The sequence below is a fragment of the Bacillus sp. CH30_1T genome (assembly GCF_008364765.1).
GTDB lineage: Bacteria > Bacillota > Bacilli > Bacillales > Bacillaceae_B > Rossellomorea.
The window spans coordinates 173,015-230,685 of record NZ_VTUY01000008.1 but is presented as its reverse complement, the minus strand read 5'-3'; the positions used below and the strand labels follow the sequence as shown (position 1 = coordinate 230,685).

The following is a 57,671-nucleotide window of genomic DNA, read 5'->3' as shown; positions in this document are numbered from 1 at the left end:
TATGGAACATTTTTAATTAACGGGTCATTGGGCTGATAAATGTTTCGTCCTTGATCATCCACCAGCATAAGGTAGCCGGTTTTTCCCAAGCGAACGTCTACTAACGTTTCCTTAATGACCCTTTGCTTTAAATCAATCAGGATCACCCCAAGAACTTCATCAGCATATGGATCTACTACTGCCCGGACAACCGAAACCACTTCGTCATTTTGGTAATTAACTAATGAAGACAGACCTCGATCTTTTGGTTGACCAATAATTGTAAATATCCCATTATTGTCGACCGCTTCTTTATACCAACTCTCTTCGGTTAAATCTTTTGTTGATGGTGCAAAAAATTCATTACTAATATAGTCACCATTACTATTAACGATCAAAATCCCGGCTACTTCCGGTGAAAGGGTAGTAAAATCACGCAGAAACCGCTGGATGTCATATTCATCCGCTGCATTAGGCTCTACCTCATTGTCTGCCGCTAAAAAGTGCTGTACTTTTTCATTAAAGCCGATAAAGTAGGTAATACTTTGCATATTGTTAATGTAAAATTCAAGGGACTTGTTTACTTTGCCGATAAGCTGCAGAGTATTGTCATTTACTTGCTCCTCCAGTACACGCTCAACTGTCCAATTAATCAAAAGACCCAGACAAATAATGGGAATGATACTGATAATTAAAAAGTGAGAGATTAACTTATATCGAATGGGTAAATTATTTATCTGTGTCCAGTGTTTCAATTTATTCCCCATCCATTCCCTGGTTTTATTGTTGATAATAGGCATCCACATTTTTCTTCGTAACGATCGTAACACCAGTATCAACAACGCGAGGAAGCGGCGCCCTTCTTTTGGGTTCATGATTTAGATGAAATAAAAATTGTAGCCCCCAATATCCCATCTGCCATGTTCCCTGTGCTAATGTTGCTGAGATCGTCCCATCTTTGATCATATCAAGGGTCCCTTTATCTGTATCAAAGCTAATAATTTTAACGGAATCTTCAGAATTATTAGCCAAGGTCGCTCTTCCGACTCCAACCCCGCCAACTGCTTGCGTAACGAAAACTCCAGTAAGATCCGGGTATTCTTCCATCATTTCCTGCGCAGCTTCTTTAGATTGCATTTGGTCCCCCCTTCCATCCTTGGTAGAGACTACTTCCATGTTAGGATACTCCTTAAAAATGGTATTCCGGAATCCTTGTGCACGATCTATTTGATTTAATTGATGAGGTTGTGTGATGATACCGACTTGTCCATTTTCATTTAATAGTTCTGCCATCTTATGTGCAGCCTCTACACCAGCATTATAACTATTTGTACCTATAAAGGAGTATGCTTTACTTTCTGGCGCATCCGCATCAAACATGACGACTGGGATACCAGCATTAACAGCTTTATTAATAACAGGATTCAATGCTTCTGGATCAATCGTTGAGATAGCAATACCTGCAGGATTCTTTGCAATAACCTGTTCTAGTACCGTAATCTCCTCTCCTACATCGTATTGCGTAGCACCGCGATACTCCACAGATACATTCAAAGCTTTTGCCGCATCTTCAAAGCCTTTTAAGGCACCTTTCCAATAGTCAATTCCCACCTGGAAGGTAACCATTACATAGGTTTCATCGATACTTCCTTTCATTTCATTTCCAGACCATTCACGTTTTGAAGAATCGTCTGTTTGATAATGATATACATAAATTACAAATAGACTAGTTAACAATAAATAAATTAAAAGCAGTTTTTTCAATCTTGAAACCCCTTTCAAAATACAATACTATCAAAAAGACGCACTTCACGTGCCTTGAATGTTGATCGGAGATAGTATAGTAGTGCAGCGGTTATACACCCCTTCCGCCCGTAAGCTAAAGAGAGTGTACTATCTATAAATACATTGCGACGCGGTAAAATGCTGTATATCCAGGATTTCGAAAAAGGCATTGATGAATCTTTAATGCTATTTTACCGTTTTAGATAGGACTATGGTATCGTCAATTTGCTAAGTTACTTTCAATTTCTCTTAAATACTAAAAATTTTGAATAACATTGATTATCACTAAGTATATTATATTACTTATGCTTTTTGCATTTGAATTTTGAATAGTATGATAATGGTTCTTGCATACAATCTCATACTATCAAAGTAACAACGTACGCGATACAATTCATACCGGTCGCCATCGGACTCGCCATTATCATGACCCTTCTAGCCCTCATCGGCTTCGAAGCCGTCAAGAAAGCTACTAAACTATTCATTCCTATCCTAGTAATCGGTCAGGGAATCATCCTGTACCTTTTCCTAACAGAAGGAGCCGATTCCCTCACAACACCCAACCAAGATCAGGAACCATTCTCCATAGGAACGTTCCTATTCTACTCAAGCCTCGTCTTCGTCCAATACATCTCCGGCGTCAGCGCATCATCCGACATCACCTGCTATAGTAAAAGCGACCGCCACGGATTCTGGGGCCTTTATAGTGGAAACGTCGTCGGATTCATGATGACCGCACTGCTTGGAGGATTGAGTGCCAGCTTGTTCAAGGACCTGAATCCATTCGTGGCAGCGAGTCAACTGACTGACTCAAGCCTGCTTCTACTGGTGATCACGGCATGTGCGATGGTGTCGATGATTTCGATTAATCTGAGTAATGCGTATACAGGCGGATACAGTCTGCTTAACGCACTACCATCTCTATCGCGAATACAAAGTGCACTGTTGTTCAGTATAGTCGGGATCATTTTAAGTTCATTTCCGCAGTTGGTTTATAATGCGCAGGAGTATATTTCTTATCTCGGGATCCTGATCATTCCGATATCGGCGATTGTGGTGGCTGATTATTTGGTTATTAGGAGAGGGAGGATTTCTGAGAGCGCGCTGGTTCGGCTTGCGAGTGGGGGGGCGAATTTTAATCGTGAGTCGTTGTATGTTTTAGTATTTGGGATGGTGGTTTATTTGGTGATTCCGAATGGGTGGTCGCCGGGGTTTAGTTGTTTTATAATGACCTCTATTATAAATGTGATTAGTAAAATAAAGAGTAGGATGGAAGAGCAGAATCCTATTCAGAAACTTGGTTAAGGTAAGAGAGTGAACCTGTAATGGTAGGTTCACTCTCTTCTTTGTAGATTAGGGTCAAACCCCAAGCATAATGCTCTACCTTATCAGGAGTAATCCCATTATCCTGATAATATTTATTACCAAAAAGATTAATATCGTATTTTTCTAGTAACTTATGTTTAAGAGTATGAAATAATTATATAGTTACAGGATATGTCTTTTTTAAAAAAACGGGGTCAGACCCCCAGCTCATTAGGACTAGCATAAATAGAATGAAATTCCACATCTTTTAACCTGTTCCCTAGTGATAACGCATTTTCCATTCCGTTCTCAGTTAAATCAGAGTCTTTCCATCCCTGTAACTTCCTTTGGGTATTCAATACAATTTTTCACCGTGTCTTGTAACAAAAAGTCTAAGCAACTATTCATCTCCTTAAACAATCGAGTATAAGTAACATTTTACCATTAAAACTAGAGTAGTCGTTTCAAACTCACCCCACATAAAATGAGGGCTGAGGTAAAAAGGGAGACGAAGGAACAAGTATGGTGTCCAAAAACCACTAAAAGGGACAAGGCGGCCGCCTTGTCCCTGTTTAACACTATTCGCAGTGAACCTAACACACTCTTTCACCTTGTGCCAGTTCCCCCGCTGTTCTTATCTAAGCACGCAATAATGCTCCATTCGGCTCTTTTAACTCCTGCTCTACTATTTGATTCACCTTAGAGAAGTGGTCCAGAAATTGTTGTGCCAGCTCTTGTTCCTCCGTGTCACTTTTCAATGAAACGATGTCGCGCAAAATCTGAGCCATCCACGAATTATCAAAATAACGGTACTTGCCTGTATTCCAAGTCGTTTTTTGAGGGGATTTTTCATTGACATAGTATTTCCAAAAAGGCATCTGCTTCGATTCCTCGTCTGTAAGTTGGAGTCTGTAATGGGAATGGGCAGGAATATTTCCATCTTCACAAAGTTTACCGATGAAATTATCCTTTACCATATAGACACCTAATATCCGTCTGTCTTTTTCAAGCATGCCGGGATCGACCGCTGTCAGCAGGACTGCACTGTTTTGGTGTAAGCGACTGGGCTTGTTTGGCTTACCCTTATTATTACCACTTTTTATTTCACCAGAGGAAACCGTCCAATCTGAAAAGGAGCTACTCTGTTCTTCTATATCGCACCGGTAAACCATCTGCGATTCGGGATGAAGTTTATGATTTTTCATAAGTTTTTCATGACCCACTCGAAGCTCCTGGTATTTTCTTTGCCGTTCCTTTTCCTCTTCCTTCTGCATTTCTTTCTCTTTGAGTTCCATTTCCTGCTCGTGTAAAATTTTTTCAAGTGAATTGGCAGCACTTTTATCATGTAGTTTCAAGTGCTGTCCAAATACATCCGGGTAAACAAATTTTTTATTTTCCGAGGCGAAATGTATTTCAACTACCGTATCATTATGTTTAACGATACTTCCCATACCAAACCGCTCATGTGTAACTTTCTTATTGATTAAATTCAATATATTAGTCCTCCTTGTATAATAACTCGGGTACTATTGCCTGAAAAGCTCACAAAAACTGTTTGAATTTCCCTTCGGAATAAATAAGATATATAACTAAACGTTCAATAAAAAAAAATCACCAGGTAATAATTATAGCATTTTTTTGATAAAAAATACAACTTTAGGGTTGACACCCTATTTCATCGCGAGGTAAAATGAAATTTTATTTAAATCTTGATGATTGGTACAACCCTGATTTTTTGGTTTTTCTCGGGGTAAATGGGGACGGATCCCATTCGACTTTTTGCATTAATCTAGAAATGCGCACTTTCAAACGAATGACCTTATCAGCCATTGATGATATAGACCTGAATTCTCCTCTTCACATATTAGAGAATACACTCTTCCAATTTTCCGACCCAGAACTCCTCCGTATGAACCACTCAAACATCATGATTACATCCATCCTGCCAATGAAATGTCCAATCAGCGCCTCCACCCTATCTACATCCTTAGTGTCGCTATGTTGGTGGCGTTCTCTAATATCTATTCTTTCTCTAAGATCTTAAGTCTGTTTGCAGGTCATTTCCGCACCCGATTCACATGCTTTTCGCCGCACGAAGACAATCCGGAATCAGCTTTATTATCAAGCTGGTCAATCCCAGAATCATCATATCCCTTTTTTACAGACATACCGATCCAATAGAAATAATGCCCACAAGCTAAATCATTCATCGGCTTAAACGTATAGACACTCCCATACTCCATCCACTTACAAAATGGCCACATTCTCACTTTATAAAAAAGGGTCTCTCGAAACTTCCCAATCGACCTAATATACGGCCTTTCACCAAGCATCACACACCCTAACTGAACTCCGCCCACATACATGGCATTCAACACAATCCACAGATACAGGGGATAAAATGTATCCAAATCGAACATCCATTGATTTAAATTACTCCATCTACTCATTTGATTCACTCCTGATTCAATCTGTATTCAACTTATATATAGGGAGATGGGCTGGGAAAGGATACCCTTAGGTGAATATTTTTAATTAAATATGTTGTTATTAAATCTGAGGAAGGTAAATACCTTTGGAGTAGAAAATGAAGAGCAGGTTTCTTAAAGACGATTATTTCTTTTGGCTTAATCATCTGAAAAACATGGCGACCCCCAACTCATTTGGATCAAACCCAAGCAAGAAAAGTTAAAATTTTTCTCCACTACTTTTATCAACAAACGAAAAAACCTCATCCGTACAAACGCCCGAATGAGGTTTACCACAATTTATTCTGAAGAGTCTTCTATATTCTCCTCCGTCACCAACTTCAACGGCACAGGAATCTTCTCCTTCACTTTCTTCCCTGACAACACATCAGCCCCAGCCTGAACGGCCAACTGACCGATCTTCTCAGGCTGCTGAGCAACAGTCGCAGACAGGTTACCGTTACGAATACTAGTCATCGCATCCTCATTCCCATCAAATCCAACGACTAATACATCACGGCCAGAACTCTGGATCGCTTGCAGTGCTCCCAATGCCATTTCGTCATTATGAGCGAAAACAGCTTTGATATCTGGATTCCCCTGAATCAGGTTTTCCATCGTATTCAATCCTTCGGTACGATCAAAGTTTGCAGTCTGCTTGGCTGTTACATCAAGCTGTTTGTCGGCGATGTTGTGGAACCCGGCTCCACGCTCACGAGTAGCGGATGCTCCAGGAACACCTTCAAGTTCTGCAACCTTTGCTCCTTCACCAAGCTGTTCGACCAGATATTCTCCGGCCATTTCGCCGCCCTTTTCGTTATCCGAGCTGACAAGAGTAGCGACGTCTCCTTTTTCCGCTGAGCGGTCAAGGGTCACGACGGGGATACCAAGGCTGTTGGCGGATTGAACGGCTGTTGAGATGGCCGCTGAATCTGTTGGGTTGATCAATAGGACGTCAACACCCTGTTGGATGAGGTCTTCTACGTCATTGATCTGTTTGGCGGCATCGTTCTGGGCATCGACGACGACGACTTCCATGCCTTGTTTCTTAGCTTCTTCCTGCACGCCGTTTTTCATGGAGACGAAGAATGGGTTATTCAGTGTTGAAACGGATAGTCCGATTTTGATGTCTTCAGGATTTGAGCTTTTATTCGGCTTCGCCCATTCCGGCGGCTGCAGGGAGCAGGCGCCCAGGAATATGAGTGATAGACTGATAAGTAGTAACCATGCTTTTTTCATAGTATCCCTCCTACGCTGCTTTCTTTCGGTCGATGAGAACGGCGATGATGATGACGACACCCTTTACGACCATTTGGAAGAAGGATGAGACGCCGAGCAGGTTCAGACCGTTGTTTAACGTTCCGATGATGAGTGCACCGATCAGTGTTCCGACGATCAGTCCGCGTCCGCCAGACAGGCTTGACCCGCCTAGGACGACGGCGGCGATGGCATCGAGTTCATAGGATGTACCCGCTGTCGGCTGGGCTGAATTCAGGCGTGACGTGAGGATCGCTCCTGAGAGTGCTGCCAGTAAGCCTGCCAGGGAGTAGATCATCACTTTGATGCGTGGTACTTTGATCCCTGAGATCAGGGCTGCTTTTTCATTCCCACCAATGGCATATGTTTTTCGGCCGAACGGGGTTTTATGCAGGATCACCCACAGGATCGCGAACGTCAGGATCATCGTGACGGCAGGTACCGGGATTCCAAGGAAATATCCTCTTCCAAACAGTTGGAATGCATAGCTGTCGCCAAGTCCCGTGATTGGGTTACCGTCTGTGTAGACGAGCGTCAACCCGCGGAACATGGTCATCGTTGCAAGTGTGGCGATGAACGGTGCCATTTTACCTTTTGTAATCAATAGTCCGTTGACCATTCCCATCAGAGCTCCGAGAATACAGCCGATCAGAATCGCAAGGATCGGGTCGATTCCCGATACCATCATCCCTGCCATCAGGGCACTGGATAAGGCGAGGATCGAGCCGACGGATAAATCAATTCCTCCGGTTAAAATGACGAAGGTCATCCCGTAGGCAATCAGGGCGTTAATTGCGACCTGTCTTAGTAGATTCAATAAGTTCAAGGGTTCTAGAAAACTAGGGTTGATGATGGATACGGTCGCAATCAGCACAAACAGTCCAAGGAGCGGACCTAGCTTTTGCATCAGATTGCCGACGTGATTCGTTTTGAGTGCGTTATTCATGTGCGTGACCTCCTGTCGCCAATGTCATGATTTTTTCCTGTGTTGCGTCTTCCTTAGATAGCTCTCCTGCGATGGTCCCTTCATGGACGACGAGGATGCGGTCGCTCATCCCGAGTACTTCTGGCAGCTCGGATGATACCATTACGATCGCGACGCCACGGTCGGTGAGCTCGTTCATCAGCTGATAAATTTCACGTTTCGCCCCGACATCGACTCCCCTCGTCGGTTCGTCTAGGATCAGCACTTTCGGACCGATCCCGATCCATTTAGCGATGACCACCTTCTGCTGGTTCCCGCCGGACAGGTTCCGTGCATGAGTCCGGGCTGATTCCGTCTTGATCGTCAGCCGTTTGATAAGCATTTCCACAAAGTCCTGTTCGCTTTTATCATTGATCAAGCCCTTCTTCGTGAAGCTGTAGAGGCTTGGAAGGGCGATATTATCCTTCAGGGAAAAGTCGAGGACGAGTCCTTCGTCCTTCCGATCCTCGGTGATGAATCCAAGACCGAGCTTCACCGCTTGATCGGGTGTTTTAATGGTGACCGGTTTCCCGTTCACGAGGATTTCGCCTTCATAACGTCCGTCGAGTCCGAAGATGGTGCGCATGATTTCCGTCCGGCCTGCCCCCATCAATCCTGATACGCCGACAATTTCTCCTGAGCGGACCTCGAAGCTTACCTTTTCAAACAGTCCCTTTTTCGTCAGGTTTCGAACTTCAAGCATTGTTTCGCCTGGCTTTGGATCCCGGGCCGGGAAGCGGTCCGTCAATTCACGTCCGACCATTTTCTTCACGACCTCATCGAAGTTCGTCTCGGGAATCGGCGTCGTATCCACCGTGCGTCCGTCCCGCATGACCGTGATGGTGTCACAAATCGTGAAGATCTCTTCCATCCGGTGGGAGATGTACACAATTGACACGCCGGCTTTTTTTAACGAACGGATAACGGTGAAGAGCGTATCGATTTCCCGGTCTGTCAAGGCCGCCGTCGGCTCGTCCATGATGATGACTTTTGCATCCGTCATAAGGGCTTTGGCGATTTCGATCATTTGCTGCTGCCCGACCGAGCACTGACCCGCTTCTTTTGTGAGAGGGATGGAAATGTTCAGTTTCTTAAACTGCTCATTCGCAACCGCTTTCATTTTCCTCGTATTGATGAGACCGAATTGTGTAACCGGTTCCTTATTGATGAAAAGATTCTCAAGGACGGTCAACTCAGGCCAGACGTTCATCTCCTGATGGATGAAGGCAATGCCGAATTCCTCGGCCTGCTTCGGATCGTCAAACGTCATTTCGTTCCCGTCGATGGTGATCGTTCCCTGATCCTTCTTGTGAAGACCAGTCAGGATGTTCATCAGGGTCGACTTTCCGGCACCGTTTTCTCCCATCAGGGCATGGACCTCCCCGTGCTGGATCTCGATGTCCACTCCTTCAAGAACTTTGTTCGAACCAAATGCTTTATGGATATTCTTCATGCTAATCTGCATGCTACTCACCCCTTTGTTTTAAAAAATGACTCCCGCGTGAAGGATACAATTCGCATAAGGTGTAACTTCCCCCGTGCGGATGACAGCCTTCGCTTTATGGGTTTCTTTCTTGAAATCTTCATGGGATACATACTGGATTCCGTCAAACCATGAGGTCATCTGTTTATGAACCCCTGCATTCGTTTCTACTTCTTCTGCCAGCGTGACGGTTTCGACAACCATTTCTTCCTTTAACAGCTCGACCACGTCAAGGAAGAACGGCTCTCCCGGTTTCAATGCCAGATCGATTTTTACAACGTCTGACGGAATTGGGAGACCGGCATCGGCCACGACAATCGTATCCGTGTGGCCGAGATCGGCTAGTATTTTCGCAATGTGACTGTTCAAGATGCCATGTCGTTTCATTCTGCCAGCTTCCTTTCCACTTCGTCTCTTGTCGGCATTCCGCCCTGTGCCCCGAATCCGGTCACGGAAAGCGATGCGGCGCGGTTTGCGAATCGGAGGCTTTCTTCCATTGACTGTCCTTCAGCCACGGCTGTTCCGAATGCGGCATTGAAAGTATCGCCGGCCCCTGTCGTATCGACGACTTCGACTTTGAAGGAAGGAACAAGAATTTCTTTTGTTCCGTTATGGTAGCGGACTCCCGCTGCTCCTTCTGTGATGATGACTTTGTCAGGATATTGTTTCAGCGCTTCTGACGGCTTCATTCCGTTGAAGAGCACATCTGCTTCATGTTCATTTGGTGTCAAGTAGCTTGCACCATCGATGACTTTTTGTGAAATCTTACGTGCTGGAGCCGGGTTAAGTAGCAGTGGAACTTCAATCTCGTTACACAGGTCTGCCACGTACTCAACCGTTTCCTCCGGGATTTCCTGCTGGATCATGATGAGGTCGCATGTTTTGAGGAAATCGGCTGTTTTCTCCACGTACTCAGGAGTCACAAGATCATTAGCCCCTTTTACAACGACAATGCTGTTGTCCCCTTCAGCGAGGATGATATGAGCGGTTCCAGATTTCTCACCTGTAACCGGTTCCACATAGTCCGTATGAACACCATTACGCTTAAAGTTTTCTAAAATCTCTTGGCCATACGGGTCATCACCTACGCATCCGATCATGTAAACGTCAGCCCCAAGCCTTGCAGCTGCAACCGCCTGGTTGGCTCCTTTCCCGCCAGGAACCGTGTCAAAGCTGTCGCCCAGTACCGTTTCCCCTGCACCGGGGCGTTTTGCTGATGTCACTACCAGATCCATGGATGAACTGCCGATCACGGCAATTTTCGCTTTTTTCATCTTCCTTCATCCCTTTCGTGTTGTGTTTCGCTGTATGAGTTCAACTGGAAGCTGAACAGTTGTATCGATGTCTTTTTCTTTTTTTATCAGTTTAATCAGAAGTGCCGCTGCCTGCCTGCCCATTTCATAAGCCGGCTGCCTGATCGTGGAGAGCGCCGGATAGGAAAGACTGCTCTGGGGGATGTCATCGTAGCCGATGATCTGTACGTCTTCGGGTATCTTTTTCCCAAGCCTCAATGCCTCATGGAGAATGGCGATCCCGACGATATCATTGCTCGCGATGACCCCATCCGTATCAGGATAGGTGGCGAATAGTTCCTCTGCCCAGCCCTTTGCGTCTTCAAAGGAGAACGAGGTCGTTGACATCACGGTGAAATCAACGTCTGACCCGCTTAAGTACTCAACGGCTCCACGGAATCGGTCCTGTGCCGGCTTGACGTGGGCTGGTCCCTTCATGACGGTGATCCGCTTCGCCCCTTTTTCAACTAAGGTCTTTGCCGCCAGGCGTCCTCCTTTGCGGCCGTCCGCATAGACAGCCGGATAGTTCTCCGTGGTCCGGTCAAGGAGGACGAGTGGGAGGTTCAATTCCTTATAAAGCTGATCATGCTCCACATGATTGGTCGCTGAGATCATGCCGACGACATTGTTCTGCACGAAGGTCTGGATATAATCCAGTTCCTTCTGGATGTTCTCGTCGCTGTTCCCGAGCAGGAGCCTGAACCCAGCCTCGCTCACTTCATCCTCGACCCCTCTCGCCAGCTGCGGGAAGTAAGGATTCGTAATATCCGGAAGCAGCAGTCCGATCAACCTCGACTCCCGTTTGAATAGGGAGCGGGCTACCTCGTTCGGACTGTAATTCAGCTTCTCGATCGCCTTCATCACTTTTTTCCTCGTCTCGACTCCTACATAGCCGTTATCATTGAGCACCCGGGAGACCGTCGCCACCGACACCCCCGCTTCACTCGCCACATCCTTGATTGTTACCACGTACGTCACTTCCTGTTCGTTTGGTTGGTTTTGTGTAACCGGTTACACATAAAATAACACATGTTTGTAACCGTTTGCAACACTTTAATAGGAAAACTCATTAAATTAGCATTCTAGTTGACCTAGTCTCTCAGTCATGTTTTGACAAGCTGCCTAAAATACTTATTTTATAGAACAAAGGAGACTCCATTAAAAGAAAAGTTTCATCAATAATCACTATCTTTCTATTAACTTCAAATTTATTTAAATAAATCTCTTTAAATATTCGCCAAATATTTTGCTCATAACTTTGGGGGTGTTTTCTAAATAAATATTAATTTGTTCAGTGTTCGATTCGAATTTATCAGAGTTACTTTCTTCTGTTGGAAAATCAGATATTCCTTTTATAATAATGCACTCAACATCATTCTTCTTACAGATATAAGCAATTGCACCCGCTTCTGTATCGGCTATTATTATTTCGTTTTCTTTAAGTTCTAAATAGTCCTTCCACATAACTACTGCTTTATCAGCGGTGCCAATTGTTCCGGTATAAAAATCATTCCCATAGTTTGATAGATCAATATCTACTATAAAGGAATGTTTAATAAAAGGCTCAATTTCTTTTACTGTGCAATCATATTGAACGGCTTTATCAGGTACAAAAATATCCAAATTACTGAACGTATCATCTATTCCTGCACATGTTCCAGCAACGATTACTTTAGTTAAATTAAATTTAGAAATCATATACTGATTACCACCAACACCATTTACTTTTCTTACACCGGTACTATAAAAAACAAGCTCAGTATCATTCATCGTTCTCATGAAATACTCGCCATAAGGATAACCGAAACGTTCGTTTTCTTTTATGCCGAAATATTCCAATGTCGCTTCAAATTCCCACTTCGTCGCTATACTTATTCCTATCATCTTCTTATCACCCTACTTTTTGCAATTGAAGAACTTTATTATCCATTAACACCGACTTCTTAAAAATCTATCATTATATAGGTTTTTAAAGCTAACCTGCACTATAATGGAATATCCATTATTTACAATTGTATCATAACAACACTATTACGAAGAATAGAGTCAGACCCCCGGTACATTAATGCTTCACCGTGCCGAGGGTCTGACCCCAATATGCCCCAATGTCATTCTCCTTTCTTTGATTTCTGCGATACAATCTCTCATTTTTTCAATATCCTTCTAGTATTTTTGTTTAACATTGGAACATTCTCCATTAAGCGCCACATATCTTTCACACAAAAAAAGACAGCCCTGATTTGGCTGTCTTTTCATCTTTATTTACTTGAACCGAACTCTTTCCATATTTCCTCTAAAAGCTGCTTATCCGTCAACAATTCATACCCCGTCAGCGCAAGTGCCTTTGCCCCGATCACAAGCGCACGGTCACCCTCGGTGGATTTAGCCGCATCCCTGAATTCGTTCGTGTGGACGACGAGGGATTCGGGGCCGATTTTGATGTAGGGGTGGATGGTCGGGACCACCCGGCTGACGTTTCCGGCATCGGAGGAACCGAGTCCCTTTCGTTCCGTATCGTCGAAGTATTCCCCCAGTGACTCGATGGACCGCTGGAATACTTTATCGAAGCGACGGTTGAGCTGAAAGTGATCGACTTCATTTTGGATTTTGATGACATTCAGTTTCGTCCCGGTGGCAAGTGCCGATCCCTCAGCGATCGCTTTCACTTTCTTCGTGACTTCATTGCACGCTTCCCTGGTTGCAGCCCGTATATAGAAGCGTGCTTTTGCATAATCAGGGACAATGTTGGGCGCGTCCCCACCGTGGGTGATGATACCGTGGATCCGTACATCATCGGTCACGTGCTGGCGAAGGGCGTTAATGCCGTTGAAAAGCTGGATCACTCCATCGAGGGCATTGATTCCATCTTCAGGGGAAGCTGCCGCATGGGCAGACCTTCCTTTAAATTCGAAATCAAGCGGGTCCACCGCAAGGGTTTTCCCTGTCTGCGTTGTCCTGTTGAACGGATGAACCATCATGCAGGCATCCACTCCTTCGAACAAGCCTGCTTTTACAAAACTGCCCTTCGCACTTCCGTTCGGACCGCCTTCCTCGGCAGGAGTCCCGAACACCACCACTTCCCCTCCTGTTTCATCGAGTACGGACGACAGGGCGATGGCCGCCCCGCAGCTTGCCGTCCCGATGATATTGTGACCGCAGGCGTGACCGAGTCCAGGCAGGGCGTCATATTCAGCCAGGTAGCCGATGACCGGCCCTTCTTTCCCTGAATGTTTGCGTGCCACAAAGGAAGTTTCATGACCCGCCACTCCCCTTTCAATGGAGAATCCATTGGCTGCAAGGAGGGTGGTCAAGGTCTCTGAAGCAAAGAACTCTTCGTTTCCGATTTCAGGTTTGTCGTGGATCTGATGGCTGGTTGAAACGAGTTTCACAGCCAGTTGGTCCACTGCCGAAACGATGTTGTGTTTACGATCGGCAATCGCTACTGGTTGACTCATCTCTTTTCCCTCCTAATGCAATTCACTGACCGGCACGAATGTCGGGATCAGGGAATCTTTGTATGTTTTCTTGATATGTTCCGCTACGTCATCTTCCTGATAGAGCTCAACGATCTTTTTATAAGTCTTATTGTCTTTATCTTTTTCCTGCGCCGCGATGATATTGATGAACGGCTTGGATTCCGCCCCTTCGATATAGATGCTGTCATCAACCGGTACGAACCCTGCTTCAACAGCCACACCATTATTGATGATCGATGCCGCAACATCCGGCAGTACCCTCGGTGTCTGGGCAGCGACGACCGGTGTGAATTCAAGGTTTTTCGGGTTTTCTTTTATAGCTTCGAGACCCTGTGACTGATCAAATCCTTCTTTCAGTTGTATCAAACCTGCTTCCTCCAGTAGGAGAAGGGCACGGCCAAGGTTCGTCGCCTCTTGAGGAACGGCTACTTTACTGCCTTTCGGTAAGTCTTCTACCGATTTATATGTTTCCGAATAGATCCCCATCGGCGCGATGATCGTCGTGCCGATCGGTACAAGGTCCAGATTATGTTCTTCAACGAAAGAATCAAAATACGAAATCGTCTGGAAGGCGTTCAGGTCGATATCCCCATCGGCCAGTGCCTGGTTCGGTCTCACGTAATCGGCAAACTCCACAATCTCGATTTCAATCCCTTCCTTCGCTGCTTTCTCCTTCATATACTCCCAAATCGGTACCCCAGATCCATTCACTCCGACTTTAACGACTTCTTTTTCACCTGAGCCGGATGCACTGTCTCCCGAGCAGCCGCTCAATATAAGGGTGATTAAAAGAATGGCGATACTCGCCAGGCTGATTGATTTTTTCATATTCCTCTCTCCTAACGTCTTCTGATGATTTTTGATAAGGTATTCCCTGCTGTCTGCAGTCCCTGCACCATCACGATTAAAATGATGACAGTCACGATCATGACGGATGTTTCAAATCGCTGATATCCGTAAGCGATGGCCAGATCCCCGAGGCCACCGCCTCCGACTGCCCCGGCCATGGCCGATGCACCGACAAGGCCGATGGTCGCAATCGTGATATTCAGGACCAATGTACTCAATGCTTCCGGAATGAGGATCCCGAAGATGATCTGCCACGGACCGGCCCCCATGGACTCCGCCGCTTCAATGACACCCGGTTCCACTTCAAGGAGCGAGCTCTCTACCAGTCTTGCAATATACGGTGCCGCAAATACGACAAGCGGCACGACCGCTGCCGCCGTTCCGATCGATGTGCCCACTACCAATCTTGTAAAGGGGATGATGGCCACCATCAAGATGATGAACGGGACCGAACGGAACACGTTGATGATGCTGCTCAATACGGAAAAGACGACTTTATTTTCAAGTAAGTGCCCCTTCCGCGTGACCACGACGATGATGCCGAGGGGAAGCCCGATCAACGTTGCAAACAGGAGGGAGAATGACACCATCGCCACGGTATCCCACGTCGCCTCTATAATTCTTGGCCAGAATAATTCCCAGTTAACTTGCACGCTTCTCCACCTCGCTTACGAATAATCGGTTCTTCCAATAATCCAGGATTTCTTCCGTTTCTTTCTTGCTGCCAATGATCTGTACGATGAGATTCCCGAACGGCTTACCCTGGAGTTCCGTGATCTGGCCGAATAACACATTGATGTGGGCATCGAATTTCTTTGCCGTTTCGGAAAGGATCGGCGTGCCCGTCGAATCCCCCTTGAAAATGAGGCGACAGATGCGCCCTTCTTTGCTGTCATTCAATTTGTCGAGAACCGATGCCGGCAGCTGATCATTCATGACACTCTTCACAAAATTTTTCGTCGTCCGGGTCTGCGGGTTGGAAAAGATATCAAAGACGCTTCCCTCTTCAACGATTTCTCCATTTTCCATGACAGCGACCTTATCACAGATTTCCCGGATGACCCCCATTTCGTGGGTGATCATCACAATCGTAATGCCATACTCCGCGTTGATTCTCTTTAATAAGTTCAGAATCGAATCCGTCGTCTGAGGATCAAGTGCGGATGTTGCTTCATCGCAGAGCAGAATCGAAGGCGATGTCGCCAGGGCTCTTGCTATCCCCACCCTTTGCTTCTGCCCTCCTGACAGTTGATCCGGATAATGCTTCGCTTTATCTTCAAGTCCGACAAACGCGAGCAATTCCTTTACTCTCTCGCTGATTTTTTCTTTTGGCCATTTTGCAAGTTTCAGAGGATAGGCGATATTCCCTGCCACCGTCCGGGATTGAAACAGATTGAAATGCTGAAAAATCATCCCGATGCGGTGCCGCTCTTTCCTTAGATCGATTGCCGACTGATCTTTCAGGCTGCGCCCCTCTATGAAAATATCACCCGATGATGGTTTCTCTAAAAAATTGAGACAGCGGACAAGCGTGCTTTTTCCCGCTCCGCTGAATCCGATCACACCATAAATCTCTCCCCTCTTCACATCGAAGGAAACATTCTTCAAAGCGGTGAATGGGCCATCCTTCGCCTCGAATACTTTCGTAACATTCTGAACTCTGATCATACAGGACTTGCTCCTTTCGCTATGTATTCTTCTTGAAGCCTGTGTTTGAAGGACATGGCTGAAAATAAAAAGTGCCCCCCTTCATAAGAAGAGAGGCACAAATATGTATATGTCCACTCTTCTCATCTTTCAAGTCATATGACTTGATGGAATTGGCACGGTATTCATAAGAACCCGTTGCCGAGGTATCGCAGGGCCAGTCCCTCCACCTCTCTGGATAAGAAGATATTGCTTTATTAAGTTAAAGTTATGTTGCGTTTAAGCATTAGGGTTATGGTAAAGGATTTCAATTGGTTTGTCAATCCTGTTTTTGAATTAATTGTATTACGGAGGACATAATCAAATTTCTTTAACTAGTCTTCAATTAGTTGTTGAATATTTTACGATTTTCAAGTAAATCGCTAAAATTCTTCCTTCATACTTTACTTCATCGTGAACATTAGTAGTTTACAAGAAAGCCAAGGTTACACCTCTCAGCCCCAAAACAATTATGCTATACTAAAAGAAAAAACAATATTCAGTCTATTCAAAGGGGCAAAATACATGAAACCAAACATTATCGACATCGTCCAATCCCAAGTCATCGCTTCCATAAAGGAAGAAAAAGACTTGGAAAAGGCCATACAGTCAAACGCCAACATCGTGTTCATCCTTACTGGCAGTTTGATTACGATGGACGGGTATCTAAAAAAGTTGAAGGAAGCCGGTAAAACCACGTTTATACATATTGATTTCATCGATGGACTGTCCAATACGAAGAGTGCCATTAAATACATAGCAGAAATCTGGAAGCCGGCTGGTATCATTACGACGAGGAGCAACCTGATCAAATATGCAAAGGAAGAAGGCTTGATGACGATCCAGCGTCTTTTTCTTATCGACCGCAATGCCCTTGTCAAAGGAATTGATATCGCACAGAACTGCAAGCCGGATGCGATTGAAGTCCTTCCCGGTCTCATGCCGTCCGTGATTGATAAACTGACGATCATGACTACGCTGCCAATCATCGCTGGTGGCCTGATCAGTAATAAGCAAGATATTCTGAATGGACTAAGAGCTGGTGCACTCGCCATATCTTCTGGGGATCCGAAGCTCTGGAATCTAGACTTTTAACCAAAAAGGGTTAGTTAAATCAGATAAAAATAACTGAGGTGTCGTATGTCAGATATCAGTATTAAATTAATAAGTGCAGACAATTGGCGAGAAGCACTTGAACTATCCGTCCACGATGATCAACTTAAATTTGTTGCATCTATTCATCCTCCCGTCGCTATTGCCCTTGCTAAAGCGTATATAAGACCTGGTGGAAAAATGGTAGAGCCATATGGCATTTACAATCAAAATAAGATGGTAGGCTTTTTCAATCTGCATTATACACCAGGCAGTAGAGATGATTACTGGCTGTTTCATTTTTTCATAGATAAAAGATTTCAAAGAATCGGATTGGGCTCAAAAACGTTAAAAGAAGTAATCAGACATATTAAAACCACCAATCATTCTTGTAATCGTTTGAATTTAACGGTTCATCACGAAAATGAAGCAGGGAGATTATTTTATTTGAAATTTGGTTTTTCAGAAGAAAATATAATGACCTTTGATGAACCCACTTTTTCCATTTTGATATAACATTAAGAAAAGGCACACGAATTCACTTGGAAATTCGTGTGCCTTTTCCTTTGTGATGTTAAATTTCGTAACTGAACTGCATACACTGGAGTTGAGCTCACTTTCACGTTCCCACCTTTTTTTCTGCATCGTCTGTCTTTCTTTTTTTCCTGATCCACGGGAGGCGCACTGACGTGATATCCCTCTCTTCAAAGATATTACCTATCTTGGTAATGATGAAGGTTACCAGTGTTGCGAAGATGACTATAGAATAAAATCCAGCTCCAATACCAATTCCGATTCCCCCAACGTAAAAAATCATCGCAGCTGAAGTCAGTCCCTTCACCCGCAACCCATCTTTCAGGATCACTCCTGCACCGAGGAATCCGAGTCCCGATACGATTTGCGCTGCCAGACGAAACGGGTCCATTACTTTTCCGCTGTCCGGTAGACTGAGCATCTCCGCACCTTCGATCGAGACGATTGTAATCAATGTACATGCCACCGATACATACGTATATGTTTTTAAACCAGCGGGCTTATTTTTCGATGTCCTGTCCCATCCAATGATGAATCCTAATACAGCACTGACCAAAATCCGGAAATAGATATCATGCTGCCAGAAGAATCCCGATACCTCATTCATGTAATGCGTCATTCCGCCATCCTCCTTAAACTAAAAAGAGACCGCGCCACAAAACGAATGCCTGATTTCTCCACCCCATTGTGAAAAAATCATACAATTCGCTTCATAGGTGATCTCTTCTCCTCTTCCTACCAAGCTTCATTTCTCATAATATTCCTTTTATCATACACCAATCTTTCTTTCATTTCAATGATATATCTAAAAATTCTAAATTTTCTAGAATGGCCATTACCACCCCCAAGCGCTCATTGTATGATGGAGTTAGTAAGATTATATAGCGGGTAGAGATGAGGAGAACCCTGTGTCAATCGCGTGTACGTTTATCGTGCACTCCATTGCCATGGGGTTCTTTTCATTTATACATAAATAACATTTTAAAAGGAGGAAATGAAGTTGAAAAACAGATCAATTAGCAGGTTAGCCCTTCTTGCTTTAGGATTCGTAGGACTATTATTGCTTCATGCTCACATTGCAAGCGCGAAGGATTCCACCCCGCCTCTTGTCATCACGGAAATCGTCACCAAATCCGACGGTTCCGGACAGCCCTATGAGTACGTCGAAATCTATAATACGACCTCAGAAGCAATCAATCTACAAGATTATCAACTCCAATACTTCACGAGTAACTTCTCAAGCCCGGCCAACCGATGGCCCATCGAAGACAAGACCATCCAGCCGAAAGAGTCCCTGGTCCTCTGGTTAAAGAAATTCGCTTATCCTGATATACCGCTATGGGACTTCAACTCTAACTATGACATGTATCTCACTGCCGATGAAGTATACGAAATCAAGCTGACGACATCAGGTCAAGGATTGCATGACAGCAGCCTTCGCCAAGTAGGAATTGCTGATGCTGATGACAATATCCTTAGTACCGCGTTAATCAATGATGGGGAAGTCGATGGCATCACAAACCGCAGTATCATTTACCAGGCAACCAGCTCAGCTGAAATGATGAAGTTAGGCAACGATGAACCACCAACTCCTGCCGTTTTACTGCCTGAACAAGTGTCAGGTCCTACTACACCATCTAACCTGACTGCAACTCCCGCCAACCAATCGGTTACCCTTGAGTGGGAAGCTTCAGAAGGTGCAGTCTCCTATACGATCTACCACTCTGATGGAACGACCACCTCTACAGATGCGACCATTTCAATCATTGATGGATTGGAAAATGGGCAGGCATATACATTCCGGGTGACAGCTGTGGACTCGGAAGGAAACGAATCCCCTGCAACAAAAGAAGTCCAGGTTGTCCCACAGGAGGTCGTGGACAGTGAAGCCCCAGCCACGCCTTCCGGACTGAAAGCAAATCCAGCGAACGATCATGTAAAGTTGCTTTGGACTGCCAATACAGAAAGCGATCTTGCTGGATACCGCGTCTACATCAACGGAACACTTTACGGTACCGTCGCTGCTGACAAAACGAGTTTGATCGTATCCCCTCTGGAATTGAACAGGGAGTACACTTTAGAAGTAACTGCACTCGATCAAGTCGGAAATGAATCGGAAGCTTCTGCACCACTCGTCACAGGACCGACAGAAAACGTACCGACACCAAACCTGCTGATCACCGAATTGATTCCGAACACAGATAACTATGCAGGCTACGATGCATTCGAATACTTTGAGCTTTATAACAATAGCCCCGACCCGATCGATCTGAAAGGGTATCGATTTGCCTCCTATAACTGGGATGAAGAAATCGGGGACACTCACATTTTGAAGCCTTGGGATACTGTGGTGGTCTGGACTAGAAATGCATCCATCAGCCCTATTTCCCTCGAAGCATTTAATTATAACTATTTCTATTCGTACAAAAGCAAGTATTTTCAAGAAGAGTATACGATCGTCCTCGGGGATATCGCCGGCCTGGTCAACGGCGGCAATACACTGACCGTTTATGACCCTGATGGACTCGAAGTCGTCAGAGCAGAATACTCAGCAGAAGATGTATCTCTAAAACAAACCGTCACTTATACCTATCCAAAAAAATAATACCCGGACAATGGAAAAATTGGCAGCTGGCCAATATCCGACTCCGGGATGGGTTGTTGAAGATCAAGCACCTGATCGTCCCGTGTCAGATGAAGAAACACCGATATCACCGACCAACCTTGAGGCAACTGCGGGCAACGGGGAAGCTGTTTTAACCTGGGACGCTTCAACTGAATCCGATCTATACAGTTATCACATTTACAAAGATGGCGAACTTGAATACTCCGTAGATCCATCCCAAACAGAGCTCAAGTTATCAATACTTAAAATAAAAAAAACAATAATAATAAGTCATTTAACATATTAGACATATCTAAAATGTTAAATGGCTTTTCTCTTTATTCTTTAACAAACACACCCTATAGTTTAAGTAGAAACCTTCACAATCTCTTTAACACTTAAACATAATCATTACAAAAAGACGCCTTCTTATTAAAGAAAAGCGCCCGATTGTTGAAGATCACTAACGATTATCAAAGCCTAATAATTATTATTGTGGGATTTAACGGATATAACTTAATTTTCTATTTACCTATATTTGTAGTGGTGTTTACCGTAAAGTTTTTAATGCACTGCTCCATACGATAGTTTGCTCTAACATTGCATTTACATTATCAAGGTGTAATTCAGCTGGTTTAAAGGTGCGAAAATTTCCAAAGTCTGTAAATAATGATAATGTTGGGTGTACACGAACGTCCGCTACTAATAATTCTCCTAAGATTCCACGCAAATGTTCAGCTGCACGAGCTCCACCTGTTTAACCATAGCTTACGATACATGCTGCCTTGTTGTTCCATTCATTGCGTGCTGAATCAAGTGCATTCTTTAATGCTCCTGTGATACTGTGATTGTATTCCTGAACTATAAAGACAAATCCATCTAAGCTTGAAATTTTTTCTGACCAAGCTTTTAATCCTGGTTCATGACCAGTTCCTTCTCCTAAAAATGGTAGTTTAAAATCTGCAATATCTACAATTTCATAATTTGCATCTCTCCGGTTGTCAGCAATCTCCTTGACCCAATCACCAACTTGCGGGCTTAAACGCCCTTGACGCGTGCTTCCTAAGATACTTCCGATTTTCATTTTATTTATTGTTTTTCCCTCCTCATTCTTTGATCGTAAATAATTTATTTCTTAAATTAGAATTTAGAATTATTAACAGATTCCACCAATCTGTAGTATCCACCTTCTGCTTCTTCAATTAAATGCTTTATCTTGTTTAGGTGTTCCGTGAAGAACGTGGCTTGTCGATGGCTCACACAACGATTATGCGTTGGGTTCATCAATATGGATCTGAATTAGACCAAAGAGTACGGCATCATCTTAAGCAAACGAATGATTCCTGGAGAGTCGATGAAACGTATATCAAAGTAAAAGGTCAATGGATGTATCTGTATCGTGCAGTGGATTCCAAAGGAAACACGATTGATTTTCATCTCAGTAAAACAAGAGATAAAGAGGCTGCAAAGCGCTTCTTCAAGAAAGCTTTGAGTTCTATTCATGTTTCTAAGCCTCGTGTCATGACAGTCGATAAAAATCCGGCTTATCCTATAGCAATTGAACAATTAAAAAGGAGAAAAGTATACCAGACAGTATGCAACTTAGACAACAGAAGTACTTGAATAATATAGTGGAGCAAGATCATCGCTTTATTAAGAAGCGAGTCCGTTCTATGCTAGGATTAAAAACGTTTCGAACAGCCAAACAGATCATCTGTGGAGTGGAAGTGATGCATATGCTGAAAAAAGGACAGCTTCAACAAGGGGTGAAGACTGTCCAAAGCGAGATTGAATTCATAAATAAATTATTAGGGGTAGTATCATAATTCACAGATGAAAAGGATATTTAGGCCCTATGTTCCTATCAAATCATATTGCACCAGAACCTCCACGACGATTAACCGTCTGAACAGAAGGGCTACATTACTTGTTTTCCTTCATTCTTTCATATTTTTCGACTTCTTCTCTTAAGCTTTCTATCTAATATATTCTATCTGCAGAACAAGAGCTCGAACATTTCGCGTTATTTTTATTATTTACCTCAGCTTCATCTAAGAAGAGCTCATCGACTGATTGACATTCTCTCAAAAAAGCAAAGCTTATTGTTCAATAAATGGTTTTTCCAAGAACTTTGAAACTCCCATCTGAAGTTAGAGTACTGATAAGTTAACTACTAAACATACAGGATAATCCAAAGATAAAACATGCCTTTATTGCAAACCAAACATAGAAAAAATTTAATAATTCATCCTTAATACAATTACTCATTCAATTTGTGCAACAAGTTGTCCAGATCTGCTTCTGTAAATGGAATAGGCTGAAATGAAATAAGCAACCTTAGCGGCATATCATTTAAAAATTGTGTCTGGCTTTTAGACTCCCCCTGAAAACTGAATTTTTCTGCAATACTCTCTATCAATGGTTTTATGTTTTCAGTACGTACCGGGTCTGACATACAATCAAAAAGGGTAGAATTTCTGGTAAATCTCTTTTTAATCACTGTAGTTGATTTGACATAAATAATTTCATTTAGAACAATTTCTTTTGAAGATTTTCCAACTAGAATTTCAAATTCTCCACTTTTCACATACCAGTCCTTAATATCGGAATTGTAATAGGCAAAAGCTCTTTTATTCAGTACGAACTCTACAGTTTTTTCTTCTCCCGGATCAAGCTCTACCTTATCAAAACCCTTTAGCTCTTTATATGGCCTAATCACACTACTTTCAACATCTCTTACATATAACTGAACAATTTCTTTTCCTGTTACCGTACCCGTATTCTTTACTTTAACCTTTACAGTTACTGAATCATTATCGTACATTTCCTTCTTATCAATTGAAATTCCGGTATAATCAAAACTTGTATAGCTCAATCCAAAACCAAACGGGAACAATGGTTCAATTTCCATGGCATCATAATATCTGTAACCGATGAATAATCCTTCTCTGTACTCCACCCTTTTCTCATTTCCAGGAAAGTTCAAATAAGACGGATTGTCACTGATTTTCTTAGGGAAAGTTTCTGCAGTCTTTCCACATGGGTTAGCTATACCAAATAGAAGGTCTGCAATAGCACCGCCGGCAGCTTGCCCTCCTAAATAAGCCTCAAGGACACCTTTCACATCGTCTAGCCACGGCATCTCAATTGGTGAGCCATTACTAAGCACTACTACAGTATTTTTCTGCACTTCTGCCACCGCTTCGATCAGTTTTCTCTGCCCTTCGGGAATTCTGATATGTTTCCTGTCAGATCCTTCTGACTCATAAGCTTCAGGCAGTCCTGCAAATACAATGGCTACATCCGCCTTCTTAGCAGTTACTTTTGCTTCTTCTATCAGTTTCATATCCGGTTGGTCGCTGGACGACTTTAACGCATGCTTGGAGTACCTGCCCGTCGATCCGTCTTTCCTGTAACCTTCTGCATAGACAACCTTCATTTCCTGACCCGCAAGCTTTTCAATCTCTCTTAATGGAATGTCTATTTTTGTTGGAATAATATATGAGCTTCCTCCCCCTTGAAACCTGGGTTCTTCTGCAAATGCACCTATTACTGCAAGTGTTCCTTCCTTTTTTAATGGCAGTAAGTTGTCTTCATTTTTCAGCAGGACCATACTTTCACTCGCAATTTCCCTTGCCAGCTTATGATGTTCCTCCATGTCACAGACGACCTTTTCCTTCTTACTGTCCACTGACTTAAATATAACATTCAGCAGTCTTTCTACTGCTTTATTAAGGACATCTTCTGAGAGTGTTCCATTTTTTACAGCAGCGATAATCTTTTTGTCCCCTTCGAAGATACCGGGAGGCATTTCCAGGTCCAGCCCTGCAGCCAGCCCTTCGACCCTTTCATTTACAGCCCCCCAATCTGAAACCACAATACCTTCATGACCCCATTCCTCTTTTAAAATATCAGTCAAAAGGTATTTATTTTCCGAACAATAGTAACCATTTAGCTGGTTATATGCACACATTACGGTCCATGGTTGTGCCTCCTTTACCGCTCCTTCAAAACTTGCCAGATATATTTCCCTAAGTGTCCTTTCATCCACTTCAACATTAGTAAGAAAGCGATTATATTCCTGGTTATTTGCCGCAAAATGCTTCAGGGATGCTCCTACTCCTTGGCTTTGTAATCCATTAATATAATTTGCTGCCATATTGGCAGACAAATATGGATCCTCAGAAAAGTACTCAAAGTTCCGTCCGCATAATGGCGAACGTTTCAAGTTGGTTCCTGTACCAAGAAGTATTGCGATATCCTCTGCCTGACACTCTACACCTAATGCATTTCCCATTTTCTTAATCAATTGACGATCCCAAGAAGATGCCGTATTGACAGCTGGAGGGAAACATGTGGCCGGCTTACTGCTGTTCAATCCCAAATGGTCTGCAGTGCCTTCCTGTTTCCTTAGTCCATGCGGTCCGTCCGACAACGTAATAGACGGTATTCCCAGTCTCTCGACAGCTTTTGTATGCCAATAGTCAAATCCTGAACACATTCCTGCTTTTTCTTCTAAAGTCATCTGGGAAATCATTGATTTAATATCTCTGTTCATATCTAGTACTCCTGTATCATAGAATTAAAAAGTGATAGTTTTATCACGATTTGTGGATATTGTTTATCAAGTTTATACAAACCTAGCAATATAATTTGGATTGGAAGATAAATCACGCATAAATACAAAATAAGGCGGAGTCAGTTTGCACCGCTTCCGCTCCACTAGTCCTCTGTTCTTACACCAGATTTTCATTCTCCATATTCAATCTTATCTTTTCATGTCCTATTTAATATCCGGTAGCTTGGTCTAAAATGCTCAAACGATTTTTGGGCAAAATTTTCTGGTTTTGATTCTTCAAATGCTAGCGGATGCCTTTTCATCAACTCTGAAATTGCCCAGCCGCGCCCTGTTACCTCTAATCGTTTTATATATCTCTTTAAGTGCTCTGATTGAGCATGATATGGTCCTCCCTCCTTGATGACAGTCCACAGCGGATCTACATCAAACGGCATCGTTTTCATCATCTCATCATGCCATTGATTGAGATAATAGACTGCCTCCTTACAAACACTTGGTTTTTCCATTGCTAAGTTATGTTGTTCATACGGATCGTTCTGAAGATTAAATAACATTTCCTCATCAAATAAATGGAATCCGTCATGATACGTCCGAATGTATAGCCAGTTTTCAAAACGAACACTCCGTTGACACACATGAGCACATTGGGAAATAACTAAAAATTCTCTTCCGTTCTCTTGCCCGCTTGTTAACACTGAGGCATAGCTTGTACCATCCCAGCTTTGTTTCGGATCTTTTCCAAGTAGTTCAGCCAGAGTTGGCAAAAGATCAAGATGATAGTGTAATCCGTGATCGACATGTCCCTGTTTCATACCTGGCCAACGGATAATCATCGGAATTCGGCATGTTGCATTGTCTGCGGTTCCATGTTCAGCATATATTCCTAGCTCTCCTAAGTTTTCTCCATGGTCTGCTGAAATAATAACGACAAGGTCATCCATAACGCCTTGTGCTTCAAGAGCTTTGAAAATATGTCCTATGTTTTCATCCATATGTCGAACACCGCAATCATATCCATCAATCACTTGACGTAAATCGTCCAAATCCGAAATCTCTCCTGGATAACGAGGGAACTGAGGATTTGTTGAATTATCATACATATTCAAATCTTGAGCACTATGAGGACCGACCTTTTGCCTGTGCTGCATAAGGACTTCCTCCGTAATCCACTCTGGCAGAGGTTCGTTTTCAAATGGGTTCTCGAAACTCTCTGGCGTTCGGTAAGGTGTATGTGGATCCCAATAATTCACATATAACATCCAGTTATCCTCTTTGGCGTTATCCTCTACCCACTTTAAAATAGTCGGTGTCACTTCATCCGCTGATTCAAAACCGACTTTTCCTGTGTTATGCACTTCATTGAATCCCGCATAAAAAGTCCAAGCGGAGTGCCTTTCTGGGAAAGGACTTACAAGTGTTGTTTTTAATCCAACTGAACGCAAGAAAGCCGGAAGGCTTTCATATGTTAAAGTGTCTCGGAACAAACGGCTAGGTCCTTCGATACGTACATCTGCAGCTGTTCCCCCATGACCCACTGCCCCTGTATGTATTCCGAAACGTCCGGTCATCAACGCCGTCCGGGATGGGAAACAAGGAGCATCTGAAGTATAGTAATTCGTAAATAAAACTCCTTCATCCGCAATTTTGTCAATATTAGGAGAGGTATTCCGGTTATACCCGTAACATCCCAAATGGTCTGGTCGTAATGAATCTAAATCTAAAATAAGCATTCTCATACTTAAACATCCTCTCTTCATAAACTTTCGTTGTATTATGCGTCAGCTGCACATCGAAAGCCAATATTTCCTGTTGAACTATCTGGAGTATTGGAACTGTGGGCAGTAACTCGATAACGATTACAATACGATTTGTGGCAAAGATAAGAGCCGCCGCGTGTAACTTTTGCTTTACCACTGGATGGCCCCTTTGGATTGTCACATGAAGTATCCTGATAGAAAGTTGGGCTGAACCAATCCGAGCACCACTCCCATACATTCCCCGACACATTGTATAATCCATATCCATTAGGAGGAAAAGACTTGGCTGGAGCCGTACCCAGGTATCCGTCTGCTCCTTTGTTTTTTTCAGGAAACGTACCCTGCCAGATATTACACATATGTTTACCTCCTGGCTGGAGCCGATCTCCCCAAGGATATCTCTTTTGAACGAGTCCCCCGCGGGCAGCATATTCCCATTCCGCCTCAGTCGGCAAGCGTTTACCTGCCCACTGACAGTAGACAAGCGCGTCATTCCAGGACACATGAACAACCGGGTGATCCATTCGATCTGCAATGCTGGAACTGGGTCCTTCCGGTTCCTTCCAATAAGCTCCTTTAACAACCCACCACCATTGGGCGTTATGCACAACTTCCGTCACGGTTTTCGCAACTTCTTCTGAAACAAAACTGGAAAATACAAACGACCACCCGTATACTTCAGCCTCTGTCTTGTATCCTGTATCTGTAACAAATTCCAAGAACTCAGAATTGGTTACAGTACACGAATCAATATAAAACGGATTCACCTTCACTTTTCGAACAGGCCCCTCACCGTCTGTAGGAAATCCTTCATTACTATTAGTCCCCATCAAAAATTCCCCGCCGGAAAGGTAAATCATCCCTTTCGTCACAGATTTGTCACGCATTGCCATTCCATCCTGTTGTTGTGTAAGTGTGGTCCCGAGTGACTGTGGTCTGCTTGCACAACAACACGGAGTTTTTTTTTCATGAGACATTCATTTCACCTTCCTTTTACGGTTGGCGGCAAAATATACCCAAATTTGCCTGCTATGATTTATCTCGATTTTATATAATTAAATAACAGCATTATGTTTCTCTTTTAGGACTTCCATTATTTTTGCTTCTTCCTTCTCTAATCGATAGAACAGGAATAGAATGATGCTAAGAATACAACTAATAAATGGAAGCCAAATAAAATTGAATTCAATGGCTAATAATGCTGAGAAGCTTTGCTGTTGGTTTGCTACATAGCCTCCTCCTGACATGATCCATGCTGCAATCGCTCCCCCAAGCCCCATTCCAAGTTTAACCCCAAAGGTGGAAGAAGCCATTAATAATCCTGGCGCTCTCACACCAGATTTCCACTCCCCATAATCTACCGTGTCGGCAATCATGGCAAATTTCAATCCAACGGCTAATCCTAATCCTGAAATACTTACCACTCTTCCTAAAATAAGAAAAGGGATTGAAGCTGCTTCTGCTCCGATATACATCACAACCTGGCCGATGCTGGTAATAATAAATCCTAAAATCATCGAATTTCGCTTCCCTATTTTTTTTGCAAGAATTGGGGCTGCGATAGTCCCAACAACCATCAAAATAGTTAATCCATTTATAAGAGGAATCAAATCTTCTCGGTTAAGATTGTAAGTAAAAAAATAGATGGTCGATTGGAGAGACGAGATGATAGCAATAAAAAGAAGCACGTTTGAAACCAACAAGAGCCACCAAGGAAGATTTCCTTTTAATGCCTTGACTCCTTCTTTAAAAGGAATGGGCTTATTTCCATTTGCTTGGACACGTTCTCTTGTATTCGCAAACGTAATAAAAAATAAAACAACGCTAACAAAAGCAAACAAAATCATCGTATAGAGGAAGCCATCTTGCGGGTTCCCTTGTCCAAAAAACGCGACTAGTGGTAATACAGCTACATTTACGATAAATGTGCCAACTTTTCCCCCAATCCCTCTGAACGCATTCACAACGGTTCTTTCTTGTGAACTGCTTGTTATACTTGGCAATAATGACGATAAAGGTATATTAATAGCTGAATACATTATCCCCAATATGATATACGTTAGATAGGCATAGATAAGCTTACCTGACTCACTTAAATCTGGTATTGTAAATGTTAACACTGCCACAACCCCAAACGGTATGGCTAGCCAAAGGAAATAAGGTCTTGACTTCCCCCATTTTGTACTTGTTCGATCAATTAACACACCGATAATGGGTGCGTCGAAAGCATCGATTACTCTTGCGACTAGAAATAAAGTTCCGACCGCTGCCGCGCTTATACCTGATACATCTGTATAGAAGAACATGAGATATGTTGTTATCATTGTAAAAACAAGGTTGGAAGCCGTATCACCTAAACCATAGCTAATTCTTTCTTTCAATGAAACTTGCTTATCATTCATAATTTAATCCCCCCTCGTTCATCATGCATCCCAATTACATTCCTATTAAATCCACCTTGAAACCCTTTACATTTTTCTGCCATTGTTTAAAATAAATAAACGCTTATCTTAAATCTAAAGCTATAGAGCGACCTGCTACACGTCCTGTAAAAAGACATCCGCCAACAAATGTACCTTCAAGCGCTCGATATCCATGTATACCGCCTCCGCCAAAACCAGAGGCTTCTCCAGCTGAATAAAGACCAGGAACCACTTCCCCTGCCGAATTAAGCACTCGTCCAGACATATCGGTTTGCAATCCGCCCAAGGTTTTCCGGCTGACAATATTTAGTCGAACCGCAATAAGTGGGCCATTTTGGGGATCAAGCATTTTATGAGGAGGGGTAACTCTGATTAATTTATCGCCAATGTAGTTACGTGCTCCGCGGATCGCAGTTATTTGAAGGTCCTTCGTGAATTTATTATTTATTTCACGATCCCGTGCTTGTATTAGACGTTCTATATCTGCCAGGTTCAATAAGTTTTCACCTGTCAATTTGTTCATACCCGCTACAAGATCAGGCAAATTATCCGCAATGATAAAGTCTTCCCCTTTGTCCATAAATGCCCGTACAGGACTCGGGGCCCCTGGTAATGCTCTACCCAAAACTTTCCGAATGCTTTTACCCGTTAGATCAGGATTTTGTTCCGATCCAGACAATGCGAATTCTTTTTCAATGATTTTTTGAGTTAAGATAAACCAAGAATAATCGTATCCTGACTTTTGGATTGCCTCTAATGTACCTAATGTGTCAAACCCTGGGAAATTAGGGATAGGTAACCGCTTCCCTTTTGCATCCAGCCAAATTGATGAAGGTCCTGGCAATATCCTAATCCCATGATTTCCCCATACAGGGTTCCAATTTTTTATTCCTTCGGTGTAGTGCCACATCCGATCCCGATTCACAATTCGCCCCCCTGCTTCTTCAGTAATGGCGAGCATCCGTCCATCCACATGTGCGGGTACGCCTGAAATCATTCGTTTCGGAGGCTGCCCAAGCCTGCTAGGCCAATTTCTGCGGATCATATCATGGTTTGCCCCTATACCACCGCTGGATACCAGTACAGCTTGCCCCCGAAATTCGAAGTCTCCTATCACTTCTCTATTGCTATCTTCCCCACGTAGAGCAGAACTTGGCGCAAGAACAGAGCCTCTTACACCAACAATTGCACCATTACTATTGATAAGATTGTCTACACGATGACGGGGACGGTATTCGACCAATCCATTTCTTATGTGCTCCCGGACTCTCCGATCGAATGGAGCGACAATGCCGGGACCTGTCCCCCAAACAATATGGAATCGAGGAACGGAGTTGCCATGTCCTTCAGCCAGATACCCGCCTCTTTCTGCCCATCCTACTACAGGAAAAAAGCGAACCCCCAAGTTGTATAACCACTCTCGTTTCTCACCAGCAGCAAAGTCTACATATGCCTCCGCCCATTTTTGCCCCCAATAATCTTCATCTTCGTCCCTGTCAAAACCAGCTGCTCCCAGCCAATCTTGCCAAGCCAATTCTTTAGAGTCTTTAATTCCCATTCTACGCTGCTCTGGCGAATCAACTAAAAACAATCCACCAAAAGACCACCATGCTTGTCCTCCCAATGAGGTTTCAGGTTCTTGATCTAATAGCAATACCTTTTTACCAGCATCTGCAATTTCAGCTGTTGCTACTAGACCAGCAAGCCCCGCCCCAACTACGATCACATCATAATCCATAATACGTCCCCCACTCTGTCCTTTCGTTATCTAAATAGTATTTATTTTCAAATTATAATTATGGTATAATTTATAGAAGTTTAGTGTTATTTATTGATTTGCAAAAAAAATGTATTCGTATTCATTTTCCTGATGTCGGGTTGATGAAAAACATTATTAAATCTATTAAAGAAGTCGACCTATATCGGACGACAAAATCTATTTCAACGTTGAGAGGTCAATAATATGAATATTTCTTCCAAATTTGTTGATATTGAATACATCAGTAATCTGATATTCCAGGTTTCCAGCATGTGTGTATTTTACTTAGACACAAACGGAGATGTCGTGCATAAATTTACATCAGGCTATGTTACTAATCCTTTTTATTCTTCTCGAAAGGAACAATTAAGTGAGCTATATCAAAAGGATGACCCTCATGATTTTCCAATTTTCAGATCATCTAACTATCAGGAAAATTTTATTTCTATTTGTGTTAAAGAAGAAGATAACCCTCAGGGAACAATTATCATTGGGCCATCTATTTACTCAGAACTATCGGAGGAAAGAATCGATGGGGTTATGAACGATTTTGATTTGTTCAGAAATAAGAAAGAGGAGATCACTCACTATTACCAATCATTACCAATCATTAATAAAGAAAAGTTAATGAATATTGGTATACTGATTTACTATACACTCTATAATAAGAAATTAGACATTAATCATATACGTAAAAAAAACAGCCAGTTAGAAAATACTTCTACCCAAGTTAAGAATATCGATTTAATTATTTCAAAGCGACTCCAAAATATCACATCTCGTCAGGATCCTAAAATGGTTAATAAGTTACTTCAAAATGTAAAAGAAGGCCGCAAAGAGGAAGTAATCAAGTATTTGGAGTCACTCCCCCCAGAAAAGTTTGGCGTTTTATCAAAAACCAGTCATATAAGAAGCCAAAAAAATTTATTAATTGCTGGTATTACCCTTGCTACCAGAGCTGCTGTTGAAGGAGGCCTTCATCCAGAAGTTGCTTATACCCTAAGTGATTTATACATTCAAAAACTTGAAACTTTGAATAACATAAAAGCAATTGAACGATTAAGAGACGAGGCTTTTTGTTCTTTTGTAGAACGGGTGTACAAAGTCAAGGATCAAAAATACTCAAAGTCTATCACGTTCTGTCAACACTATATTTTTAATCATCTTTACGAAAAAATTACTCTATCGCTACTCTCTAACCTTGTAGATATGAACCCAAGTTATTTGTCTGTATTATTTAAAAAAGAAGTTGGCATCTCTTTAAGTGAATATATCCAACAGGCAAAAATTGAAGAGGCAAGGAATTTATTAACTTTAACGAACTATTCCTTGTCTGATATCTGTTCATTGCTACATTTTAATGACCAAAGTTATTTCACCAAGATTTTTAAAAAGTTTACAGGAGTTACTCCAAAACACTTTCGAAATAAGCACACTGTTTCGTAGTACGTTTAGCAATTAGTTCGCTAGACCCTACAAGTGAGTAAAAGATTTATTCAATAGCAATGTAGTGTTTTCTTTTAGAAGGTTCATATTAAACCTATTAATTTAACCCCAAGTGATTTTTGCGTTTTATAAGACTCACAAAAAATGAAAAAATATTCATTCTTTCTTCCATAAACATGCCTTTTATCTTAATCAGCCTTAATCCATTAAATGGCCTGATTGTTGAACACAAGTTAATCACTACTACTATTCAACAAAACTGCCACGTTTGTTGAAGAATTAACTTTGAAAACCCTCGTAAAAATCCGAGGGTTCCCTAAATTTTATTGTAAACTTCAGCATACACTACCTTTAATTGGTCACGTAACACCTTGTTTTCATGTTCTAATCTCTTAACTTTTCTTTTAAGAGATTCTATAACAGCGTCCTTATTATTATCATTCATTTCGTGCTTAGCATTTTTCTTAGAAGGACTTTGAATTTGTTGAGACCAAAGTGTTTCAATTCTTTCCCGAAGTAATACATTGTTGTATAAAGTAGCTTTTGCTACTCCTGCCTCACTGGCAACACTATTGAAATTAATAGTTTTATTGGCTCTCACGAGCCTTTTTATAGCTTTCATCTACTGGTTTTCTTAGGCTGCATATAAGTAAGTATTTAAATGTAGTACATATTTTAGTATCAGCCTCATTTACTGCATTAGCATAATGATTTGTGTTTAAAATAAACGACAGAGATAATATCAGGATAAATTGGATTTTATCATAAGCTTCAGCTCGCTTTGGTTTTCCACATACTAAAGTGAGTTGTTCCGTTATTCTCCCTCTATAAAGAAAGAGATAACTCTTCCCTCTATAAAGAAAGAGATAACTCTTGTTTTCTCACTTATTCTCAATATTTCTATGAGATTTATATAGCTAAGACATTTGAAGTATGGAAAAGTGTTGAAAGTGAGGGTAATTCTGGGCATGAAGAGAAAAAGGAAGTTAACCTACCCAGCCACTTCAATCCCAAAAGTGGTTAACTAGTAAAAGTATGGTCGCACTGGTGGATCTCCACATTTCTCATGGAGGTCAACCCTCCCAATTCTCACAGAGTCTATGCTCTAAAATTCCTTCGTCCAACCTTTCCATGAGGTGGATGTCAGTCATGCTGCCCTACAGGGTCTATGCCCGTACGTTAATGGTTTTACTGACTAATCCGTGCTTCAAATCTATGGTATTAACCTCTAAGAAACCGTTAAATAACGCCAGTGATCCTTAAACTGCGGCCCGTAATTGAGCCATATGGGGAATGTCTTTCAACATTCTTTCTTCACTAAACTCACATTGCTTTGTGCCAATCGCAAATAAGATACGTATAAGCTTGTTACAGATGGCAATCATGGACTGCATCTTCTTCAATGGGTTACTCTGTCGAGTAGTATAATACTGATGTAAAGCTTTAAAGGCGGCATTCTTGGCGACCAACGGCATAGCTACTCGAAAGAGGAGAGCCCTGAGTGCCTTCATTCCTCGTTTCGTAATTTTCGTTAGTCCCTTATGCTTTCCGGAGGTGTTCTCCTTCAGGCTAAGTCCAGCCAATTTGATGATCTGGCGGGGATGGGAGTAGTTTCTTATGTCTCCTACTTCCGCAAAGAACCCTGCCACTGTATCCTTGCCAATTCCCGTGATCGCTAACATCTGTTGAACACCAGGGATCTGATCAAGAAGATCCTCTATATCAGAATCTAATTCTTCGAACCTTTCGACTACCAACTCATACTTTTCTAGTAAAGTGCGAAGCTCTAATTTAGCCATCTTTGAACCTTCACGAATGCCAATTGAATCTTTGGCAGCCCGTTTCAACTCATGAATTTTACGGAGTCCTACTGCACGTTTTACTACCTTTCTGAGGTGAGTCAGGATGTCTTGATCCGATATATATTCCAGTTCTTGTGGTAATACATTCAGCTTTAAAAGTTGTAGTGCTGCTTTCCCTTCCCAATCCTTAAAGACGGTTAGAAATTCAGGGAAATAGCGATCTAGCCAGTTGTGAATCTGCCCTTGAAGCATCTGTAGATCAACAGACAAAAGGTCGCGTATTTTTCTGGCCACCCGAAGTTCTGCATAAACTCCTTGCGGAATTTGTGGTTCAGCGTATCTTCCGTCTTTGACCAACTGGGCGATCACTTTGGCATCCTTCACATCGTTTTTGGTTGATGAGTTGTCATCCAACTCCTTGGACTTCTTGACATGCATTGGGTTCACCACGACAAACTTAATTTCTTTTTCCTTTAAGAAATGAGCGAGATTAAGCCAGTAGTGACCTGTCGGTTCCATTCCGATAATTACCTTGTCCATCTCATTTTGCTTCATCAGCTGGTTAATCCAGCTTAGAAACAGATCGAAATGAGCATGTGTATTTCCAAAGTGACAAGGAGCACCAAACTCCAAGCCTCTGAAGTCTTGAGCACGCGCGACATGCTTGAATTTCGCAATGTCTACTCTTATAATGAGTGTTTGAGAAGTAATATGAGCAATCTTTTCATTTTGGTTATAATTCATGTTGATAGCCTCCTGGTAGATATGATTTTGTCCTTTTTGCTGGCCAGCTCAGGACACTCATATCATACCAAGAGGTTATTTTTTTGTTCAAACCCCATTTTTCTTCATAACAGGAATGCTGCCCTTTACTTGAACAAATGGCGGCTGCTTGTTCAGCAAACGCCCCCGTTCGTATTATTAGGTTAACCAGAATGTTAGATTTTTCTGGTTGACCATTTTTTATATGGTCTTATTATAACAGTAGCCAGGGTAGAACGTCCGCCCCCGTGGGACTTAGATCCCGTCAGTTAAACCGTTCACCCCCTACTGGTAGAAACATGTTTGAGGCTGGTTGGGACAAAGATCTCGTATAACAAGCGAAGCTATGATACTACTAAGAGGATTAGGGGTTACTGGCAAGTTGAATATAAGGAGGAGATTGAGAATGAATCCAGTCGTTGGTCTGGANTTCGTATTATTAGGTTAACCAGAATGTTAGATTTTTCTGGTTGACCATTTTTTATATGGTCTTATTATAACAGTAGCCAGGGTAGAACGTCCGCCCCCGTGGGACTTAGATCCCGTCAGTTAAACCGTTCACCCCCTACTGGTAGAAACATGTTTGAGGCTGGTTGGGACAAAGATCTCGTATAACAAGCGAAGCTATGATACTACTAAGAGGATTAGGGGTTACTGGCAAGTTGAATATAAGGAGGAGATTGAGAATGAATCCAGTCGTTGGTCTGGATGTTTCGAAAGGAGAAAGTGAGGTTCAGGCCTTTTTAGATAAAGGAAAACCTTACGGTAAAAGTTTTAGCATCAAGCATGATCTTGATGGGCTAGGCTCATTACTTGGGTTTTTGGAAAGCGTAAAAGATAAAACCGGCATTCAACCTTCGGTTGTACTMGAAGCAACTGGCCACTACCACGCACCTGTGKTTCAGTTTCTGGAGCAGCATAACTATTTATTAATCATCGTAAACCCGTTGATCTCTCATCGAGCTAAAAGYTCTAGTTTACGGAAAGTTAAAACAGATGCCATCGATGCTTATCGTCTCTGTGAGCTTTACTACAAAGAGGATCTAGAACCCTATGAAAAACGCGGCATTCAGCTCTTGAACCTGCGTAACCTCACAAGACAGCATGAAAATATTACTGGGATATACGTTCAAACCAAGCTTCAATTCCAAGCAGTGTTGGATCAAATCTTCCCTGAGTATAGAGGTGTGTTTGGAGATTTATATTCCGTTGTGTCCTTGCTTCTTTTGAAGGAATTTCCCGCATCAGAAGATATTCTGGCTGTGAGTGAAGATGTGTTGGCCGATAAAATCAAGGARTTCTGTARGAGTCGCTCTAAGAGGTGGGCAGAAGAAAAAGCTCGGGATCTTAAGCAAGCTGCAGCACGGAATCCATTTAAAAAGACGCTTTATCAGAGTCATTTACTGAGTCTTAGTATGTATATTGATATGCTTCTTCAATACAAAGAGCATCTATCCAGAATGGAGTCAGAGATAGACACTCTCGCAAAAGAAGTTGAAGAATATAAGATTATCCAATCTATCCCTGGTATCGGAGAAAAGATCGCCGCCACGATCATTTCTGAAATAGGAGAAATAGACCGGTTTAATCACCCGAAAAAGCTTGTAGCATTCGCTGGGGTTGATCCAGAAGTGTTTGAATCAGGTAAATTTAAGGCTACTCTTGTTCGAATTACAAAACGTGGTTCAAGCAGATTAAGGCACGCCTTATATATGGCTGTTCGCTCTGGTATTCGTGACTGTCGCAAACAAAAAACAACAGATGAGATCATCCCTAGAAACAAGAGATTAAGAGCGTTTTACGATAAGAAGCGTGAGGAAGGCAAACTTTATAAAGTCGCCGTCATTGCTTGCGTAAATAAGCTCTTACATTGGATCTATGCCATATTAAAAAACAGAACCACTTTCCAAGATATAGCCTAATTAAGATTTCCAGCTAAATAAGACAAAACCTTCCAAACATATGTCAGTGGAAGGTTATTTGGCATGCGTGTTTTCAGTATAACATGAGTTATTTTAAGTTTTTATTGAAAAATGTTGACAAACTATTAGCTGGTTTAACTTAACATTAGGATGGAAATGAATCATTAACTTTTAGCTATATGAACGATTTCCTTAATTACAGAATCAACTTCCTTATTATCTCTTATCACAAATAAATAATCTGCTTCCCCTTCTTCTGGGCCCACAACATCCTTATTCATAGAACCACCCTGTTGACTAACAAGCACTTCCTCAAAGTTAGAATAAGTCCCCCTTAGTATATTGGTACTTCGTTGACTTTTAGTTACTCTTTCATGAAGAACTTCATCAGAAATATCAAAATGAACCAAGATACTTACAAACGCATCCTTACCATATATTTCTTCCAACAAATACTTTCTCCCTTTTCTAGTACGATTAGCACTACTCGCAATAATATGAAAGTCTGTTTGTTCTTTAGCATAATCAACAATTACCTTTGATATAGAATGCTTTAGAATGTTAGGTCCTTGTTTTGGTAATAGATTCTTATAATATGTATTTAAAAATTCAGCATTATTATCTTGGTCCATTATAAATGAATTGTTTAACTCACTTTCTAAAGCTTTTGCGAATGTAGTTTTTCCACTATGGGTTTTACCTACTGTAATAATAACTAACCTTTTCATAATTCCTCCTATTTTCATAACTATTGAGATTTTAAAATTAAATTACTTTGAGTTGAATTCATCCTTAATTTGACGAACCAAATTATATAAGTTTCGAATCTTCCATTAATGCTGCCCGTTAGCCGAAGGTGCTAACGCTTTCTAACCTAATTGTAGGGAGGCGGCAGCTTATTCAGCAAACGCCATCGTTAGTTGAATAAGGATATTACCAAGATCACCTATGATCAACCTTAAGCTCTCCCATTTAACTGTCTTAAATTTTTTAGGAATGTCTTGTACAAACGACTCCTCAATGTGAAAAGATAGAAAATGGAACAGAAACTATTCATCTCGTTTCGTTTTAATTCTATCAATGAGTAGTTGTGTTAAAACAATAGATATAAGAATAGGAGAAGAAGTAATTACAATCCTCAGGGTTTCATTTAGAGAAGGATTAAAATACGATAATATTCCTTCTATGATTATTGCAGATACTGCATAAATTGATAATCCTAATAGTAGCTTTTTACCTATACTCATACTGCCTCCTTATTGATAACACCAATTAAAGAATTAAAGGACATTAAGCTTATTCCACTATCCTGCCCTTTTGTGGAGTAAGCATTTAAACTTCAGCAGAAAATACTTAAAGTAGTTGAGGTTAAACTCAAAGTCCCCTTACTAGAATAATCTCAGCTAATCCCCTATACTCAATAACCATTGTCGTAGTCTAGTTTTGGGATAATATACATTGCCATTTAACTTAAGATGGGGGACATCTGGATGTTCTTGAAGTAACACTCTTGCATCTTCTTTCGATATACCAATAAAATGGTGTACATCACTCTCTTTGATAAGTTCGTGTTCATCATCCTCATCCAACTTTTCTATAAGACTTTTTCCATTTGGGTTATTAAAATTCTTTAATCCTTCAGCTATAAAGAACGCTGCACCGACCATTCCAATTGCTAACCACATTAAATCCATTATATAAACCTCCTAATAATAAACCCTTGCCTACATTGTTACGATAATGACCTATTTAAAGTTTCATACTCCAATAACCTGCAGTTGCCCCTATTGAAGAACGAAATTTATTTAAAAGTACATTTTTCTTTTATTTTCAGAAAATCCTCTTCAATAATCTCACTTTTTTCAGAAACTAGAACAGATTGAAAAGAATTGAAAAGCTCTTGAATTTCTCTCTGTTTATTTATGATTTCAATACTTCTATTATATGCATCTTGATCTTTATAAAAAGTAATCTCTAACCATTTTGTGTCACTTTCTTTGCTCTTTAGATAAAGTGTATGAAAATCTAAATACTTCGCATAAATTTCTCCAGCCTTTTCTTGAATGCTTAAATACTCTTCTTCTTTTTCTTTTTGAATGTGGTACTGATATACTTTTACAAACATCCTCATCCCCTCCATTTTTCAATAAATAGGCATCAAATTAAAGTTCTTGATATAAACCAATCTTGTTCCCGTAAAGATCTTCAAAAGAGCACCATGCAGCTGGTACGCCTTCTCTTGTATTAATTTCTTCAATTTTTAAATTCAGTACTTCCATAAGTCGTTCTCTTTCGGCTTTTATATCTTCTACTCCTAGTCTCAAAGGACCATTCCCTATTGTCGGTTGCCCCTTAGCGACCTGAAACCAAGTATTAGGAATGATTTCCCATTCTGCAAAGTCTTCGTGAGCTACGAAATCAGGCTTCCTATTGAAAAGCTTCTTATACCATTTCATACCTACTTCAAAGTCAGATATTCTTACTTGAAATGTTACACCAGTATTCTTTTTCATTAAAATAACCTCCTGTAAATGTTCCGATCGATTATGGAAACTCAAGATTTATTGACACTATTACCTTCTATTTTCTTCCTATAAATACCTTCCATTACTCAAGTAAATGGCCCTTTAACAGCATAACAACCTGCAAACCGGGGAGGGTTCTTATTCTACTTTTTGGCTTTCAGGGGGAATTGTAGAAAGGAAAAGGTAGAGACGGAGCCGTCCCCTCTCTACACACTCTACAAATGAAAAAATGAAAAAAGCGGTTGCTATATAGCCAACCGCTTGAATTAATAACACTCTGTACCTTGAACATGGATTAAAACATTTCATCATAATTATTTCTTCGGATATCCTACATTTACATCCTTCTTCACAATACATACCCCATTGAAATAATTTTTTTACCAGGCTATGATGTTCAAATCCCCTTCAAAGCATCCTTATACCTCTGATAATAAGCCTCCACATTATTGAGCAACAACAATTCCGTATACAAATACACCTTCATATTAAAATCATTAAAATCAATCGTAGTCAGCTCTTGTATTTTTTTGATCCGATAATTCAACGTGTTCGGATGGATAAACAGTTCATTGGCGGTCTGTTTACCCTTCCCATCATTCGCCAGGTACACCTCAAGTGTCTTAAGAAGGTCTGTCTGTTTCTTCACATCATTCTTAATCAACAATAACAGATCATCACTGTAATAATCCTTTGAAGTGTTTTTCTCATAGAGAGTTGGCAAGTACCGATAAATGCCCAATTGAGCAAATTCCCGCGGCATCGATTCCGGACGCGGACTGATGAAGTTAGCCGTTTCAATGACTTCTGACGCTTCCAAGAAGCTCTTTCTCATTTGATATAACGTGGTGTATTCCTTCCCGATCCCGATCAGGAAGTGGTAGAATTCTTCCTCGCCTGTTTGCTCTTTTACTTTTTCAACAAGGTCTCTTGCTAATTCCAGGGAAGAAGACGGTGTCTCTGCTTTGCCGTAGAGAACGAGGATCACTTGGTATTCCGTTCTTAACGAATAAATGTTTGTTTGGAAACTGGATTCCTGGACCAGTTTCTCAAGTTGGTCGAGCATTGACTTATATTGCGGCGATGTGATGGAATATACCGCTACTGTGAACCGTTCCGGAAGTGTCAGCTTGACAAGGGATGCATCATGGCGGAGTTGGCTTTCACTTCCATACTCGTGCTGGAGGAGGTGCCATAATACTTCTTCTTTTCTATCCTTTTTAATATTGACCTTTGCGTACATATCATTGATCAGGTTTCCTAGGTGAGGCGAGATTTCTTCAAGGAAAGCAAGCTCTTCATTTTCGAGAAGACGGCTGGATTCCTGAACCCAAATATATCCCATCGTGTTTCCCAGGTACTTTGCGGCAATGACGACACGTTGGTGGAACCCTAACTCTTCCATCGCTTGCACCCGGATCGGATCAGAATGTTTTTCGAGTTGGTGTACGATCCCTTCCTTTTTCAGTCGATCGATGATGAAGACCGGACATTTTTTCGTGAGGATCGTCTTTTGCTGTGTTTGATCGAATTTATTAGAAGAGGAACTGTATGAAATCAGTTCAAAATTTTTGTTTTCGATGATCACGGGATTGCCTAATTTTGAACTGATCAATTCCGTTGCTTTATGAATATCTTCTGTTTGGAGGATTACATCAATTGCTTCCATAGGAATCTTACCTTTCCACGAGGATTTATGATTCCTATTATAGCGTTAAATCCCCCAATAAAAAATGAAAAGCTCCCCCATGTTGGGAGAGCTTGTCGTGTTTGATTTATTCCTCATCCATAAACGGATAGGTAATGTCTGTTGTTGGCGCGAAGTTTTCTTTGATGATACGAGGACTGGTCCAACGAATCATGTTGAAAATAGAGCCTGCTTTATCGTTTGTACCAGAACCGCGGGAACCGCCGAATGGTTGTTGGTTGATCACCGCACCGGTTGGTTTATCGTTGATATAGAAGTTTCCAGCTGCACCGGAAAGACGTCGTTCCAAGTGCATGATCGCTTCACGATCCTGTGCAAAGATTGCACCCGTTAATGCATACATGGAAGCTGTATCCACTGAAGTCAGAGTTTCTTCTAATTGTTCATTTTCATATACGTAAATCGTTAATACCGGTCCGAAGATTTCTTCGGTCATCGTTTTGAAGTTTGGATTCGTTGTTACGATGACAGTCGGTTGAACGAAGTATCCAACAGAATCATCATACGTACCACCGGCAATGATTTCAGCTTCTTCAGAATCAGCCGCATAGTCGATGTAGCTTGTGATGGAATCAAAGGCAGCTTTATCAATGACCGCACCCATGAAGTTTCTAAAGTCTCTTACATCCCCTACCTTAAGCTTAGAAGTTTCTTCCACTACACCATTTTTCACTTCTTCCCACATGCTTGCAGGGATGTAGGCACGGGAAGCTGCTGAACATTTTTGACCTTGGTATTCGAATGCACCACGAACAAGTGCAGCGACTACTTTGTCTGCTTGAGCCGTTTCGTGTGCAAAGACAAAGTCTTTACCACCTGTTTCCCCAACTAAACGAGGATACGATTGATAGTTTGTGATGTTTTCCCCTACTGTTTTCCAAATCGTCTGGAACACGCTTGTTGATCCAGTGAAGTGGAATCCGGACATGCGTGGGTCTGTTAATACGACTTCTGACACTTGTGAACCACGTGAAGGAACAAAGTTGATAACGCCCTTAGGCAGTCCAGCTTCTTCCAGAATACGCATAAAGTAGTAGTTTGATAGTATAGCCGTTGTGGCCGGTTTCCAAACAACTACGTTCCCCATGATCGCAGGAGCTGATGGCAGGTTACCACCGATCGCTGTGAAGTTAAATGGAGAGATCGCTAGTACGAAACCATCTAATGCACGGTATTCTAAACGATTCCAAATATTTTTCATGCTGTCCGGCTGCATTTGATAAATTTGATTTGCATAATCCACGCCAAAGCGTAAGAAATCAGCTAATTCTTGTGCAGCATCGATTTCCGTTTGATACGCTGTTTTGGATTGACCTAACATCGTAGCCGCATTGATGACGTCACGGTATGGACCAGAAATTAAGTCAGCCGCTTTCAAGAAAATGGATGCTCTGTGTTGCCATGGCATATTGGACCATGATTCTTTCGCAGCCATTGCCGCTTCTACTGCATCGCGCAGCTCTTTTTCACCTGCTTGTGAGAAGTTAGCCAACACATGTTTGTGATCATGAGGCATAACCACTTGCTTCACTGTATCTGTCTTGATTTTTTCGCCATTGATGATGACCGGGATTTCAACCTCGATACCAGATTGGCGTTTTAATTCAGCTTTTAACGTTTCTCTTTCTTTCGTACCTGGGGCATAAGTATTGCCGGGCTCATTTGTAGGTGTTGGGATGTTGTAAATTCCGTTACTCATTCTCTTCACATTCCTTTCTGATTACATTCTGTCTGGATGTTACTTGCTGAAGATTCCTTTTAATGCAAATGCGATGTTTGCCGGCCTTTCCGCCAGACGTCGCATGAAATACCCGAACCAGTCCTCGCCATATGGCAGGTAAATGCGGACGGTGTATCCTTTTTCTAACAATTCGGATTGCAGTTGGTTCCGCATTCCGTAAAGCATTTGAAACTCGAAGCGGTCATTCGGGATATTGTGTTCTTTCACTAATCCGATGGTGTAATCGATGATCGCTTCGTCATGGCTTGCGATCGCTGTATAATGGCCGTTCAAGAGCTGCTTCTTGATGAGATGCTTCAGATTCTCATCCACCTTTTTCTTCTCCTGGAACGCCACTTTACCCGATTCATTATATGCACCCTTCACAAGCCTCAAATAAGGGGAATACTGATTGAGATCATCCACATCCTTCTCTGAAACATAGAGATAGGATTGAATCACCGTCCCCACATTGTCGTACTTTTGACGGAGCTTCTTGTAAACGTCAAGGATGGCATGGCACCTCGAGGAATCCTCCATATCGAGAGTGACCGTGATTCCGCTTTCTTTTGCCTTCGCCAGAATCAACTCCATGTTCTCCGTGACAAGATCTTGACTGATATCCAATCCCAGGGAAGTCAGTTTGACAGAGATTTCAGTCTCCAGCCCATGATAGGCAATGGCACTGATACTCTGGATACATCCTTGGACATTCTCCCGCACCACCTCTGTGGAATCGACGAACTCACCAAGATGATCGACCGTAACCTGGAATCCCTCCTCGTTCAATTGAGTAATCAATGGAATCGCTTGTACAAAGGTCTCTCCACCCACAAGCTTGTTAGCCCCAAATCTTGACCCCCACCGTTTGGCCATCTTATCCAATGCCTTATTGTGAGAAAGAAACAAGAAAAAACGCTTACTGATTGCTTCCATGATTACAACACCTCCTTATACTTCTTATAGTGACTGTTACCTCAAGCCCGAGGTGATTAAACGAAGAAATGTAAATCTTAAGTAAATTATAGCGAGAATACTGGCTGGGAAACAACGTGCTCGAGCCACAAACATTTGCGGGTTGATTTATGGTGGATACACAAAAGAGGGGTGTTAGTGTGGTTGTGGATGGTTATGTGCCATATCCAGGATTTACATGCCGTTCTACAAAATTCGACAATGAGGATGACAGAGTGGGGACAGTTCCGTCTCTACCATTCCCCAAAAAGTAGAGTAGGAACCGTCCCCCCTTAGCACTATTCTTATATCATTTTTTCCGACAATAAATCCTTAACCGACTCCAATACATAATCCGGCGTCCAAACCGTCCCCCTTAAATCCTCCTCCGTTGTAATCCCGCTCAGCACAAGCGCCGTTCTCATCCCAGCTTCAATCCCCATCCGGATATCCGTTTCCAGGCGATCACCGATCATGACGCATTCTTCCGGCTCCAGTTGTAATATCTTCAGTGCTGCTTTAATGGTCAGGATAGATGGTTTTCCAACCTGCACATCAATCTTTCTTCCGACAACCCCTTCCACCGACCCAATCATCCCCGCACAGTCGGGCACATCGCCAACCTCTACTGGACAGGTTCTGTCTGGATTGGTCGCAATCATCTTCGCACCGAGCTTGATCGACTGGTAGGCAAAATTCAAATGGTCGTAATGAAAATCCCGGTCCCATGACAGGACGACGATATCAACCTCAGCAGGTGTCATTCCTTCCCGGAATCCTGCATGTGCCAACTCATCCTTGATGGGCTGTTCACCAATCACATACAACGTCGCATGGGGATGATGGTCCCGTAAATAGTCAATCAGTGTAACCGTCGGATTTAAAATGTTCTCAAGGTTAGCCTGTATATTGAATCCAAGCAACTTTTCCACATAGCGCTGACGTGATTCAATGGTCTTATTGGTCAGAAACAGCACCTTTTTCCCTTCAGCGAGAAGTGAGTTGATTGTAGAGTCTGCTCCCTCAATCAGTTGCTTACCGAGATACACGGTCCCGTCCAAGTCAAAAATATACCCCTTTAGATTCTTCATCTGTACCCCCTCCATCCAATTAGAAAAGCGTAAGCGCTTGTTCAGCCCCGCAACGTCTCGAGGGGCTAGGCGCTGAAGCTGGCCAATTCCCAAATTCAAGTTAATCTCTCTTATTACAATAAAAAATTCCTTGAGCATGACGATTTCTCCAATTGAACAATTGGATTTTCGTCATACCCAAGGAATCTCCTCATCTTTATCCTTGTACCTCTTCATTTACATGTGTTGTGTCATCAAATCTTCGCCGATGATGAGCTTTGAAGTCCTGAGCTTCTCCACCTCTTCTTCATACGGTTCTTTGTCAGATAAGTGAACGAGAACGATTTTCCCGATTCTTTCTACATCATACTTCTCTACAACTTCAACGAGACTGCTGTGGTTGCCTACCACTTTACGGGCGGAAGTCGCTTCATGGATTAACATATCTATATGATCATACTCACCAATCCGTGCGTTGATTTCCGAATCGCTGGAATATACGAGCACCCGTCCGGCACATCGTACTTCCAACCCGACAGTAGGAACAGAATGAAGTGCCTTAAAGCAGGAAAAGCTCATTCCACCGCCAGAAAGAAGTTCACTTACTCGATCACCATCAAATGTCTCAATCTTAACTGAAAAGGTAATCGGCCACTGATCTGCTTCCATCGTCGAGAGCCACCCCTGAAGCTTTTTCTCATTTCGATAATCGCATAGAATCCTTAACGGCTTTTTCCTGTCTTCCAGCCACATCCCCCACAGCAAGGATGGCAACCCATAAATATGGTCAATATGAAAATGGGTGAACACCACTGCATCGAGCTCCCCTAAATTTACCTGAAATTGCTTCAGCTTCCTGCAAGGATTGCCGCTGACATCGACCAGCACATGATAATCATCATTCGAGAAACAGATTGATGTATTGTCCCGTTCGGAACCAGGATACGCGCTCCCCGTTCCTAAGAAATGAATGTCCATCTCATCACCACCTATTTAATTCCTGAGTGCATAAAGCTTGATACGAATTGTTTTTGAAAAAGGAAGAACGCAAGTACTAAAGGCATGATGACCATTACCGTACCAGCAGCGACCATTCCCCACTGTGCCCCGGTTTCATATGATTGTGCAAAGAGGGCCAATCCGACGGTCAAAGGGCGGGACTCGACGGAATCCGTGATGATCAAAGGCCACATGAAGTTGCTCCAATGGTGGCTGACCGATACCAAGGCAAATGCGATGTAGGTTGGTTTCGCCGATGGAATGTAAACATGCCACAGGGTTTGATACCATTTACATCCGTCCATTTTTGAAGCCTCATCAAGATCGTACGGGACCTGCTTGAACGTCTGGCGCATCAGGAATACCCCGAATGCAGAAGCCCAATACGGCATCATGACGGCAAGCTTTGTATTGACGAGCCCGAGCTGGCTGATCACCTGGTAGTTCGGGAACAGCAGAATTTCAGGCTGGATCATCAGCTGCAGAAGAAACAGGATGAACAGTACATTTTTCCCTTTGAAATTCACCCGTGCAAACGCATAGGCCGCCAGCGTAACGGTGACTAACTGAACAATCAATACCCCAGAAACGATGACGAACGTATTAAAGTAATACTGCAAAAATGGTGCAGTCTTCCACGCATTGACATAGTTTTCAACCGTTGGATTCGAGACCCAGAACGGAAAGCCTCCATTGATCACTTGATTCCCGGGAGAGAAAGAGGTGATGAAGACCCAAAGGAGGGGGATGAATGAAATAATTCCTAAAACAATAATGATTCCATAGTTCAATTTTTTCATTAGATCTTCCCCTCCTTAATAATGGATTTTCCGATCAAGGTACAAATAATTGAATGCTGTGATACCCAGCATGATGACGATCAAAATCACGGTCAGCACCGCGGCTTTGCCAAGATCCCAGTTCGTGAATGCTGCCTCATAGATATGGTAGAGTAATAGATTGCTGGCATTATCCGGTCCACCTTTAGTCATTATGTAGAGGTGGTCGACGTTTTTGAATGAATTCGTAATCGCCACGATCATGACGAACAGCGTTGTCGGCATCAGCAGTGGGAATGTGATATGACGGAACATCTGGAACGGTTTCGCCCCTTCCATCTCAGCCGCTTCATACACGTCCCTCGGTAGATTCTGCAAACCTGCCAAATAAAAAATCATGAAGAAACCGGCATCTTTCCATATGATCATGACAATCATCGCGATCATGACGGTATTCGGGTCCCCCAGCCAGTTCGTGTCATCCCGGCCGAACATATGCAGAAAGTTATCGAGCAATCCATACTGCGGTGTGTAGATGAAAAGCCAAATATTTGCTACTGCAATCAACGGAACGATGGTCGGATAGAAAAATGACGTACGAAGCAAAGAGCTTCCAGCCATTTTCTTATTCAACCATATGGCAAGATACATCGCCAGGAACAAACTTGTCGGCACAGTTCCGATCATGAAGATGATGTTATTCAGGATGACCTTCCGGAATATCTCATCCTCTAAAACTCCTTTATATTGTTCAATTCCCGAAAATTGCAACCTGGTCATCGGGCCACTGTAGAAGCTTAACTGGATCGATTTGAGTGTCGGGTAAAACGTAAACAAACTCAAAAATATGAAAGAAGGAAACAGCAGCCCGTAGGCAAACAGATTATTTCTCGTCCCGGAACTGAGTTTTCTTTGTTTCGTTGTCATTGATCGGCCCCACCTTTCTTGTGAAGTAGGAGCTCAAGTCAGCACAATCCTCACTTGAGCTTCACTCACTTCATTATTCTGCTTCAATCTTATTCCTGGAAAGGCTCCAACACTTTTTCTGCTTTCTCTTGTGCGTTTTCCAATCCTTCATCAACCGGGCTTTGCCCTGTTAAGATGGATTGAATATGATCATTGAAGATTTTCTGCACCTCACCATTTTGATAGGTTGCAAGTTCACTTTCTGCGTACTCGAGCTGCTCGCGGGCAACCAGTGCAGGAGGGAACTCCTCTACATAACTCTTCAACAAGTCCGTCTCATAAGCAGATTCGCTAGTGGCTACATATCCTGTATCGATTGACCACTGGGCAACACGCTCAGGTTCTGTAAGAAACTTCATAAACTTAATGGCCGCTTCCTTATTCGCTTTTGGAAGATCTTTGAACAAGTAAATGTTTCCTCCTCCAGTAGGGGAACCATAATCATTGTTGGCCGGCAGGAAGGACACACCGAAATCAAAGTCCGCATTGTTCTTCACATTGGTCAGGTTACCTGTCGTATGATACATCATCGCCGTTTTTCCACTCAGGAAATCAGAAGGAACCGTCGCCCATTCAATGACACCCTCCGGCATGATTTTATGTTCTTTCCCAAGGGATAACCAGAATTCCATTGCTTCTTTTGAGTATGGGGCATTGAAATGTACTTCCTTTCCATCTTCAGACATGATATTGTCTCCAGTCTGAAGCGCTAAAGCCTGGAACATCCAGTACTGGTAGCCAGTACTCGGAATTTCAAGTCCCCACTGGTCCTTTCCTCCATTTTTCGTCAGCTTCTTCCCGTATTCCACCAGCTGATCCCAGTTTTCAGGTGGGGCTTCCGGATCCAGTCCTGCTTCTTTGAACGCGTCCTTATTGTAGTAAAGGACGATCGTGCTCCGCTGGAATGGCAAACTGTACACCTTATCGCCGATGGATGAGTTCGCCATGAATCCATCATAGAAATCATCCAAATACTCTTGATCAAACATCGGTGTCAATTCCTCAATCAGGTCATTCTCAAGCAATGTAAATAGGTCGATGGAGAATAAGACAGCAAGCTCAGGTGAATTCCCAGCTTGTGCAGATGCCATGACCTGCGTCATCGTTTCAGCATAACTGCCCCCGTATTTCGCATTCACTTTGATGTCAGGATTCTCTTCTTCGAAATCCGCCACAAACCCGTCAACGATCTTCGCTACATCCCCTCCAACCGCTACCGGGAACCAGAAATCGATTTCAGTCGTTTCATCTCCCCCGGTTTCACTGCTGCTGCATCCGGCAAGAACGACCATCAACACTAAAACGAATGATAAAACCTTGACTTTCATGCCAATTCCTCCCCTTTTTTTCATAAAAAAACCCATGAACAATAAACTGCATCACAAATAAGTGTCATGCATTTCATTGGTCACAGGGATTCTCCGCATCTCTACCCTTAGACGATAACCTGTCTAATATATATGTCTGATTATTCACAATAATACAATATTAACTAAAAGTTGGCAATGAGATTTCATTTTTTTTACAAAACAATAATATCCGAAATCCCTTTGACGATTGAAATTTCCATAAAAAAATACAGCTGCGATAGCTGTATTAGAATGGACGTATGCTAAAAGTTACCCTTTAAAAATTCCTGATATTCTACTGACTGTTGTATGGTCTTGGTCCTATCTTTCTATATTTTCTTTTAGGCACATTTCCATTTTAGGCATCCTTCATCCTCCCTAAAGTTAGTATGGGGAGTTGTCAAAATACTATACTTTGTGGAGGAAACCTAAAATAACAACAGTTGAAGCTCCCTCATCACTTCCAGCTGCAACCTTTATTTAATCTTCTTTTTCCTCGTTTTTCTTCCGCATCTTCGGCAGGCTCATGGCTTTAATCTCCCGTTCTTCAAAGAAATTTCCAATCCTCGTCATGATGAACGTGACGAGGGTGGCGAAGATGACAATCGAATAAAACCCTGCTCCAATTCCGATTCCGACGCCCCCCACGTAGAAAATCATCGCAGCGGAAGTGAGTCCCTTCACCCGCAGTCCATCTTTCAGGATCACTCCTGCACCTAAGAATCCGAGCCCTGATACGATCTGGGCAGCCAGACGGAAGGGATCCATCATTTTTCCGCTATCCGGCTGACTGAGCATCTCTGCGCCTTCAATCGATACGATAGTGATCAACGTACATGCCACTGACACATACGTATATGTTTTTAATCCAGCGGGCTTGTTCTTCGCGGACCGGTCCCATCCGATGACGAATCCCAATACCGCACTCACCACGATCCGGAAATAAATATCATGCTGCCAGAAAAAGTCCGCTAGTTCATTTATGTAATGTAGCATGTCGGCCTCCTCCTTAAATGAAAAAGAGACCTCTCCACAAAACGAATGCTGGATTTCTTCACCTACTGTGAAAAAATCATATTGTTCGCTGCATGGGTATCTCATCTTTTCTTTCTACCAAGTGGCAATCTTAAAATATTCTTTACATCGTACACCACTTATTTCTTGATTTCAATCTTATTTCTAACACAATTGAAAGACTTAGACTCTACTCTCATTATTCTCTCCTTAAAATACAGCAAAAATAAGCGTATCCTTCCATTCTGAATACCCTAAGATGTCATTCTAAACGTGCCTCTTTTCCGGACAGTCTTAAATCCTATACGTTCATAAAGCTTTATGGCCCCGGGATTATTTTGGTTCACGTGGAGGACGACGGATTTCATACCATCTTGTCGGAGGTCTTCTAAGCATTTGCAAATCAATACAGCAGCGATCCCTTTTCCCCGCCACTCCGGAATCACACCCACTTGAATGATATACCCGATTGTATCAGTCTCCTGATCGGTTGCAATGAACCCTACCGCCTGGTCTTGAACTTTGGGTAAGTCTGCTGATCGATCTATTTGGAGACTGTGATCACCTAATACTTAAATGGATGAACATTAACACCCTATTTGACAAATAACAAACACTTTTATATTATGTTTATAAACTAACAAACATATTTTAAATTCGTTTACACAATAATAATTAATCTGTTGAAGATAAAAAGAATAGGACGTGTTAAGGAATGGAGCTTTCCGACTTGTTTTGGAGTGCCTCTTTGGAAGAAATGAAAAGGGGTTTTATAGAAGAAGAAGATTCCTATATTTGTCTTATGTGCGGAGAGATCATTGAAAAAGGCATGGTCTATCCTAACGAAGATAAATTTTACCTAGCAGAAAAATATATGGGTGTTCACATTGAACGTACGCACCTATCTGTATTTGATTATTTAATTGGAATGGATAAAAAGCTCACGGGTCTTACCGATCACCAAAAACGTTTATTGACCCTCTTTTATCAAGGGAAAAATGACAAAGAAATCAAAGAAGAATTGGAAATCGGAAGTGCGTCCACGATCCGTCATCACCGGTTTGCTTTAAAAGAAAAGGAGCGTCAAGCCAAGACCTTCCTGACCATGATGGAATTGCTAAAAGAAAAAGACGATAATGCGCCGACGTTTGTCCCTGTTCATAAAACAGCCACCATGGTGGACGACCGGTACAATATTACACAGACCGAACAAGATCAAATCGTGAAGAAGTACTTCTCTGACGGAGTAATGTCGAAATTTCCCCCAAAGGAAAAGCAAAGGCTGGTCATTCTTCGTGAGATTTCGAAACAGTTAAAGAAAGACGATATGTACGATGAAAAAGAATTAAATCAAATATTAAAAGGCATTTATAACGATTATGTGCTCATCCGAAGATATCTCATTGAATATGGGTTTATAGACCGTAAATCCGACGGAAGCAAGTACTGGTTAAAGAAGTAAAGAACTAACAGGAGGTCTAAACCATGGATCGTAAAAGAGAGTTAAAACAACAGTATAAAGAAACACCGGTTGAAGCAGGTGTCTTTCAAATCTCGAATCAGCAAAACAATAAAATCTATATCGGAAGGACGAAAAACTTGAAGACCCTGAATGGGATCAAGTTCATGCTCGAAAACAATGGATTCACCACCAGCAAAGCGTTACAAACCGAATGGAACCAGTACGGGAAAGACGCATTTACATTCGAGCTGTTGGAAAAACTGAAAAAGAATGATGATCCATTTGTCACTGAAAAAGAAGCTCTGGATGAGCTGGAAGAAAAGTGGTTGGAGAAACTGCAACCGTATGGAGAACGAGGATATAATCAGAAATAGGTACGGTTATCACCATACAATCAGCCATGAAAAACGATCAGAATTTTTTAGCTATGAGCATTCAACATTCTCAAGACAAAATAAGGGCTTATCCAATCTTGGATAAGCCCTAAAATGGTTATGTTAATCACACGCCTACAAATATCCTTATGCTGTCACCATCAATCTCGACTGCCTTCATGCTTTCTCTTTTCTCAAACATCATGCTTTTTATTAAGAGGCTGCTTTGCAGTAAATCTTCGAACTGCTCCACTACCTCTTTCATTGAATCATCGACATCCAGCACAAGATTCACACGCTCTTCCACAGCAAGATTCAATTCTTTTCTGTATTGCTGTACGGCGCGAACAAGCTCCCGGGCTTTCCCTTCTTTCCGCAGTTCCTCTGTGATGGTTGTATCCAGGAAAACACTGAAGGTTGTGTTTGAAGCCATTTCCAAACCTTTATGTGTTTTTTTATGAACGAGGAGATCATCTTTCTCGACTGATACCTTTTCCCCGGTTGGAGACTCAAAGTCAAGATGCCCTTGTTCTACAACCTTGCTTGCTTCTTCATGATCTAACGATTGTAAATGTTTCTGCACAAGCCCTACCAACTTACCGAGTTTCGGGCCGGCAGTCGGGAAGTTCAGCTTTAATTCATATTGCACGGAATCTCCTGCTTGGTCCTGCAATTGTACATTCTTTACATTGATTTCATCTTGAATGATATATTCATACTTTTTAAGTAATTCCGTATCATCCTTCGCTCCCACTACCGTAAGCATGGATAGAGGCTGCTTTGTTTTGATATTCGTCGTATTACGGGCAGATCGGGCAAGTTCGACTACTTGTAAGACGCGATCCATTTCCGTTTCCAAAGCTCGATTGATGTCTTCTTGATTTACTTTTGGGAAATCGGACAGATGGACGCTCATATTGGTTAAGTTCATGTGGATATCTTCTGCGATAAACGGTGTAAATGGAGCCAGCAATCGGCTAACATTTACTAATACCTTATTTAATGTATGGTAAGCAGCCAGTTTATCTTCATTCAGCCCTTCGCTCCAGAAGCGTTCACGTGATCTGCGGATATACCAATTGCTCACCTGATCAACCAGGATGGATAGTTCCCTTGCCCCAGCGGTAAAATCATAATTATCCAGATGGTCAGTTACGTTTTCAATGACCGAATTCAATCGGGATAACACCCATTTATCGAGAAGAGATGGATTTCCATGCCCGTGTTGATCAGGATCGAACCCATCAATCACTGCATACAGGGTGTAAAAGGAATGAACGTTATTCAGTGTGTCGACCAGTTTCGATTTTGCCTGGCTGACTACGTTTTCTGAGAAGCGTTTATTATTCCAAGGGGCACTATCTGCAAGCAATGCCCATCTGAGAGCATCTGCCCCAAACTTTTCAACGAGATCCATTGGATTGATGACATTCCCTTTACTTTTAGACATTTTACGTCCGTCTTCATCCAGTATGTGCCCGAGTGATAAAACACGCTTATATGGAGCTTTCCCTGTGAAGAGGGAGGAAACCGTCAACAGGCTGTAGAACCAGCCCCTCGTTTGGTCCACTCCTTCGGCAATCACATCTGCAGGGAATTGCTGACGAAATAAATCTTTATTCTCAAAGGGATAATGATACTGTGCAAACGGCATTGAACCACTGTCAAACCAGACATCGATGACTTCTTTCGTCCTGTTCATTTCATGGGAACAGGACGGACATTCCACGATGACTTCATCGACATATGGTTTATGAAGTTCAAGATTGTCCTTCCAACCCCTGATCGCATGTTCTTTTAGATCCTGGATGCTTCCCGGGACATACTGATGATCACATTCCCCGCAAACCCAAACGTTCAGTGGTGTTCCCCAATAACGATTCCTTCCCAGGTTCCAATCAACCATATTTTCAAGGAATTTCCCAAATCTTCCTTCTCTCATATGATCCGGATACCACTCGACGGATTGGTTGTTCTTTAAGATGGTCTCTTTTATGGCCGTTGTCTTGATGAACCAGCCTTCCATTGCATAATAGAGGAGTGGTGAGTCACAGCGCCAGCAGTGTGGATAGCTGTGTTCATACTTCTCCTTGGAAAAGAGAAGATTACTATCCGAAAGCATCTTGATGATCTTCACGTCGCTGTCCTTTGTGAATTCTCCTGCAAGAGGCTCGAATTCGTTGGTATAACAGCCTTTTTCATCGACAATATTGACAAAATCCAATCCACTTTCCTTGATTGCATTGTAATCATCTTCACCGTGAGCGGGAGCCAGGTGAACAATCCCGGTTCCGCTGTCATCGGTCACAAACGATGCCGAAATCACTTCATGCCCCCTTGCAAGCGTGAGATAGTTGAACGGCGGTTGATACGAAATCCCTACAAATTCGTGCCCTTTATGCTCACTGACCAATTCGAAGTCGTCTCTCAACACATCGTTTACAAGGTTCTTTGCCAGGATATACGTCTCTTCTCCCCGTTTGGCTTTCACGTAATCCACGTCTTTATGGACGGCGAGCGCCACATTGGCAGGAAGCGTCCAAGGTGTTGTCGTCCACCCTAGAAAGTATTCATGCTCTTTTCCTTCCACCTTAAATTTAGCTGTCGCGGATAAATCTTTTACATCCTTATATCCTTGAGCTACCTCATGGGAACTGAGGGAGGTTTGGCAGCTCGGGCAATAAGGAGCGACCCGATGCCCTTGATAGAGCAACCCTTTCTCATGGATCTTTGAAAGAATGTGCCAGACACTTTCGATATAATCATTCTGAAGGGTTACATAGGGATCATCCATATCAACCCAGTATCCGATTGCCTCCGTAAAGGTGCGCCACTGCTTCTCATAATCGAAAACACTCTTTTTACATTCATCAATGAATTTCTCAACACCGTATTCCTCGATTTCTTGTTTACCGGACACGCCGATTTTCTTTTCGACGCCCAATTCCACCGGGAGACCGTGTGTGTCCCAGCCTGCCTTACGTTTGACTTGATATCCACGCATGGTCTGATACCTTGCGACAAAATCTTTGATCACACGCCCCAGAACGTGACCGGCATGCGGTAGCCCATTGGCAGTAGGAGGTCCTTCATAGAAGACGAACGACTTTTGCCCTTCTCGGTTTGTCACTGACTTTTCAAAAATATGATTAGAATTCCAGAAATCCTGGATCCGTTGCTCTCTTTCGACCGACTTTTCGTTTACATTCACCTTTTTCATGTCATCACACCTCTATTTTTTTGTAAATAAAAAAACCCGCCCCTAACCAATGTTAGGGACGAGTTGTAACCCGCGATACCACCCTGATTCTATCCATAAACTCGATTTCAAGTTTATTTGACAGCGCTCATTCAACGTACAATCATACGCGTTCCTTTTAACGGCGGAAACCCGTCAAAGCTTAAGAAGTCTTCAGCTTTGCTTCTCGGAGAGGATATTCAATATGATCTGAACGTTGACTTCCACCCAATCGTCAACTCTCTGTAGAACAGATTCCATACCTACTCGTTCTCGTCATGGAATGTAAGTGATCCAATATATGTTACAACAAATGTAAATGATACATGTTAAATTTGTCAATACTAAATACTGTTATTATTTTACAATACACCATCCATTTATTCACCACTCATCATTAACAACGCAAGTGATCGTACCCGGCTAAGGTGAAACCTGCATATGTCGGTCATCACTAATCCGTTAGATCTGAGGGTCACCTTAATTAATCCTGTATCGGCAACACCGTAGAATCCTTAATCTCCCTCAACGCCAAGCTCGTTTGAATCTTCGTAATCCCCATTTCATTCAGCCTTCTGATAAAGAGCTCCAGCCCCTTGCGATCCTTGCATGCCACTTTTAGGAGATAATCATATTCCCCAGTCAAACAATGACATTCCAGGACTTCTTCCATTGATTCCAATGTCTCCTCCACTGCTTCCAGTTTTTCTGTTCGATGTTCATTCGTACTCATAAATACAAAGCATAATAAGTCAAAGCCCAGTTTTTCATGGTTTAAAATCGCTACCTGCTTTTTGATATATCCTTCCATTTCCAACCGTTTGATTCTTGCGTGTACGGCTGGTGCTGATAAATTGACCCGCTTTGACAGTTCCAGATTACTAAGTTGCCCATCCTTTTGTAGCAAATCCAAAAGCTTGAGATCCATTTGGTCCAAAACCCTGCTTACAATCGATTCCATTCTCCATCCACCCTTTTCAATTGTTCCAAAAACCACTGGTAAAACGATGTATATATGAATTTTTATATCCTTAGAATCTATCACACTTTCAATTATTTTGAATAATTCTCATTATACAAGATGTTCTTTTGTATTTTTAGTAAAATGTTAAAATTATTCTTATAGGAAATGTCATTGTGCACAATGGCTCTTTGAAAAGGGGCTGAATGACGTGAAATATTATTATCTGTTGTTACTGACAAGTCTTCTCTGGGGAGGCAATTTCATTGTAGGGAAAACCCTTGTGGAACATGCATCCCCAGGAACGTTGACCATATTAAGATGGGCAATCGCCATCGTATGCCTGTTCCCGATTGTCTGGTGGAAAGAAAAAAAGCTGGTTCCACCCATTCAATCGATATTGCCGTTATTTTTCATGGGCCTGACAGGGGTAGCCCTTTTTCAGGCACTGCAATTCATGGCTTTGGAAAAAACCTCTGCCACCAATGTGGGCTTGATTTCCACGTTAAATATGTTCTCCATTGCTGGTATCTCTTTTATTTTTCTGAAGGAAAAGATGAACGCATTTCAACTGTTAACCATGTTCATCTCGCTCTTTGGCGTCTTGCTTGTCCTATCAAAAGGGAACGTAGAGATGGTCTATTCCTTGCAATTTAATGAAGGGGATCTCTATATGCTGGCTGCGGTTGTGATGTGGGGAATTTATTCCGTTTGCAGTAAGTGGGCAATGAAATCCGTCACTCCCATGATGTCTATTTTATACTCCGGACTATTTGGTCTTCTCATCCTTCTTCCTTTTAATCTTTCTACGTTCCGAGTGACCAATGTTGATGCTTCTTTCGTCCAGTCAATCTTATATACCGGCGTTATTTCCACGGTTGTCTGCATGGTCTTATGGAATATCGGAGTGAATAACCTGGGGCCAAGTACATCAGGATTGTTCTTGAACTTCAACCCTGTATTCACAGCCTTATTGGCCTTCGTCTTTTTGGGAGAAAAGATGAATGTGCTTCAAGCTGTCGGCAGTGTCATTGTCATAGCAGGATGTGTGTTGTTCTCCCTATTCAAATCCAAGCCTGGTATCATCAAAGAAAAGGGGAGCGAAGTCCCTGCAAAGATGTTATCAAGTGAACCTGCAAAGACTTCATAAAAAGAAGCAGTGCCGATTATTTAGCACTGCTTCTTTTCATACCGGATATTAAGACACCTCTTATGAACCAAAAAGCCCGGTAAACACTCCTTTTATAAAATACAAACATTTCGTTTTTTCACTTTGTGACCCTGTTTAAATATTTCTTAATCTGTTCAGCAAAAATCAGATTGACTG

The 57,671-nt window shown here is 42.2% G+C and carries 51 protein-coding genes, 3 pseudogenes, 1 riboswitch and 1 other annotated feature (2 of these 56 running past the window's edge); of the genes and pseudogenes, 12 read left to right on the top strand and 42 right to left on the bottom strand.

The annotated features are described in order from the left end of the window. A protein-coding gene (locus F0342_RS17850) for a cache domain-containing sensor histidine kinase (RefSeq protein ID WP_316252626.1) crosses the window boundary here: on the bottom strand, window positions 1-734 show its 5' portion. It extends 1,087 nt beyond the left edge of the window; the window shows 734 of its 1,821 coding nt (coding positions 1-734); it begins with the start codon at window positions 732-734; its stop codon lies off the left edge, out of view. A 25-nt stretch (window positions 735-759) separates the two neighbouring features. Then, window positions 760-1,743: a substrate-binding domain-containing protein gene (locus F0342_RS17845; RefSeq protein WP_149157194.1), complete on the bottom strand. Its 984-nt coding sequence runs from the start codon at window positions 1,741-1,743 to the stop codon at window positions 760-762. Window positions 1,744-2,115: 372 nt separating this feature from the next. Between F0342_RS17845 and F0342_RS17840 the strand changes: the two genes are divergently transcribed. Then, window positions 2,116-3,069 carry a cytosine permease gene (locus F0342_RS17840; RefSeq protein WP_316252628.1) on the top strand — a complete coding sequence of 318 codons (954 nt, stop codon included), beginning with the start codon at window positions 2,116-2,118 and terminating at the stop codon, window positions 3,067-3,069. A 215-nt stretch (window positions 3,070-3,284) separates the two neighbouring features. On the opposite strand, the gene F0342_RS25740 is transcribed toward F0342_RS17840, so the two are convergent. The 14 genes from F0342_RS25740 to F0342_RS17770 all read right to left on the bottom strand — a co-directional run bounded on the left by F0342_RS25740 (window position 3,285) and on the right by F0342_RS17770 (window position 16,526). Continuing rightward, the gene (locus tag F0342_RS25740) at window positions 3,285-3,428 is read right to left on the bottom strand and encodes a histidine phosphatase family protein (RefSeq protein ID WP_188048594.1); all 144 of its coding nucleotides are present in this window, start codon (window positions 3,426-3,428) and stop codon (window positions 3,285-3,287) included. Between the two features lie 279 nt (window positions 3,429-3,707). Beyond that, window positions 3,708-4,562, bottom strand: coding sequence for a malate synthase (locus F0342_RS17830; RefSeq protein WP_149157192.1), 855 nt, complete (start codon window positions 4,560-4,562; stop codon window positions 3,708-3,710). A 564-nt stretch (window positions 4,563-5,126) separates the two neighbouring features. Next, window positions 5,127-5,519, bottom strand: a complete 393-nt coding sequence (locus F0342_RS17825; RefSeq protein WP_149157191.1) for a hypothetical protein — start codon at window positions 5,517-5,519, stop codon at window positions 5,127-5,129. Window positions 5,520-5,837: 318 nt separating this feature from the next. Further along, on the bottom strand, window positions 5,838-6,776 hold the full coding sequence (gene rbsB / locus F0342_RS17820; protein WP_149157190.1) for a ribose ABC transporter substrate-binding protein RbsB: 939 nt from the start codon (window positions 6,774-6,776) through the stop codon (window positions 5,838-5,840). A gap of 10 nt (window positions 6,777-6,786) precedes the next feature. Further along, complete coding sequence (gene rbsC, locus F0342_RS17815; protein ID WP_149157189.1) at window positions 6,787-7,740, bottom strand: ribose ABC transporter permease RbsC; 954 nt, start codon at window positions 7,738-7,740, stop codon at window positions 6,787-6,789. Then, window positions 7,733-9,223 carry a sugar ABC transporter ATP-binding protein gene (locus tag F0342_RS17810; protein ID WP_149157188.1) on the bottom strand — a complete coding sequence of 497 codons (1,491 nt, stop codon included), beginning with the start codon at window positions 9,221-9,223 and terminating at the stop codon, window positions 7,733-7,735. The genes rbsC and F0342_RS17810 overlap by 8 nt, the downstream gene beginning before the upstream one ends. Before the next feature lie 18 nt (window positions 9,224-9,241). Further along, window positions 9,242-9,628, bottom strand: coding sequence for a D-ribose pyranase (rbsD, locus tag F0342_RS17805; RefSeq protein WP_149157187.1), 387 nt, complete (start codon window positions 9,626-9,628; stop codon window positions 9,242-9,244). After that, window positions 9,625-10,515 (bottom strand): ribokinase, encoded by an 891-nt coding sequence (gene rbsK / locus F0342_RS17800; RefSeq protein WP_149157186.1) that lies wholly within the window; start codon window positions 10,513-10,515, stop codon window positions 9,625-9,627. The genes rbsD and rbsK overlap by 4 nt, the downstream gene beginning before the upstream one ends. A 6-nt stretch (window positions 10,516-10,521) precedes the next feature. Further along, the gene (locus tag F0342_RS17795; RefSeq protein ID WP_149157185.1) at window positions 10,522-11,502 is read right to left on the bottom strand and encodes a LacI family DNA-binding transcriptional regulator; all 981 of its coding nucleotides are present in this window, start codon (window positions 11,500-11,502) and stop codon (window positions 10,522-10,524) included. Window positions 11,503-11,745: 243 nt separating this feature from the next. Then, window positions 11,746-12,417: a 5'-methylthioadenosine/S-adenosylhomocysteine nucleosidase family protein gene (locus tag F0342_RS17790; protein WP_149157184.1), complete on the bottom strand. Its 672-nt coding sequence runs from the start codon at window positions 12,415-12,417 to the stop codon at window positions 11,746-11,748. Window positions 12,418-12,791: 374 nt separating this feature from the next. Further along, window positions 12,792-13,988, bottom strand: coding sequence for a M20 family metallopeptidase (locus F0342_RS17785; protein WP_149157183.1), 1,197 nt, complete (start codon window positions 13,986-13,988; stop codon window positions 12,792-12,794). Between the two features lie 12 nt (window positions 13,989-14,000). Then, entirely contained in the window at window positions 14,001-14,837 is an 837-nt protein-coding gene (locus tag F0342_RS17780) for a MetQ/NlpA family ABC transporter substrate-binding protein (protein ID WP_149157182.1), read from the bottom strand. Between the two features lie 11 nt (window positions 14,838-14,848). Beyond that, the gene (locus F0342_RS17775) at window positions 14,849-15,511 is read right to left on the bottom strand and encodes a methionine ABC transporter permease (RefSeq protein WP_149157181.1); all 663 of its coding nucleotides are present in this window, start codon (window positions 15,509-15,511) and stop codon (window positions 14,849-14,851) included. Beyond that, window positions 15,501-16,526, bottom strand: a complete 1,026-nt coding sequence (locus F0342_RS17770) for a methionine ABC transporter ATP-binding protein (protein ID WP_149157180.1) — start codon at window positions 16,524-16,526, stop codon at window positions 15,501-15,503. The genes F0342_RS17775 and F0342_RS17770 overlap by 11 nt, the downstream gene beginning before the upstream one ends. A gap of 119 nt (window positions 16,527-16,645) precedes the next feature. Next, window positions 16,646-16,750: riboswitch (SAM riboswitch) on the bottom strand. Between the two features lie 319 nt (window positions 16,751-17,069). On the opposite strand from F0342_RS17770, the gene F0342_RS17765 reads away from it, so the two are divergent. After that, complete coding sequence (locus tag F0342_RS17765) at window positions 17,070-17,639, top strand: glycerol-3-phosphate responsive antiterminator (RefSeq protein ID WP_149157179.1); 570 nt, start codon at window positions 17,070-17,072, stop codon at window positions 17,637-17,639. Between the two features lie 45 nt (window positions 17,640-17,684). Next, window positions 17,685-18,152: a GNAT family N-acetyltransferase gene (locus tag F0342_RS17760; RefSeq protein ID WP_149157178.1), complete on the top strand. Its 468-nt coding sequence runs from the start codon at window positions 17,685-17,687 to the stop codon at window positions 18,150-18,152. A gap of 103 nt (window positions 18,153-18,255) precedes the next feature. On the opposite strand, the gene F0342_RS17755 is transcribed toward F0342_RS17760, so the two are convergent. After that, window positions 18,256-18,777: an MgtC/SapB family protein gene (locus tag F0342_RS17755; protein WP_149157253.1), complete on the bottom strand. Its 522-nt coding sequence runs from the start codon at window positions 18,775-18,777 to the stop codon at window positions 18,256-18,258. Between the two features lie 393 nt (window positions 18,778-19,170). On the opposite strand from F0342_RS17755, the gene F0342_RS17750 reads away from it, so the two are divergent. Then, window positions 19,171-20,775, top strand: a complete 1,605-nt coding sequence (locus F0342_RS17750) for a lamin tail domain-containing protein (RefSeq protein ID WP_188048593.1) — start codon at window positions 19,171-19,173, stop codon at window positions 20,773-20,775. An 82-nt stretch (window positions 20,776-20,857) separates the two neighbouring features. Then, a complete protein-coding gene (locus F0342_RS17745; protein WP_188048592.1) occupies window positions 20,858-21,082 on the top strand; it encodes a hypothetical protein in 225 nt (74 codons plus the stop codon). Between the two features lie 243 nt (window positions 21,083-21,325). Here F0342_RS17745 and F0342_RS17740 read toward each other — a convergent pair. After that, window positions 21,326-21,859, bottom strand: a pseudogene (locus F0342_RS17740) (NADPH-dependent FMN reductase). 149 nt (window positions 21,860-22,008) lie between these two features. Here F0342_RS17740 and F0342_RS17735 point away from each other — a divergent pair. Further along, window positions 22,009-22,601 (top strand): annotated as a pseudogene (locus F0342_RS17735) (IS6 family transposase); the annotation flags it as partial. 434 nt (window positions 22,602-23,035) lie between these two features. On the opposite strand, the gene F0342_RS17730 reads toward F0342_RS17735, so the two are convergent. From F0342_RS17730 to F0342_RS17710, 5 genes are all read right to left on the bottom strand, one after another. After that, window positions 23,036-25,333, bottom strand: coding sequence for a beta-glucosidase (locus tag F0342_RS17730; RefSeq protein ID WP_149157175.1), 2,298 nt, complete (start codon window positions 25,331-25,333; stop codon window positions 23,036-23,038). A 218-nt stretch (window positions 25,334-25,551) separates the two neighbouring features. Beyond that, complete coding sequence (locus F0342_RS17725) at window positions 25,552-27,090, bottom strand: sulfatase family protein (RefSeq protein ID WP_149157174.1); 1,539 nt, start codon at window positions 27,088-27,090, stop codon at window positions 25,552-25,554. Window positions 27,091-27,125: 35 nt separating this feature from the next. Further along, window positions 27,126-28,088, bottom strand: coding sequence for a formylglycine-generating enzyme family protein (locus F0342_RS17720; protein ID WP_149157173.1), 963 nt, complete (start codon window positions 28,086-28,088; stop codon window positions 27,126-27,128). A 78-nt stretch (window positions 28,089-28,166) separates the two neighbouring features. After that, window positions 28,167-29,513 carry a glycoside-pentoside-hexuronide (GPH):cation symporter gene (locus tag F0342_RS17715; RefSeq protein ID WP_149157172.1) on the bottom strand — a complete coding sequence of 449 codons (1,347 nt, stop codon included), beginning with the start codon at window positions 29,511-29,513 and terminating at the stop codon, window positions 28,167-28,169. A 103-nt stretch (window positions 29,514-29,616) separates the two neighbouring features. Beyond that, window positions 29,617-31,272, bottom strand: coding sequence for an FAD-binding dehydrogenase (locus tag F0342_RS17710; protein WP_149157171.1), 1,656 nt, complete (start codon window positions 31,270-31,272; stop codon window positions 29,617-29,619). A gap of 225 nt (window positions 31,273-31,497) precedes the next feature. Here F0342_RS17710 and F0342_RS17705 point away from each other — a divergent pair, with 225 nt between their 5' ends. After that, window positions 31,498-32,739 (top strand): helix-turn-helix domain-containing protein, encoded by a 1,242-nt coding sequence (locus F0342_RS17705; RefSeq protein WP_149157170.1) that lies wholly within the window; start codon window positions 31,498-31,500, stop codon window positions 32,737-32,739. 316 nt (window positions 32,740-33,055) lie between these two features. Here F0342_RS17705 and F0342_RS17700 read toward each other — a convergent pair. Together F0342_RS17700 and F0342_RS17695 are read right to left on the bottom strand one after the other, a co-directional pair. Further along, a pseudogene (locus F0342_RS17700) lies at window positions 33,056-33,358 on the bottom strand (DUF6262 family protein); the annotation flags it as partial. Between the two features lie 640 nt (window positions 33,359-33,998). Then, the gene (locus F0342_RS17695; protein ID WP_149157169.1) at window positions 33,999-35,285 is read right to left on the bottom strand and encodes an IS110 family RNA-guided transposase; all 1,287 of its coding nucleotides are present in this window, start codon (window positions 35,283-35,285) and stop codon (window positions 33,999-34,001) included. Between the two features lie 704 nt (window positions 35,286-35,989). Here F0342_RS17695 and F0342_RS17690 point away from each other — a divergent pair. Beyond that, window positions 35,990-37,225, top strand: coding sequence for an IS110 family RNA-guided transposase (locus tag F0342_RS17690; RefSeq protein ID WP_149157168.1), 1,236 nt, complete (start codon window positions 35,990-35,992; stop codon window positions 37,223-37,225). A 164-nt stretch (window positions 37,226-37,389) separates the two neighbouring features. Here the strand turns inward: F0342_RS17690 and F0342_RS17685 are convergent, their stop codons facing one another. Next, complete coding sequence (locus tag F0342_RS17685) at window positions 37,390-37,953, bottom strand: ATP-binding protein (protein ID WP_149157167.1); 564 nt, start codon at window positions 37,951-37,953, stop codon at window positions 37,390-37,392. Window positions 37,954-38,305: 352 nt separating this feature from the next. Here F0342_RS17685 and F0342_RS25505 point away from each other — a divergent pair, with 352 nt between their 5' ends. After that, window positions 38,306-38,434, top strand: a complete 129-nt coding sequence (locus F0342_RS25505; RefSeq protein WP_262481789.1) for a hypothetical protein — start codon at window positions 38,306-38,308, stop codon at window positions 38,432-38,434. Window positions 38,435-38,628: 194 nt separating this feature from the next. Here the strand turns inward: F0342_RS25505 and F0342_RS17680 are convergent, their stop codons facing one another. From F0342_RS17680 to F0342_RS25735, 13 genes are all read right to left on the bottom strand, one after another. Then, entirely contained in the window at window positions 38,629-38,919 is a 291-nt protein-coding gene (locus F0342_RS17680; protein WP_149157166.1) for a DNA-binding protein, read from the bottom strand. A gap of 107 nt (window positions 38,920-39,026) precedes the next feature. Beyond that, window positions 39,027-39,350, bottom strand: coding sequence for a hypothetical protein (locus F0342_RS17675; protein ID WP_149157165.1), 324 nt, complete (start codon window positions 39,348-39,350; stop codon window positions 39,027-39,029). A 37-nt stretch (window positions 39,351-39,387) separates the two neighbouring features. Continuing rightward, the gene (locus F0342_RS17670) at window positions 39,388-39,738 is read right to left on the bottom strand and encodes a VOC family protein (protein ID WP_149157164.1); all 351 of its coding nucleotides are present in this window, start codon (window positions 39,736-39,738) and stop codon (window positions 39,388-39,390) included. A 409-nt stretch (window positions 39,739-40,147) separates the two neighbouring features. Continuing rightward, window positions 40,148-41,419: a PucR family transcriptional regulator gene (locus F0342_RS17665; RefSeq protein WP_149157163.1), complete on the bottom strand. Its 1,272-nt coding sequence runs from the start codon at window positions 41,417-41,419 to the stop codon at window positions 40,148-40,150. Window positions 41,420-41,525: 106 nt separating this feature from the next. Further along, window positions 41,526-43,157: an L-glutamate gamma-semialdehyde dehydrogenase gene (pruA, locus tag F0342_RS17660; RefSeq protein WP_149157162.1), complete on the bottom strand. Its 1,632-nt coding sequence runs from the start codon at window positions 43,155-43,157 to the stop codon at window positions 41,526-41,528. Between the two features lie 39 nt (window positions 43,158-43,196). Further along, on the bottom strand, window positions 43,197-44,114 hold the full coding sequence (locus F0342_RS17655) for a proline dehydrogenase family protein (RefSeq protein WP_149157161.1): 918 nt from the start codon (window positions 44,112-44,114) through the stop codon (window positions 43,197-43,199). Window positions 44,115-44,437: 323 nt separating this feature from the next. Next, window positions 44,438-45,223 (bottom strand): HAD-IIA family hydrolase, encoded by a 786-nt coding sequence (locus F0342_RS17650; RefSeq protein WP_149157160.1) that lies wholly within the window; start codon window positions 45,221-45,223, stop codon window positions 44,438-44,440. Window positions 45,224-45,439: 216 nt separating this feature from the next. Beyond that, window positions 45,440-46,180, bottom strand: a complete 741-nt coding sequence (locus tag F0342_RS17645) for an MBL fold metallo-hydrolase (RefSeq protein ID WP_149157159.1) — start codon at window positions 46,178-46,180, stop codon at window positions 45,440-45,442. 11 nt (window positions 46,181-46,191) lie between these two features. Further along, a complete protein-coding gene (locus F0342_RS17640; RefSeq protein WP_149157158.1) occupies window positions 46,192-47,001 on the bottom strand; it encodes a carbohydrate ABC transporter permease in 810 nt (269 codons plus the stop codon). A 15-nt stretch (window positions 47,002-47,016) separates the two neighbouring features. Beyond that, entirely contained in the window at window positions 47,017-47,907 is an 891-nt protein-coding gene (locus F0342_RS17635; protein ID WP_149157157.1) for a carbohydrate ABC transporter permease, read from the bottom strand. A gap of 89 nt (window positions 47,908-47,996) precedes the next feature. Beyond that, entirely contained in the window at window positions 47,997-49,274 is a 1,278-nt protein-coding gene (locus F0342_RS17630) for an ABC transporter substrate-binding protein (protein ID WP_188048590.1), read from the bottom strand. Window positions 49,275-49,775: 501 nt separating this feature from the next. Then, window positions 49,776-50,291 carry an MgtC/SapB family protein gene (locus tag F0342_RS17625; RefSeq protein ID WP_149157156.1) on the bottom strand — a complete coding sequence of 172 codons (516 nt, stop codon included), beginning with the start codon at window positions 50,289-50,291 and terminating at the stop codon, window positions 49,776-49,778. 272 nt (window positions 50,292-50,563) lie between these two features. Next, complete coding sequence (locus F0342_RS25735; protein WP_149157251.1) at window positions 50,564-50,857, bottom strand: GNAT family N-acetyltransferase; 294 nt, start codon at window positions 50,855-50,857, stop codon at window positions 50,564-50,566. Between the two features lie 167 nt (window positions 50,858-51,024). On the opposite strand from F0342_RS25735, the gene F0342_RS17615 reads away from it, so the two are divergent. Both F0342_RS17615 and F0342_RS17610 read left to right on the top strand, forming a co-directional pair. Continuing rightward, window positions 51,025-51,771, top strand: a complete 747-nt coding sequence (locus F0342_RS17615; protein ID WP_149157155.1) for a DUF2087 domain-containing protein — start codon at window positions 51,025-51,027, stop codon at window positions 51,769-51,771. A 23-nt stretch (window positions 51,772-51,794) separates the two neighbouring features. Beyond that, a complete protein-coding gene (locus F0342_RS17610) occupies window positions 51,795-52,145 on the top strand; it encodes a GIY-YIG nuclease family protein (protein WP_149157154.1) in 351 nt (116 codons plus the stop codon). 127 nt (window positions 52,146-52,272) lie between these two features. Here F0342_RS17610 and ileS read toward each other — a convergent pair whose 3' ends face one another. Both ileS and F0342_RS17600 read right to left on the bottom strand, forming a co-directional pair. After that, complete coding sequence (gene ileS, locus F0342_RS17605) at window positions 52,273-55,365, bottom strand: isoleucine--tRNA ligase (RefSeq protein ID WP_149157153.1); 3,093 nt, start codon at window positions 55,363-55,365, stop codon at window positions 52,273-52,275. Window positions 55,366-55,416: 51 nt separating this feature from the next. Further along, window positions 55,417-55,672 (bottom strand) — a binding site (T-box leader). A 195-nt stretch (window positions 55,673-55,867) separates the two neighbouring features. Beyond that, window positions 55,868-56,344, bottom strand: a complete 477-nt coding sequence (locus F0342_RS17600; protein ID WP_149157152.1) for an Lrp/AsnC family transcriptional regulator — start codon at window positions 56,342-56,344, stop codon at window positions 55,868-55,870. Window positions 56,345-56,555: 211 nt separating this feature from the next. Between F0342_RS17600 and F0342_RS17595 the strand changes: the two genes are divergently transcribed. Further along, window positions 56,556-57,494, top strand: a complete 939-nt coding sequence (locus F0342_RS17595; protein WP_149157151.1) for a DMT family transporter — start codon at window positions 56,556-56,558, stop codon at window positions 57,492-57,494. 118 nt (window positions 57,495-57,612) lie between these two features. On the opposite strand, the gene F0342_RS17590 is transcribed toward F0342_RS17595, so the two are convergent. Then, a protein-coding gene (locus tag F0342_RS17590) for a hypothetical protein (protein WP_149157150.1) crosses the window boundary here: on the bottom strand, window positions 57,613-57,671 show its 3' portion. Its footprint extends 469 nt past the window's final position; only the last 59 of its 528 coding nucleotides appear in the window; its start codon lies off the right edge, out of view; it ends in the stop codon at window positions 57,613-57,615.

Coding starts and splice junctions, on each gene's coding strand:
- F0342_RS17635 (WP_149157157.1), bottom strand. CDS start 47,907: ATGACAACGAAACAAAGAAAACTCAGTTCCGGGACGAGAAATAATCTG.
- F0342_RS17720 (WP_149157173.1), bottom strand. CDS start 28,088: ATGTCTCATGAAAAAAAAACTCCGTGTTGTTGTGCAAGCAGACCACAG.
- F0342_RS17675 (WP_149157165.1), bottom strand. CDS start 39,350: ATGTTTGTAAAAGTATATCAGTACCACATTCAAAAAGAAAAAGAAGAA.
- F0342_RS17790 (WP_149157184.1), bottom strand. CDS start 12,417: ATGATAGGAATAAGTATAGCGACGAAGTGGGAATTTGAAGCGACATTG.
- F0342_RS17810 (WP_149157188.1), bottom strand. CDS start 9,223: ATGCAGATTAGCATGAAGAATATCCATAAAGCATTTGGTTCGAACAAA.
- F0342_RS17600 (WP_149157152.1), bottom strand. CDS start 56,344: ATGGAATCGATTGTAAGCAGGGTTTTGGACCAAATGGATCTCAAGCTT.
- F0342_RS17680 (WP_149157166.1), bottom strand. CDS start 38,919: ATGGATTTAATGTGGTTAGCAATTGGAATGGTCGGTGCAGCGTTCTTT.
- ileS (WP_149157153.1), bottom strand. CDS start 55,365: ATGAAAAAGGTGAATGTAAACGAAAAGTCGGTCGAAAGAGAGCAACGG.
- F0342_RS17765 (WP_149157179.1), top strand. CDS start 17,070: ATGAAACCAAACATTATCGACATCGTCCAATCCCAAGTCATCGCTTCC.
- rbsK (WP_149157186.1), bottom strand. CDS start 10,515: ATGAAAAAAGCGAAAATTGCCGTGATCGGCAGTTCATCCATGGATCTG.
- F0342_RS17670 (WP_149157164.1), bottom strand. CDS start 39,738: ATGAAAAAGAATACTGGTGTAACATTTCAAGTAAGAATATCTGACTTT.
- F0342_RS17710 (WP_149157171.1), bottom strand. CDS start 31,272: ATGGATTATGATGTGATCGTAGTTGGGGCGGGGCTTGCTGGTCTAGTA.
- F0342_RS17705 (WP_149157170.1), top strand. CDS start 31,498: ATGAATATTTCTTCCAAATTTGTTGATATTGAATACATCAGTAATCTG.
- F0342_RS17785 (WP_149157183.1), bottom strand. CDS start 13,988: ATGAGTCAACCAGTAGCGATTGCCGATCGTAAACACAACATCGTTTCG.
- F0342_RS17610 (WP_149157154.1), top strand. CDS start 51,795: ATGGATCGTAAAAGAGAGTTAAAACAACAGTATAAAGAAACACCGGTT.
- F0342_RS25505 (WP_262481789.1), top strand. CDS start 38,306: ATGAGTAGTTGTGTTAAAACAATAGATATAAGAATAGGAGAAGAAGTA.
- rbsD (WP_149157187.1), bottom strand. CDS start 9,628: ATGAAACGACATGGCATCTTGAACAGTCACATTGCGAAAATACTAGCC.
- F0342_RS17665 (WP_149157163.1), bottom strand. CDS start 41,419: ATGGAAGCAATTGATGTAATCCTCCAAACAGAAGATATTCATAAAGCA.
- F0342_RS17725 (WP_149157174.1), bottom strand. CDS start 27,090: ATGAGAATGCTTATTTTAGATTTAGATTCATTACGACCAGACCATTTG.
- F0342_RS17780 (WP_149157182.1), bottom strand. CDS start 14,837: ATGAAAAAATCAATCAGCCTGGCGAGTATCGCCATTCTTTTAATCACC.
- pruA (WP_149157162.1), bottom strand. CDS start 43,157: ATGAGTAACGGAATTTACAACATCCCAACACCTACAAATGAGCCCGGC.
- F0342_RS17825 (WP_149157191.1), bottom strand. CDS start 5,519: ATGAGTAGATGGAGTAATTTAAATCAATGGATGTTCGATTTGGATACA.
- rbsB (WP_149157190.1), bottom strand. CDS start 6,776: ATGAAAAAAGCATGGTTACTACTTATCAGTCTATCACTCATATTCCTG.
- F0342_RS17760 (WP_149157178.1), top strand. CDS start 17,685: ATGTCAGATATCAGTATTAAATTAATAAGTGCAGACAATTGGCGAGAA.
- F0342_RS17770 (WP_149157180.1), bottom strand. CDS start 16,526: ATGATCAGAGTTCAGAATGTTACGAAAGTATTCGAGGCGAAGGATGGC.
- F0342_RS17625 (WP_149157156.1), bottom strand. CDS start 50,291: ATGCTACATTACATAAATGAACTAGCGGACTTTTTCTGGCAGCATGAT.
- F0342_RS17755 (WP_149157253.1), bottom strand. CDS start 18,777: ATGAATGAGGTATCGGGATTCTTCTGGCAGCATGATATCTATTTCCGG.
- F0342_RS17655 (WP_149157161.1), bottom strand. CDS start 44,114: ATGGAAGCAATCAGTAAGCGTTTTTTCTTGTTTCTTTCTCACAATAAG.
- F0342_RS17730 (WP_149157175.1), bottom strand. CDS start 25,333: ATGAACAGAGATATTAAATCAATGATTTCCCAGATGACTTTAGAAGAA.
- F0342_RS17645 (WP_149157159.1), bottom strand. CDS start 46,180: ATGGACATTCATTTCTTAGGAACGGGGAGCGCGTATCCTGGTTCCGAA.
- F0342_RS17715 (WP_149157172.1), bottom strand. CDS start 29,513: ATGAATGATAAGCAAGTTTCATTGAAAGAAAGAATTAGCTATGGTTTA.
- F0342_RS17650 (WP_149157160.1), bottom strand. CDS start 45,223: ATGAAGAATCTAAAGGGGTATATTTTTGACTTGGACGGGACCGTGTAT.
- rbsC (WP_149157189.1), bottom strand. CDS start 7,740: ATGAATAACGCACTCAAAACGAATCACGTCGGCAATCTGATGCAAAAG.
- F0342_RS17685 (WP_149157167.1), bottom strand. CDS start 37,953: ATGAAAAGGTTAGTTATTATTACAGTAGGTAAAACCCATAGTGGAAAA.
- F0342_RS17640 (WP_149157158.1), bottom strand. CDS start 47,001: ATGAAAAAATTGAACTATGGAATCATTATTGTTTTAGGAATTATTTCA.
- F0342_RS17615 (WP_149157155.1), top strand. CDS start 51,025: ATGGAGCTTTCCGACTTGTTTTGGAGTGCCTCTTTGGAAGAAATGAAA.
- F0342_RS17630 (WP_188048590.1), bottom strand. CDS start 49,274: ATGAAAGTCAAGGTTTTATCATTCGTTTTAGTGTTGATGGTCGTTCTT.
- F0342_RS17695 (WP_149157169.1), bottom strand. CDS start 35,285: ATGAATTATAACCAAAATGAAAAGATTGCTCATATTACTTCTCAAACA.